The 57,671-nt window shown below is 38.0% G+C and carries 40 protein-coding genes and 1 pseudogene (1 of these 41 running past the window's edge); 36 read left to right on the forward strand and 5 right to left on the reverse strand.

Annotated features, from left to right (window positions below):
• Positions 1-1,960 precede the first annotated feature (1,960 nt).
• Positions 1,961-2,488 carry an RNA polymerase sigma factor gene (locus LVD47_RS20890; protein WP_236980352.1) on the reverse strand — a complete coding sequence of 176 codons (528 nt, stop codon included), beginning with the start codon at positions 2,486-2,488 and terminating at the stop codon, positions 1,961-1,963.
• A gap of 223 nt (positions 2,489-2,711) precedes the next feature.
• On the opposite strand from LVD47_RS20890, the gene LVD47_RS20895 reads away from it, so the two are divergent.
• The 25 genes from LVD47_RS20895 to LVD47_RS21015 all read left to right on the forward strand — a co-directional run bounded on the left by LVD47_RS20895 (position 2,712) and on the right by LVD47_RS21015 (position 36,270).
• Positions 2,712-3,653: a FecR family protein gene (locus LVD47_RS20895; RefSeq protein ID WP_236980354.1), complete on the forward strand. Its 942-nt coding sequence runs from the start codon at positions 2,712-2,714 to the stop codon at positions 3,651-3,653.
• 27 nt (positions 3,654-3,680) lie between these two features.
• On the forward strand, positions 3,681-7,202 hold the full coding sequence (locus LVD47_RS20900) for a SusC/RagA family TonB-linked outer membrane protein (RefSeq protein WP_236980356.1): 3,522 nt from the start codon (positions 3,681-3,683) through the stop codon (positions 7,200-7,202).
• A 12-nt stretch (positions 7,203-7,214) separates the two neighbouring features.
• Positions 7,215-8,927 (forward strand): RagB/SusD family nutrient uptake outer membrane protein, encoded by a 1,713-nt coding sequence (locus LVD47_RS20905; RefSeq protein WP_236980357.1) that lies wholly within the window; start codon positions 7,215-7,217, stop codon positions 8,925-8,927.
• Positions 8,928-8,958: 31 nt separating this feature from the next.
• Positions 8,959-11,070, forward strand: coding sequence for a pyrroloquinoline quinone-dependent dehydrogenase (locus LVD47_RS20910; RefSeq protein WP_236980359.1), 2,112 nt, complete (start codon positions 8,959-8,961; stop codon positions 11,068-11,070).
• Positions 11,067-12,086 (forward strand): ThuA domain-containing protein, encoded by a 1,020-nt coding sequence (locus tag LVD47_RS20915; RefSeq protein ID WP_236980361.1) that lies wholly within the window; start codon positions 11,067-11,069, stop codon positions 12,084-12,086. The genes LVD47_RS20910 and LVD47_RS20915 overlap by 4 nt, the downstream gene beginning before the upstream one ends.
• Before the next feature lie 149 nt (positions 12,087-12,235).
• Positions 12,236-15,667 (forward strand): SusC/RagA family TonB-linked outer membrane protein, encoded by a 3,432-nt coding sequence (locus LVD47_RS20920; RefSeq protein WP_236980363.1) that lies wholly within the window; start codon positions 12,236-12,238, stop codon positions 15,665-15,667.
• A gap of 17 nt (positions 15,668-15,684) precedes the next feature.
• The gene (locus LVD47_RS20925; protein WP_236980365.1) at positions 15,685-17,313 is read left to right on the forward strand and encodes a RagB/SusD family nutrient uptake outer membrane protein; all 1,629 of its coding nucleotides are present in this window, start codon (positions 15,685-15,687) and stop codon (positions 17,311-17,313) included.
• Positions 17,314-17,374: 61 nt separating this feature from the next.
• Complete coding sequence (locus LVD47_RS20930; protein WP_236980367.1) at positions 17,375-18,406, forward strand: Gfo/Idh/MocA family protein; 1,032 nt, start codon at positions 17,375-17,377, stop codon at positions 18,404-18,406.
• A 24-nt stretch (positions 18,407-18,430) separates the two neighbouring features.
• Positions 18,431-19,453 carry a Gfo/Idh/MocA family protein gene (locus LVD47_RS20935; protein WP_236980369.1) on the forward strand — a complete coding sequence of 341 codons (1,023 nt, stop codon included), beginning with the start codon at positions 18,431-18,433 and terminating at the stop codon, positions 19,451-19,453.
• Positions 19,454-19,456: 3 nt separating this feature from the next.
• Positions 19,457-20,257 (forward strand): PIG-L deacetylase family protein, encoded by an 801-nt coding sequence (locus LVD47_RS20940; protein ID WP_236980371.1) that lies wholly within the window; start codon positions 19,457-19,459, stop codon positions 20,255-20,257.
• 35 nt (positions 20,258-20,292) lie between these two features.
• Complete coding sequence (locus LVD47_RS20945) at positions 20,293-21,225, forward strand: sugar phosphate isomerase family (protein WP_236980374.1); 933 nt, start codon at positions 20,293-20,295, stop codon at positions 21,223-21,225.
• Positions 21,226-21,249: 24 nt separating this feature from the next.
• Entirely contained in the window at positions 21,250-24,234 is a 2,985-nt protein-coding gene (locus LVD47_RS20950; RefSeq protein ID WP_236980376.1) for a PVC-type heme-binding CxxCH protein, read from the forward strand.
• 2 nt (positions 24,235-24,236) lie between these two features.
• Positions 24,237-25,187 carry a Gfo/Idh/MocA family oxidoreductase gene (locus LVD47_RS20955; protein WP_236980378.1) on the forward strand — a complete coding sequence of 317 codons (951 nt, stop codon included), beginning with the start codon at positions 24,237-24,239 and terminating at the stop codon, positions 25,185-25,187.
• 31 nt (positions 25,188-25,218) lie between these two features.
• Positions 25,219-26,052 carry a class I fructose-bisphosphate aldolase gene (locus tag LVD47_RS20960; protein WP_236980380.1) on the forward strand — a complete coding sequence of 278 codons (834 nt, stop codon included), beginning with the start codon at positions 25,219-25,221 and terminating at the stop codon, positions 26,050-26,052.
• Between the two features lie 11 nt (positions 26,053-26,063).
• Positions 26,064-27,191 carry a Gfo/Idh/MocA family protein gene (locus LVD47_RS20965; RefSeq protein ID WP_236980382.1) on the forward strand — a complete coding sequence of 376 codons (1,128 nt, stop codon included), beginning with the start codon at positions 26,064-26,066 and terminating at the stop codon, positions 27,189-27,191.
• Positions 27,192-27,232: 41 nt separating this feature from the next.
• Positions 27,233-28,273, forward strand: coding sequence for a carbohydrate kinase family protein (locus LVD47_RS20970; protein WP_236980384.1), 1,041 nt, complete (start codon positions 27,233-27,235; stop codon positions 28,271-28,273).
• A 36-nt stretch (positions 28,274-28,309) separates the two neighbouring features.
• Positions 28,310-29,401 (forward strand): formylglycine-generating enzyme family protein, encoded by a 1,092-nt coding sequence (locus LVD47_RS20975; protein ID WP_236980386.1) that lies wholly within the window; start codon positions 28,310-28,312, stop codon positions 29,399-29,401.
• A 23-nt stretch (positions 29,402-29,424) separates the two neighbouring features.
• Positions 29,425-30,765 carry a purine-cytosine permease family protein gene (locus tag LVD47_RS20980; RefSeq protein ID WP_236980388.1) on the forward strand — a complete coding sequence of 447 codons (1,341 nt, stop codon included), beginning with the start codon at positions 29,425-29,427 and terminating at the stop codon, positions 30,763-30,765.
• Between the two features lie 114 nt (positions 30,766-30,879).
• On the forward strand, positions 30,880-31,722 hold the full coding sequence (locus LVD47_RS20985; protein ID WP_236980390.1) for a glycerophosphodiester phosphodiesterase: 843 nt from the start codon (positions 30,880-30,882) through the stop codon (positions 31,720-31,722).
• Between the two features lie 97 nt (positions 31,723-31,819).
• On the forward strand, positions 31,820-33,076 hold the full coding sequence (locus LVD47_RS20990; RefSeq protein WP_236980392.1) for a dipeptidase: 1,257 nt from the start codon (positions 31,820-31,822) through the stop codon (positions 33,074-33,076).
• 57 nt (positions 33,077-33,133) lie between these two features.
• On the forward strand, positions 33,134-33,991 hold the full coding sequence (locus tag LVD47_RS20995) for a Gfo/Idh/MocA family protein (protein WP_236980394.1): 858 nt from the start codon (positions 33,134-33,136) through the stop codon (positions 33,989-33,991).
• A complete protein-coding gene (locus LVD47_RS21000; protein ID WP_236980396.1) occupies positions 33,978-34,301 on the forward strand; it encodes a hypothetical protein in 324 nt (107 codons plus the stop codon). The genes LVD47_RS20995 and LVD47_RS21000 overlap by 14 nt, the downstream gene beginning before the upstream one ends.
• A 64-nt stretch (positions 34,302-34,365) precedes the next feature.
• Positions 34,366-35,520: an SGNH/GDSL hydrolase family protein gene (locus tag LVD47_RS21005; protein WP_236980398.1), complete on the forward strand. Its 1,155-nt coding sequence runs from the start codon at positions 34,366-34,368 to the stop codon at positions 35,518-35,520.
• Positions 35,478-36,044: a hypothetical protein gene (locus LVD47_RS21010; protein ID WP_236980400.1), complete on the forward strand. Its 567-nt coding sequence runs from the start codon at positions 35,478-35,480 to the stop codon at positions 36,042-36,044. Before LVD47_RS21005 ends, LVD47_RS21010 begins: the two co-directional genes overlap by 43 nt.
• A gap of 4 nt (positions 36,045-36,048) precedes the next feature.
• Positions 36,049-36,270: a hypothetical protein gene (locus tag LVD47_RS21015; protein ID WP_236980402.1), complete on the forward strand. Its 222-nt coding sequence runs from the start codon at positions 36,049-36,051 to the stop codon at positions 36,268-36,270.
• 410 nt (positions 36,271-36,680) lie between these two features.
• Here LVD47_RS21015 and LVD47_RS21020 read toward each other — a convergent pair whose 3' ends face one another.
• The 3 genes from LVD47_RS21020 to LVD47_RS21030 are packed head-to-tail and all read right to left on the reverse strand — an operon-like array spanning position 36,681 to position 37,570.
• Positions 36,681-36,947, reverse strand: coding sequence for a hypothetical protein (locus tag LVD47_RS21020; protein WP_236980404.1), 267 nt, complete (start codon positions 36,945-36,947; stop codon positions 36,681-36,683).
• Positions 36,948-36,986: 39 nt separating this feature from the next.
• Complete coding sequence (locus tag LVD47_RS21025) at positions 36,987-37,277, reverse strand: HigA family addiction module antitoxin (RefSeq protein WP_236980406.1); 291 nt, start codon at positions 37,275-37,277, stop codon at positions 36,987-36,989.
• Positions 37,278-37,291: 14 nt separating this feature from the next.
• Positions 37,292-37,570: a type II toxin-antitoxin system RelE/ParE family toxin gene (locus LVD47_RS21030; RefSeq protein ID WP_236980408.1), complete on the reverse strand. Its 279-nt coding sequence runs from the start codon at positions 37,568-37,570 to the stop codon at positions 37,292-37,294.
• Positions 37,571-37,672: 102 nt separating this feature from the next.
• On the opposite strand from LVD47_RS21030, the pseudogene LVD47_RS24180 reads away from it, so the two are divergent.
• The 3 genes and pseudogenes from LVD47_RS24180 to LVD47_RS21040 form a co-directional block, all read left to right on the forward strand.
• Positions 37,673-37,780 (forward strand): annotated as a pseudogene (locus LVD47_RS24180) (DUF433 domain-containing protein); the annotation flags it as partial.
• Between the two features lie 459 nt (positions 37,781-38,239).
• Entirely contained in the window at positions 38,240-40,396 is a 2,157-nt protein-coding gene (locus LVD47_RS21035; RefSeq protein WP_236980410.1) for a DUF5916 domain-containing protein, read from the forward strand.
• A gap of 218 nt (positions 40,397-40,614) precedes the next feature.
• Positions 40,615-44,124 carry a family 78 glycoside hydrolase catalytic domain gene (locus LVD47_RS21040; RefSeq protein ID WP_236980412.1) on the forward strand — a complete coding sequence of 1,170 codons (3,510 nt, stop codon included), beginning with the start codon at positions 40,615-40,617 and terminating at the stop codon, positions 44,122-44,124.
• Positions 44,125-44,452: 328 nt separating this feature from the next.
• Here the strand turns inward: LVD47_RS21040 and tnpA are convergent, their stop codons facing one another.
• Complete coding sequence (tnpA, locus tag LVD47_RS21045) at positions 44,453-44,914, reverse strand: IS200/IS605 family transposase (protein WP_236980413.1); 462 nt, start codon at positions 44,912-44,914, stop codon at positions 44,453-44,455.
• 302 nt (positions 44,915-45,216) lie between these two features.
• Here tnpA and LVD47_RS21050 point away from each other — a divergent pair, with 302 nt between their 5' ends.
• The 8 genes from LVD47_RS21050 to LVD47_RS21085 all read left to right on the forward strand — a co-directional run.
• On the forward strand, positions 45,217-48,078 hold the full coding sequence (locus LVD47_RS21050) for a DUF7133 domain-containing protein (protein ID WP_236980415.1): 2,862 nt from the start codon (positions 45,217-45,219) through the stop codon (positions 48,076-48,078).
• Between the two features lie 16 nt (positions 48,079-48,094).
• Complete coding sequence (locus LVD47_RS21055; protein WP_236980418.1) at positions 48,095-48,394, forward strand: Dabb family protein; 300 nt, start codon at positions 48,095-48,097, stop codon at positions 48,392-48,394.
• A gap of 2 nt (positions 48,395-48,396) precedes the next feature.
• Positions 48,397-49,170, forward strand: a complete 774-nt coding sequence (locus tag LVD47_RS21060; RefSeq protein ID WP_236980420.1) for a 3-hydroxybutyrate dehydrogenase — start codon at positions 48,397-48,399, stop codon at positions 49,168-49,170.
• Positions 49,171-49,181: 11 nt separating this feature from the next.
• Complete coding sequence (locus LVD47_RS21065) at positions 49,182-50,480, forward strand: hypothetical protein (RefSeq protein ID WP_236980422.1); 1,299 nt, start codon at positions 49,182-49,184, stop codon at positions 50,478-50,480.
• 45 nt (positions 50,481-50,525) lie between these two features.
• Positions 50,526-51,392, forward strand: coding sequence for a sugar phosphate isomerase/epimerase family protein (locus LVD47_RS21070; protein WP_236980424.1), 867 nt, complete (start codon positions 50,526-50,528; stop codon positions 51,390-51,392).
• Positions 51,389-54,235, forward strand: a complete 2,847-nt coding sequence (locus LVD47_RS21075) for a PVC-type heme-binding CxxCH protein (protein WP_236980425.1) — start codon at positions 51,389-51,391, stop codon at positions 54,233-54,235. The genes LVD47_RS21070 and LVD47_RS21075 overlap by 4 nt, the downstream gene beginning before the upstream one ends.
• Positions 54,236-54,282: 47 nt before the next feature.
• Positions 54,283-56,571, forward strand: coding sequence for a hypothetical protein (locus tag LVD47_RS21080; RefSeq protein WP_236980426.1), 2,289 nt, complete (start codon positions 54,283-54,285; stop codon positions 56,569-56,571).
• Positions 56,572-56,706: 135 nt separating this feature from the next.
• Positions 56,707-57,671: the 5' portion of a DUF7133 domain-containing protein gene (locus tag LVD47_RS21085; RefSeq protein WP_236980427.1), read on the forward strand. 1,741 nt of this gene lie beyond the right edge of the window; only the first 965 of its 2,706 coding nucleotides appear in the window; it begins with the start codon at positions 56,707-56,709; its stop codon lies off the right edge, out of view.

Below are 57,671 nucleotides of genomic sequence, written 5' to 3' on the forward strand. Positions count from 1 at the left end.
CCGGGGGGGTAATGTATTACCAGTTCCGATCGGGTGATTACACAGAAACCAAACAGATGATTTTGATCAGATAAGATTAATAGATACATGGGACGAAAGGCGGGGTTCGAGAGGGCTCCGCTTTTTTTATTGGGTGGATTTGATTTTTATCTCCAATATTCGAGTCTAAATTCATTTTTTCACAAAGTAGTTTTACCAGATTGTCTCGGTCCTGTAACTACCACTACAGGAAATAGCCGGCTAAGGTGCTTCAGCTCTATTGGTACTGTTCTTTTTATAAATCCAAAACTTATACTTGGACAGATTTGAAGTGGAGATTCAAAATTGTCTAAATGTAATTTACGTCGATAATGGGTAAGAATCAGTTGTGATTTTTGCACGATTTTCACTCTTTTTCAACAGCATATGCTTAAGAGAAAGCGTTAAAATTTTCGAAGCCTTGGATTATTGAACGAAATCCCATTGTCAAATGGGATCAAATAGCATGATTGAATATCGTCTGAACTTCAGAATCAAGTCAGACCAAGGGTTTCAAATGCACGCTTGATGAAGCTTGCCCACCTATGGTGGGGAACCGAGGATATTTTTCCGAGGGTGGGGTGGCACTTTTGGTGAAATAACCTCGACTTGTATGTCGGGGGTGGCATGACATTTTAGATATGGTTTTTGCTTGGAAAGCTAAAAATGCTCCCGATAGCTATCGCATTAGGAAGAATTAAGATTTAACAAATATAACTTTTTGCAATCTGAGGTTTGATTCGATGGGTTTCACTTAGACCTGAAATTATTACTATACTCTTATGAGGGAGAGTCGATGAAAAATTACGGGGGTGACTAAACGAAATCCCGCGATAAGCGGGATCAAAGATGGTCAATCCATCTTTGGTGAAGGAACCGAACCCTCTGTGGTGAGGCTTGTTTGAATTCAAATGGCGAGTAAGCGATTAATTTTTATTGAATTTTGCTTCCTTTGTTTCAAGACAAAGGAAGAAGAAAATTACGGGCTATCTCCATTTTTCTGGCACACTGGCAATGCGTCCTCACAACATCTAAGTACCGTATATACTACGTCCCGCCTATCGATCAAGACCGGCTCTTTGAAGTAGATGAAATACCGTATGATGGTTCCGGTTCAACTCCTTCAGAGTTGTTTCTATGGTCCTTATGGCTCCGGGTTTGCACCCAGAGTTATTCAGGTTCAACCCCTGTCGGGGTTATTTTATTGAAAGCGTGGCAGACCTCTTGGAGAACCAACTTGAACTAAAAGCGCAAGGTCCCGTCCGGAAGACCTCGATTGAATCTTATCAATTTTAGATATACAGCAGTCCAAATATGCATTATATGCAATTAAATATTATACCCACTTGCTGCGGGCAGGCTTGTTAATATTTACCTCGTCCGTGGTTGGGGCTTTAGTTTCGTTTTCCGCGCCTGTACAGGCGATAAATGTGATGACGTCCTGGTATGGACCATGTGTGCGCTCCAGGGCCTGCATATATCCCGATTAACAACATCGGGAATCACTTTGCGGGTAAGTCTGGAATATAGCATGTGATCAGGGTACCTTTTCCATCAAAGAAAAAATACTACTACCTGTGTAAATAAGAAATGGCACTCGTGGTTTACAACTATTACCACTTGTAAAAAGTAAAAAAAGTTCGGGTGTCGTTACACTATGTCTAAAATGATACTTTGTGAATAGTGGTGAATTAAGGTTTTGGGTGATTTGCAATTTACTAATGAAGGCTAATAATTTTCAGATTGGAATAATAGGGTAGTCGCTAAATTTATTTCTACACAAAGTAGTTTTACCAGGTAGGTGGTCTCGCGCTTGAATTTACATTGCAGGATATAGCCGGTTTAGGCGCTTAAGGTGTATTTACAGTTCTTTTTATAAATTCAAAGCTAATAATTGGACAGATTTGAAGTTGAGATTCTAAATGGTGAAAACATAATATAATTAGTTATAGAAACAAACTACCATCCAGCCCATTACTAACAAGGTTTCCGGGTTCATTTGTGTACGTATGACTTTTAATGCACGTGAAAGGTGATTTTTCGCTGTATTGGGGGCTATATCCAGTCGATCAGCTATTTCCTGGAGGGAGAGTCCTTCCTTTTTATTTAATGTATAGACCTCTTGTTGTCGAGGAGGAAGTTCTTTTAGAATATCATTTAACTGAGACTCCATTTCTTGGGTGAAAAGTGTAGAAGTTACTCTATTTTCGGATTTTTGCATCCGTCCCCATATTTCTTCCTGATAGACTTTTTCTTTAGCAAGCTTTTTGAAATGGTCAAGTACGTGATTTTTAGACATCCGCATGATATAGGAATCGATTTCTTCGAGGTCGGCAATTTTATCCCGGTAAATCCAAATTTTGAGCATAACATCTTGTGTCAAATCGTCAGCTAAGGACCGACTCTTGACAAATTTGTAGATAAAGTGATAAATTCTCACTCTATAGTTAGCAATATTTTTTTTCATCATCAAACATTAATGGGTCCACAAAATCTAGATTTGATGGTGGTCATTCAGTGGCTGTTTGATAGATAATTAACAATCAAGTTAAAGGTAAATAAAAAATTAAAATAAAAAAAATTGAATTTGACTGGTCGGATTGATGGTCTTTGGAGTTATGCTTAATAGATTTGATGGTCGTATTGGTTGTAAATGGATAATTATTCTTAGTTGTGTATTTAAAAGTAGTAAAGTGAATAAAACAAAGCGAATAGAAGAATTAACAAAGAAATACGCCGATGATACTATGACCAGAGCAGAGTATAATGAGTATATTTTTTATCTAAAGCAGTCCAGTGCAGTTGAAGACCTGGATAAAGTGCTTACAAATTATTGGGACGGTATAGGAATCAGGGATGATAAAAAGAGGAACAGGAAAAATAAGCCTATTAGAAGTTTATTATCAATTGTTGGCATCGCAGCTTCCATAGCTATTATGATTACGGCTACTATATTAATCTTTAACAATAACAAAATTGAGGAAGTAACTACGTATGCCACTAATTATGGAGAAACTAAAGAAATTAAGTTGCCTGACGGAAGTGCTGTAACCCTCAATGCCAATTCCAAAATTCAATGGAATAATAATTGGAAGGACACGGATTTTAGAAGTGTAAATATTGAGGGGGAAGCCTTCTTCGATATCCAGCATTTGGAGGATGATATCCCCTTTCAGGTGCATTCAAAAGATGTTTTGATTGAGGTATTGGGAACTTCTTTTAATGTCAATAGTCGTAAGAATAAAACCACTGAGGTCTATTTGGAGGAGGGTAAGGTAGCCCTTCAATTGGAAGATAGTTCCAATTATTTGATTAACATGGTTCCAGGTGAGAGGGTGAAATATGATGCGGAGAATCAACGTATTGAAAAAACCGAAAATGAGACTATGACAACTTCTGCTTCCTGGAAGAATGGAGTGCTAAACTTTAAAAGTAAATCTTTTCGGGATGTTTTGCACGAACTTCGGGAGATATACGGTAAATCATTTGAATGTAATGATTTGGAATTACTAAAGAAACCTATGTATATAGGGGTGCCTTACGCTGATTGGGAAGCAGTGCGGCAAGCTTTAGAATTATCTCTGGGCGTTAAATTCGTAAAGGATGGCAAGCGATATAAAGTAGAAAGAGAATAGGTTTTTAAAAATAATAAAATTAGTAAGATGAAAAGAATTGTACTATATGGCCTTGCGGCCATAATAGCAGTGCTATTACAAATCCCGAATCAGGGATTTGCAGCAAAAAACAATCAACAAGAAATTACATTGTTGGAGGCAATCGAAGCGATTAGCAAAGATTACGAAGTGTACTTTACATTTGATATGACCCTCGTGTCTAATATTAAGGTTCATTATGAAAAGAGGAATTATAGCTCTGCAGAAGAAGCTATATCACGGATTTTGGAGGGAACGAAGTTAACCTATAAATTTTATGACCACAGGTTTGTGATCATTTATAAAAATAATGAAGAAGGCCTTGAGTCCTTAAAGAAAATGGCGAAACACCTTGACGGTTTGATTAGTGATGGGGAAAAAGCCAAGTCAAATCGCAAAGTAAGTAATAGAGTAACTCCTAAATTAACCCCTAAGTTCGAATCACAAAGACTGGAAAAATTTGCAATAAATATTAATGGAACTGTGATCAGTCCGGCAGGAGAACCACTCATTGGGGTAAATGTATTGGTCAAAGGTACCGACAAGGGTACGGCTACGGACTTTGAAGGAAATTTTACATTGGAAGATGTCGACGAACAAGCTGTGTTGGTAGTATCATATATCGGCTACCAGACCCAGGAAATACCTGTAGCAGGAAAATCTAAAATAACAATTACATTACTGGAAGATTCTCAGACATTGGATGAGGTGGTAGTAGTAGGGTATGGAAAACAAAAGAAAGTTAATCTTACAGGAGCGGTAAGTGAAGTACCATCTTCTAGATTGGAAAATAGATCTTTTAGTAATATGGACCAAACTTTGCAAGGGGTATCTCCAGGATTAAATTTCACTCCAAATTCTTCTTATGGAGGTGAACCGAATGCTAAAATGAATATAAATATTCGAGGTATAGGATCATTATCAGGCGGATCTCCTTTTGTATTAGTAGATGGATCCCCTATGGATCTTAATGCGGTAAATCCAAACGATGTTGAATCTGTTTCTATTTTAAAAGACGCTGCGTCTACGGCTATATATGGGGCCAGGGCCGCTTTCGGTGTGATTTTAATTACGACGAAAAAAGGGAAATATGATGAAAAATTAAGATTTAATTATACCAATAATTTTTCCAATGCTCAACCGATATCATTACCTGGATTTGTAAATTCTCTTAAGTTTGCTAATACTATAAATGAGGCAGCTGCAAATTCAGGTCAAAACGCCATTTTTGCAGATGCTACTATATCCAGAATAATAGAATATCAAAATGATCCTGTCAATACTCCATCAATGGATCCCAATCCAAATGATCCAAATGGGTGGGGGTATTGGAATCTTGGACATGCAAATACAGACTGGTGGGATGTTATATTTAAAGATAATGCATTTTCTCAAAAACATAACTTAGGTATAAGTGGAGGAGGAGAAAATACTAACTATTATATAGGCTTTGGATGGCTGAATGAAGCAGGAAAATTAAATTTTGCTGATGAGAAATTTGAAAGATTTAGTCTTACTTCAAATATAGAAATCAAACCTGCGGATAAAATAAAGGTAATTTTAAGAACAAAATATAATCGAAATTTTCAACGGTATTTCAAATCCCAAGATGTAACAAATAGAAATGTTATATTTTCTTTACTTGCAATACAGTGGCCAACAGATCCTGTCTATACACCAAATGGTGATTTTGCTTTAGATAAAAATCAACCTCCGGTTTTAGCTAATGGAGGTAATGATGAACAAAAGACTACTGATATTTGGTTTAATCCGGCAATAGAATATAGTATTACAGATAATTGGAATGTAAATGCTAATTTGAGTTATAATTATCTGGGTTACAGAAGGAGCGATCACAGAGCAATAATTTCTGGACTAGCCCCGGATGGTATTACAAAAGTGCCTCATTATAGCCAAAACTGGAATAGAATGAGCCATGAAATGGTATATAACGAGTACTTTACAACCAATATATTTTCAGATTATGCAATCAAGTTAAAAAACCATTCTATTAGTTTAATGGTTGGTGGACAAGCTGAGTTTTCGAACAATATGTTGTTGAATGGATGGAGAAGAGATTTGGTTACGGATTTAGTTCCTGCTATTAGTACTGCAATTGGAGATAAAGACGTGGATGAAACTATGTCTCATTGGTCAACACTAGGAACTTTTGCACGATTATCTTATAATTTCAATGAAAAATATTTATTAGAACTTAATGGCCGATATGATGGTTCTTCTAGATTTCAGAGCGGTAGAAGATGGGGGTTTTTCCCGTCGGTAGCAATAGGTTACAATATTTGGAAAGAGAATTTTTGGGAGTCAATTAGCCACATACTTAATACTTTTAAACTTAGATTATCATATGGCTCTTTGGGAAATCAAAATGTTGCTAATTATTTACACGAAGAAACAATACCCATAAATACTAATTTACCATGGATAATGGACGGAATGAGACCAATTTATGCTTCAGTTCCTGCAAATAGAAGTATTGGCCTGACATGGGAAACATCAAATACAATAAACTTTGGAGTCGATGGAGAGGCATTAAATAATAGATTAAGTTTTACTGTAGATGTATATAATCGAACTACAGAAAATATGTTTGGCCCAGGTGAATCTCTTCCAGCTATTTATGGTGCTGCAGTCCCTTTAAAGAATAATGCAACACTTGAAACAAAAGGATATGAAATCTCAATTAATTGGAAGCAATTTATTAATCAGGATTTGGAATTTGATATTGGATTTGCACTTGCAGATAATCAATCTGTTGTTAAAGAATATAATAATCCTACATATTATATAAGGAATTTTTATAATGGGCAAAAAGTTGGTGATATATGGGGTTTTGAGACGGCGGGCCTTTTTAATTCTGATGCGGAAGCTGAAAATTGGATAGATCAATCAGAATTATATACTAGATGGGGTGCAGGGGACGTGAAATATGTGGATGTCGATGGCGATGGAAAGCTTACAAGGGGTAATGAAACTCTTGAAAATTCAGGTGATTTGAAAATCATTGGGAATTCTCAACCTCGATATCAATATGGAATAAATGCTAATATTACTTTTAAATCATTCGGATTAAGTATGTTTTGGCAAGGAGTAGGTAAAAGAGAAGTGTGGCTTGAAAATCAAACCTTTTTTGGCTTTAGGCAGTCTTGGACAGCAACTACAGTACACCCGCATAGTCTTAATTACTGGAGTGATGATAATAAAGAAGCATATTTTGCAAGGCCATATTTGACAATTGAAAACTTAAAAAACCAACAGATTCAAACACGATACCTTCAAAATGCATCATACCTTAGATTAAAAAATCTACAATTTAGATATTCAATACCTTCTGAAATTTCAAAAAGATTGGGAATCTCTAATTTTAGCATTTATCTAAGTGGTGATAATATTTTTACTTTTACTGACATGATAGGAGAATTTGACCCTGAGACCAATCTTCGATCATCAAGTGGCACTATGTTATATCCTTTATCAAGGGTGATTTCTGCTGGGTTAAATATTAATTTTTAAAAAGTATTTTATATGAAAAAGATAGCTTATCTACTAATAGCTTTTAGTTGCATGTTTTCTTGTACTGATGAATTTTTAGAAAAAAAACCACTTGACTCTATTTCGAGTAGCAATTTTTGGCAAACTCCAACAGATTTGGAACTATATGTAAATCAGTTTTACACACTTTTTCCTAACGAAACTCGGAATGATAGAGAATTATTAGATGGTAATAGTGATAACTTAGTATTAGATGGATTTAATCCTATATTGGCTGGCACAAGAGTTGTTCCTAGTTCTGGAGGTAGTTGGTCTTCTTATTATTCAACAATTAGAAATTTAAATTATTTCTTTGAAAATTATCGGTTAGTACCGGAACCATTTGAAGCTATTAAGCAATTTGTAGGGGAGGCTTCTTTCTTTAGAGCTTATGTTTATTTTAATTTGGTACGTGATTATGGAAATGTACCTTGGGTCAATAAGGTCTTACAAGATGATTCGGAGGATCTTTTTATTAAAAGAAATTCAAGGAATGTTGTAGTTGATTCGATTATATCAGATCTGGACAGAGCTATTTCTTACTTGGGTGAGAAAGATGCTGTTTCATCTTCAAGACTAAATAAACAAATTGCTTTATTATTTAAATCTAGAGTTTGTCTTTTTGAGGGGACTTGGGAAAAGTATCATAGCAATACTGAGTTTGGAGTAAGTGGAGGCGATGGATTAAAATATTTAGAATTGGCCCGCGATGCATCAAAGCAAATTATTGAAAATGAATTATATGAAATATATACATCAGGAAATCCTGAATTAGATTATTATAGGTTTTTTGGACAAGATGATTATGGTAATAATCCGGAAGTAATGTTGTGGAAGAAATGGGATGAAAGTTTAGGTCTTGTTAGGTGGTCTCCGAGTATTTGGGGCAATGGAATGGGAATTACAAAAGGTTTGATAGATGCATATCTTTGTAAAGATGGAAAGCCTATAGGGGTAAGTGAACTTTATGTGAATGATGAAAACCTTTTAAATGCAATTAAAAATAGAGATCCTAGATTAGCTCAAACTATTTGGATTCCTGGAGATCCAATTAATATTATTGGAGACGGGGATACTACCCATTTTGAAAAAGCTGACATTAATCAAACTGGATCATATTTATGTGTTACAGGATATCAATTAAAAAAGTATTCAAATGCCTGGGGAGAAAATTTAAGACAAAATTACTACCAATCGGAAATTGGTTCAGTAATATTTAGATTTGCAGAAGTTTTATTAAACTATGCTGAAGCAAGAGCGGAACTAGGAGAAATTACTCAAGATGATATTGATATTACCATCAATAAAATAAGACAAAGAGTTGGAATGCCTAAATTGATCTTAGATAATATTTTAGAAGACCCTAATTGGGAATTTTCTTCAATTTCTCCAGTTTTGAATGAAATAAGGAGAGAGAGACGTGTTGAGTTAGCATTTGAAGGGCTGAGGTTACATGATATTTTAAGGTGGAGAGCACATAGGTTAATAAAGGAAAAGAGACCATTAGGTGCTAAATTCGTTCAGGAGGAATATCCAGAGATGGAGGTTGGCAAAAATATATATGTTAACGATAATGGATATATTGATCCATATCAGGTTTCCCTTCCAGAAGGCTATTTGTTTAATGAGGAAAGAGACTATCTTTTTCCGGTTCCAAACATAGAACTTACTCTAAATGAGAATTATACCCAAAATCCTGGATGGTAATATTTTATTTGGAATATTAAGAAGATAAACGATGATAAATTACAAGTTGGCTTGGTCTGTTTTTATAATATTTCCTACTATGCTTTTTTTTACTAAATGTAAAAATAATGAACCTACAGATGTTAATTGGCCAAGATATTTGGGAGATTCAGAAATGAGTCATTTCTCTACCATTTCTCAAATAACTAAAAAAAATATAGATGAACTTGAAGTAGCATGGAAATATAATACTTCTGATTCAGGTGATTTTCAGTGTAATCCTTTAATAATTGATGGTATATTGTATGGAATATCTGCAGCTAGTAATGTTTTTGCTTTAAATGCAGTTAGTGGTGAAGAAATTTGGCGATTTACACCGAGTAAAACAAAATATTATTTGAAAAATAGAGGGGTTTCTTTTTGGGAAAATAGAGAGGAAAAAAGAGTTTTTTGTTCATATGATGAATGGTTATATGCACTTGATGCAAATACTGGTGAGCCAATTCAGTCATTTGGGATTAATGGAAGAGTAACACTAAGATCTGGATTAGGATCAAATGCAGATGGCAAATACTTAATGTCCAGAACACCAGGTACTGTTTTTGAGAATTTGATTATAATGCCTACAGTTATGATGGAAGGACCAGGGGCAGCTCCTGGTTTTTTACAAGCGTTTAATGTCAGGACAGGAGAATTGGAATGGGTTTTTAATACCATTCCGTTGCCAGGTGAATATGGATTTGACACATGGCCAGAGGATGTTCATGAGAAGGGGATTGTAGGGGGAGCAAATAACTGGACAGGTATTTCATTAGATGAAAAAAGAGGAATTATCTTTGTTCCAACTGGATCTGCTGGACCAGATTTTTTTGGGGGAAGTCGAAAGGGAAAGAACCTTTTTGCGAATACCTTATTGGCTATCGATGCCAGTTCAGGAAAAAGATTATGGCATTACAAGATTGTAAGTCATGATATATGGGATCGTGACCTGCCTGCACCAACTAACTTGACCACAATTAAAAAGGGTGGTAAGCTGATTGATGTGGCTGCACAAATAACGAAAACTGGTCATGTATTTGTATTTGATAGAGAAACTGGAGAACCTATTTATCCTATTGAAGAAATCGCCGTGCCACCCTCACCTCTAAAGGAAGAGGCGGCTTGGCCTACTCAAATTTTCCCTAAGGTTCCATTGCCATTCACAAGACAAGAATTAATTGAAAGTGATTTAAATATTTTTTCTCCAGACTATGATTCATTATTAACAGTATTTAATAGTTCTAAAAAAGGTATATATCATCCATTTAGCGATAAACCGACCTTAATTAACCCAGGGTTGAATGGTGGTGGCGAGTGGGGAGGAGCTGCTGTTGATAAAGAAGGAGTACTATATGTTAATGCTAATGAGGTTCCTTGGATAGTAAAGTTAAAACAAAACGAAGTTGATTCTAATAAAAATTTTGGAGAATTAGTTTATATGAATTCCTGCAGTACATGTCACGGAGTTGAACGTAAAGGAAATTCATCTAGTGGCTTCCCATCATTAATTTCTTTAAAAGATCGATTTGGTAAAAAAGAACTTTATGATATTATCGATAAAGGTAAGGGAATGATGCCTGGGTTTCCTCAGTTTTCATTTGATGAAAAAAATGCATTAGTAAATTTTCTATTTAATGAATCAGATAATAAGTTAAATGATATCAAAAGTAGAAAAAATGATTTTGATATCGCTGAGCCATGGGGTTTAGAGGGCTATAGTAAGTTTTTAGATAGTGAAGGTAATTCTGGTTTAAAACCACCTTGGGGAACTCTTACCGCTATAGACCTTAATACAGGAAAACATAAATGGCAAGTTCCATTAGGAGAAAATCAAAAATATAAACAAAAATATGGTGTTTCTTCTGGCTCAGAAAATTATGGTGGACCAATTGTAACTGCCAGTGGTATAGTTTTCATTGCTGCTGCTAGTGATAGTAAGATTCGAGCATTTGATAAGGAAACAGGAGATTTACTATGGGAGGATGCTTTACCTGCCTCAGGATTTGCTACTCCTTCAACATATATGGTTGATGGCATACAGTATGTTGTAATTGCTTGTGGAGGAACAAAATTAGGGCTTTCCAAGGGTGACTTTTTAATTGCTTATAAACTTTCAAAATTATGATAAACAGTTTATTGAGATATATTTTTGTGGGATTATTAATACTACTTTCTCAATTTTTATTTTGCCAAGATAGAGACTGGATTACTTTTTTCCCATCTTCAGAATTAAATAATGGGAAACGAATTGTATTAATATCAGGAGATGAGTCTTATCGTTCAGAAGAATCACTACCTATGTTAGCAAAGATATTAACTTATCATCATGGTTTCCATACTACGGTATTGTTTTCAATTAATCCTAATACAGGGTTTATTGATCCGAATTATCATCATAATATTCCTGGTATTTACCTTCTTGATTCAGCTGATTTATTGATTCTATCAACAAGGTTTCGTGAGCTACCTAATGAACAAATGAAATTTTTAGATAGGTATTTAAATTTAGGAAAACCAATTATTGGATTAAGAACTGCAACACATGCTTTTAGATTCCGTGAAGGAAGTGATAGTAAATATCTAAAATATGATTATAGAGGAAAAGGACAATGGAACGGAGGATTCGGTAAGAAAATTTTGGGCGAAACTTGGGTTAGTCATCATGGCTTGGAGAAAGAGGGTACTGTAAGTCTTTTGGATGGTTTTTCTGAAATGGAAAAACATCCAATACTAAAAGGGGTAGGGATGATTTATTGTCCATCTGGAGTATACAGTTCTAGAAGGCTTGATAGTAGCACAAAGGTTTTACTTTGGGGGGCTGCTACAAATTCTTTGTATAATGATAGCATCCCCGTGTTTACTAAGTCTATTATGCCTATTGCATGGGTAAGAACCTACAAAATCCAGGAAAATATAAGGGGGAAGGTATTTACTACGACCTTAGGTGCATCGGTTGACTTTTTGGATAAAGACTTGCGAAAATTGGTAATAAATGCGGTTTACTGGACATTAGGATTTGAGGATAAAATACCAAAGGAAGGTTGTAAAGTTCCACTTGTAGATGAATTTGTACCGACTATGTACGGATTTGATGGGTTTAGTAAAAACTTAAAACCCTATCATTTTAAGAAAAAAAAATAAAATATATTGATTTCGACTGGTCTGTATTTACTAGTTTTTAGTTATGCTTTATAGAGTAAAAGGGTATGAGATATAATGTGAAATATAATATATTTTGCATTAATATTTTGATCTATTATCATTCTTGGATTAATGAAAAACTTATTTCTATGTATTCGAAAGAACTTCAAACGAAAGGTATGAATCCATTTAGGAAACTAATATTTGAATGTTTGGCTGTAATGTCCATTTTAGTGCAATTGCCAATTTTGAGTTTTGGGGTAGATAAAATTCCACAAGAGACTACACTTTTAAATGCAATCGAAGCGATTAGCAAAGATTACGAAGTGTACTTTACATTTGATATGACCCTCGTGTCTAATATTAAGGTTCATTATGAAAAGAGGAATTATAGCTCTGCAGAAGAAGCTATATCACGGATTTTGGAGGGAACGAAGTTAACCTATAAATTTTATGACCACAGGTTTGTGATCATTTATAAAAATAATGAAGAAGGCCTTGAGTCCTTAAAGAAAATGGCGAAACACCTTGACGGTTTGATTAGTGATGGGGAAAAAGCCAAGTCAAATCGCAAAGTAAGTAATAGAGTAACTCCTAAATTAACCCCTAAGTTCGAATCACAAAGACTGGAAAAATTTGCAATAAATATTAATGGAACTGTGATCAGTCCGGCAGGAGAACCACTCATTGGGGTAAATGTATTGGTCAAAGGTACCGACAAGGGTACGGCTACGGACTTTGAAGGAAATTTTACATTGGAAGATGTCGACGAACAAGCTGTGTTGGTAGTATCATATATCGGCTACCAGACCCAGGAAATACCTGTAGCAGGAAAATCTAAAATAACAATTACATTACTGGAAGATTCTCAGACATTGGATGAGGTGGTAGTAGTAGGATTTGGTACTCAGAAGAAAGTAAACCTGACAGGGGCTGTTTCCACGGTGGGGAGTAAGGATCTTGAAAGCAGGACCGTTACTAAATCTTCATTGGCTCTCCAGGGACAAATGAGTGGAATTTCCGTTAGGCAACCGTCGGGAAATCCTAGGAGTAACGATGCTTCATTAACTGTTCGGGGCCAGGGTACATTTAGTGGTGCGGGTAGCAATCCATTGGTATTAGTGGATGGAATTGAATCTTCCATCAATAATGTAGATCCCAGTGATATAGAAAGTATCTCAGTCCTTAAAGATGCTGCCTCTGCCGCTATATTCGGTTCAAAAGCCGCAAATGGTGTTATTTTGATCGAGACGAAAAGTGGTGTCACAGGGAAGCCCCAATTTAGTTATAATTCATATATAGGTCAACAGAGTCCTACAATGGTGCCTGAAATGGTTAATTCATGGGAATATGCAATAGCCGCTAACGAGGCTTCTCCCGGAAGGTTTTCCGAGGAAGAGATCCAAAAATTTAGATCAGGTTCCGATCCATTAAATTACCCGAATTTTGATCATATAGATTATTTATTTGGTTCGGGTTCTGGTTTTGAAACAAAGCATGATATGAGTGTGAGGGGTGGTACGGAGATAATGAGATATATGGTTTCTGCAGGCTACTATGATCAACAAGGAATTATAAAGAAAAATAATGCTGATCGGTATAATTTGCGAATTAACCTGGATTCAGAATTACAAGATAATCTTTTATTCAGTGTTAAAATTGCTGGAAACAGAGATAATGGGTCTGAACCAAGTTACGGATATGGACCTGGCGTTAGTGGCATCATTAATGGTGCTATGCGGAATTCTAATGCAATTTTAGGTGTAATGCCTGATGGTTATTATGGAAGAAATGAAACCCTTCACCCGGAAGCCGATCTGAATAGTAAATCATTTTTGGAGACTATTGACACTGATTTATATGGTAATTCTTCAATGACGTGGAAAATTATTCCAGGTCTTGAAATTATGGGTCAGGTAGGGTATACCTATTCAAACAATCAATATAAAGCCTTTCAGGCAAATTATCCCATTACACCAAATTACGGTATAGCGAGAAATAGTTTAACTACGACATGGTCTAGCAACAGTTTGCTTACGTTGCAATCAATTTTGCGTTATAATAAAGATTTTAAGAACCATTCAATAAAATTGCTTGGAGGCTATTCCAGTCAGGTATATAATTTCAATAATGTTAGTGCTTACCGTGATGACTTTCCAAACAATGAAATTTATGAAATTGATGCTGGAGCCACTGCGAGAGGAACGCAGGGTGGAACCGCAAGTAGGAATAAATTGGCGTCTTTATTTGGAAGGCTTAATTATGATTTTCTAGATAAGTATTTATTTGAATTAAACTTTAGGTACGATGGGTCTTCAAGGTTTCCTTCCGAAAATCGATGGGGATTATTCCCATCTGCATCTGTTGGATGGAGAATTTCCGAAGAAAACTTTATTAAAGAATCACTGCCATGGATTTATAATTTAAAAGTAAGAGCCTCTTGGGGAGAGCTGGGTAACCAATCAATAGGTAATTATCCATATCAGGATTTAATTTCTTTGGGCCAAAATTATCCTTTTGGAAGCGAATTAAGTGCCGGTGCTGCAGTTAATACAATTGCAAATAAAGAAATCACATGGGAAACTACTCAGATTACTGATATAGGTTTGGATATGGGGGTGATGAATGGTCGGTTAAATTTTTCAATTGATTACTTTGTTAAGAGGACAACGGATATATTATACAATGTTTCAGTATCTAATTTACTTGGTGCTACTCCATCTGCCACAAATGCGGGAACTGTCAGTAATAAAGGATGGGATTTTGATATTGGATTTAATGATGTAAAAGGCGACTTTTCTTATGGTTTGAGAGCTATCTTTTCATTAGTCAATAACGAAGTTGAAAAATTAGCAAATATAGAACAGGATATAAATAGAGGGCTGTTTATTGGGTATCCAATTGGAAGTTCTTTTGGTTATACAAGCGACGGCTTATTTGCCAATGATGAAGAAGTAGCTAATTATGCGACTCAACCATTTTCATTTTTGGCAGAAGCAGGGGGAATAAAATATGTTGATATCAGTGGACCAAATGGAGTACCTGATGGGGTAGTAAATTCAACTTATGACAGGACCATCATTGGGCAACCATTGCCTACCTCCACTTACGCTCTGACATTGAATGCAGGGTATAAGAATTTTGACCTTAACATTTTGTTACAAGGAGAAGGGGGTAGGAAGGATATGATCAATTTAGGACAGTTCTTTTTTCCGCTTGAGAACAACGGAAATGTTCAGAGGGAGGCTTTCGAAAACAGGTGGACATTCGATAACCCGGATGTGGGTGCATCATACCCTCGGATGAAGAATTTAAATTCTGGATTTTATCGTTCTAACCCTGTGGATTATTGGTACCGCGACGCCACTTTTATAAGATTAAAAAATGTGCAACTAGGTTATAGCCTGCCTGGTGATATTTTACAAAATACCTTTTTGAATAAAGTAAGGTTCTATGTTACAGCTGAGAATTTATTTACGTTGACTGAGTACTATGAAGGATGGGACCCCGAAATGCAAACCAGTGGTAGTTTCTACCCACTAACGAAGTTGTTTGTCGGAGGAGTTAACATTAATTTTTAATCTGAAACAAAATTGAAATGAAAACTTTAAATTTTAAATACATTTTGTGCTTTTTCTCGCTCTTGATAATGTTTCCAAGCTGCAATAATGAATGGCTGGATGAACAACCTTTGGCACAATTGTCAGAGGGTTCATTTTGGAACTCTGAGAATGATGCCATGTTGGCATTGACGGGTATTTACAGGGGTAGTAATCCCGGTTCAAATCAATATACTAATGAATTATTGTGTATGGCTAGTATGACTGATGATTCGGGATATAAATTTGGTGATATCGGAGTAATATATGCAGGATATTTTACGGAGGGTGATGGACAGGTCGTACAGGCCATTTGGGACCGTGCTTATCGGACAATTTTTAAAGCGAATTATTTTCTTCAAAATATTGACAGGGTTGAAATGGATGCAGATAAAAAAGCGGAGTTTATAGCAGAAGCTCGTTTTCTCAGAGCGTATGAATATTTTTACATGTCGGTTTTATATGGTGGCGTACCATTGATTACAGAAACACTTACGATTGAACAAGCAAATAGTCAGAATCGAAATTCCCTCGATGAAATTGTTTCATTTTGTCTTTCAGAACTAGATGCCTCGGCTACCGATTTGCCATCCACAAGGCCTGATGACGAGAAAGGAAGAATCCTAAAGGCAGCTCCACTTGCTATAAAAGGTAGATTATTAATGATTCACAATAGATGGGGTGAAGCGGTTAATACATACCAGGAAATTATTGACCTTGACGCTCATATTATAGATCCACAGTATAAAGCCATTTTTGAAGAAAGAGGAGAAAATAGCAAAGAAATTATTTTATCTACAAATTGTATTGCTGGATTATACGGAAACCCTCAAAATCAACGTAATTATCATCCGGACTTTTATGGCGGGTACCAGGAGGATAATGTTTTTCAGAATCTTGTAGACGCTTTTTTAATGACAGACGGATTATCAATAGAAGAATCACCGTTATATGATTCGGACAAACCCTATGAAAACAGGGATCCAAGGCTTTATGCGAGTATTTTTCTGCCCGGATACACTATGTTTAGGGATAAATTGTATTTGGGTCATCCCGATGAAACTTCTTCCGGAATTGCCAGCCTACCCGGGGCTACAGGGTATGGATGGAAAAAATATGTGACGGAGGATTATGGGGGAGATTGGGCATCATCAGGAGATGATATAATCCATATCAGGTATGCAGAGGTTTTACTTAGCTATTTAGAAGCGAAGTTGGAAAACGGGGATGAAATAACACAAGATCTTCTCGATTTAACAATTAATCAGGTCAGGGGTAGAGAAGAAGTTAGTATGCCTGCAGTTACTGAAACAAACTCAGACGAATTACGGGAAATTGTCAGAAGAGAACGAAGAGTAGAATTTTGCCTGGAGCGTTTAATCCGTTATATGGATATCCGTAGATGGGGAATCTTTACAGAAGTTATGAATCGTCAGTTTTACGGTATGAAACTAACAGATAATCCGGAGAATTATACTGATTATCCAGTGGAAACAGCAGGTAGGTTTCGAGGACATTACAAAGTTATTGACAAGACTGGGAGTTATACTGAAAATAATGCATTACTACCCATTCCATTATACGAAATAAATATAAACCCCGATTTGCAACAAAATCCCGGATACTAAAATAATAACTGAATCGGCAGCAGGTGAGGGGTGTTGCTTTATAATCAAGACAATATTGAAAATGAAAAGACGAAGTTTTGTTTCGAAATTATTAGTTGGTGTCTCTACCACTTATATTGGATTGGATAAAACATTACCTTCTTTAGGTACCTATTGTAGTATTCAAAAGGAATTAGAGCTTGGCATAATAGGACTTTCCCCTCATAGTGCTGCTTTTTCTACAATTTTAAACGATAAAAATAAAGGAAGTGACCTCAACGGATGCAGGATCAAAGTACTTTATCATCCTAAAGGAAATCCTGATGTAGAATTTACTAATGAGCAGCTGGAAAGTTATAAGTCGGATGTTCTTTCAGCCGGGGTTGAAATAGTAAATGATATGGATACTCTGTTAAGTAGGGTGGATGGAGTTTTGATTGAGACCAATGACGGGCGTCCTCATATGGAACAGGTCATGCCGGTGTTAGAAGCTGGGAAACCGGTATTTGTAGATAAGCCTGTTGCCGAAAACCTGGCATCAGTCATCGAAATCTATGAGACTGCAGAAAAATATGGTGTTCCAATTTTTTCTTCCTCCTCACTTCGCTATGGGAGCAAGGTACAGATAATCAATCAAAATGAAAAAGAGAAAGTTCTGGGTGCAAGCACTTTCAGTCCTGCTCCCCTGGAACCATCCCATACCGATTTGTTTTGGTACGGAATACACGGGGTAGAAATGCTGTATTCAGTAATGGGTACCGGTTGTCAATGGGTTCAGCAATTGAATGAAGATGAAGGTGAAGATGTCGTGGTGGGCTATTGGAATGGAGGTCGGATCGGCACATTTCGGGGAATTCGATCCGGAAAGCGCGGATACGGAGGTAGAGTATTTGCAGTTGATTCTATAGAAGCCCTGGGTACTTTTGAAGGTTATCGTCCATTAGTAGTAAGTATTGTAGATTTTTTCAATACAAATACTGCACCTGTTGCAAAAGAAGAAACCCTGGAAATCTACGCTTTTATGGAAGCGGCTCACAGAAGTAAAAGATTGAATGGAGAAAGGGTCTCATTAAGTTTGGTAATGAAAGATATAAGAGAAAATACATCTAAATAATTAATTTAAAATAGAAGTAAAAGAATGAAGAAATTAAATGTTGGAATTGTTGGTTACGGATGGGTGGCTACTGCACATATAGCTGCTATAAATGCTACTTCGAATGCGCAGGTAACATCTATTTATTCCTCAAGGGAACATAGTGACGAAGAATTGAGTCAGAAATGGGGAACGGATATAAAATCGTATACTGATTTGGATAAAATGTTGTCTGATAAAACCATAGATGTTGTTTCTATTTGCAGTTATACCTATCAGCACAAAGAGCATACGATAGCAGCTGCCAGGGCAGGTAAGCATATCATTTTGGAGAAGCCAATGGCATTGTCTTGGGACGAGTGTAAAGAGATGGAGAGCGAAGTAAAGAAGGCTGGTGTAGGATTTTGTATGTGTTTTGAATGCAGGTGGTCAAATCAATTTTTATCTTCAAAATCAATTATTGATAAAGGGTTGATTGGTGAATTACACTATGGAGAAGTTGATTATTTACATGGAATTGGACCCTGGTACGGTCAATTCGAATGGAACGCCAAGAAAAGTGGGGGGGGGAGTTCTTTATTAACAGCAGGCTGTCATGCTTTGGATGCGCTTTTACTCTTTATGGGAAGTGATGTAGAAGAAGTAACCAGTTATGATACCAAAACAAAAAGTGAAATTTTCACTCCGTATGAATATAATACTACCAGTGTAACTATACTGAAATTTAAGAGTGGAAAAATAGGAAAATGTGCAGCGAGTGTAGATTGTCTACAACCGTATTACTTTCATACACATCTATTTGGAAGTGAAGGAAGTCTGTTAGATAATAAAATTCATTCGGAAAAGCTCAAGTCTGATAAGTCGAAATGGAGTGAGATGTCTATGAAAATGCTTGATTCGGGAGATGTGGCTGACCACCCTTATCAACTCCAATTTGAGACCTTTTTTCAATCGGTCATTGAAGGAGGAGAGATGCCTCTGACAGGGCTGAAGGAGGCCATAAAGACCCATGAAATTATATTTGCAGCAGATAGGTCTGCAGAATCGGGGCAAAGTGTAAAATTGTAACAAATGACGAAAATAGCCATGGCCATTGCAGCGCATCCAGATGATATAGAATTTATGATGGCAGGTACTCTTATGTTGTTAAAAAAACTTGGGTATGAAACCCATTATATGACTCTTTCAGGCGGAGACTGTGGAAGTACGGAATATGATTCGGAAAAAACAAAAAAAATCAGAATTGAAGAGGCGAAGAATGCTGCAGCTATCCTGGGAACAAAATACCATTACCCGATATGTAACGATTTTGAAATTTTTTATAATGGAAGTATTCTTAGAAAGTTATCCGAGGTTATTAGGGGTGTTCAACCACGTCTTATTCTTACACATTCGCCATCTGACTATATGGAAGACCATATGAATACTTCGCGGCTGACAGTAACTGCTGCATTTGTCAGGTGCGTACCGAATTATATTGCCGGAGATTCTATCGCTTCAAATTTTGATTGCACAATTTATCATGCATTGCCACATGGCTTGAGAGATCCTTTAAGAAAAAAACTGATTCCCGGTCTCTTCGTTGATACTTCTTCGGTTCAGGAGACTAAAAGGAATGCACTGGCGATGCATAAAAGTCAGCAAGCCTGGTTGGACAATAGTCAGAAAATGAATTCTTATATCCAGGTCATGGAAGATATGTCGCTAGAGGTAGGGAGAATGTCTCAAAAATTTGAGTACGCTGAAGGTTGGAGACGTCATTCTCATTATGGTTTTTGTAGTGAAGATGATGATCCATTGCGAGACCTGGGAGAACATTACTTACTAAATAAAACATATGAACAAGCACTCAATGATAGAGTAGTGGTTTAGAAAATCTAATTTTAGAAATAGGAAAATAAAAAAAAATGCAAAAAAAGAGTTCTATAGCACCAGGATGGTGGGATTATACTACGCTTGAATTAGAAAGTGACATAATCGAGGAAATCGCGGCATTGACACCAGAAAAAATGATGGCTTTGTCCAGGCCCGGTTTTGAAGTTGTTTTCTATGATTCTGTTGAAGAGTTTTATCTTGCTGAAGCACTTGAATATATTCATGTATGGAAGCAAGCTACTGCAGATAATCCAGTTGGAATTTGTGGACCTATTGGTCCCACTGAGCAATTACCACTTGTGGCAAAAATTATTAATGAAATCGGACTTTCGCTGGAGCATGCCCATTTTTGGAGTATGGATGAGTGGATAATAAATGGAAAGGAAGTTTCCGTTGAACATCCTCTTTCGTTTCAGAAAACATTTCGGGATATGTGTATGAACCGGATACACAAGGATCTGAGGATGCCGGAAGAAAATATGCACTTTCCTAAAGCAGATACCTCGGCGTTTAAAGAAAGTTGGGAAAAAGCCAAATGCTTGATAATGCAAGGCGGACAGGGAGATGTTAAACACTGGGCTTTTAATGAACCTCCTCAAAGAACCGGGGAATTTAAAGATAAACCGCAATCAGTGGAGGATTATAAGAAGCTGGAAACCCGGGTTTTGGATTTACACCCTATAACCATCTATCAAAATTCCAGAATGCATATTGGTGGAAATGTTTCCATGGTTCCCACAAGTGCTGTGACAGTAGGGCCCAAGGAAACCTGGGAGACTGAACAAATATCTATATGGCATGCGGGCGCTCATGATAATTCCTTCGGACAACGACTTACTACCTATATGATTTCAAAAAACATACCTGACGCATCTGTTCCGATGTCTGTATTAGCAGATCATCCCAATGTGAAGTTTAGTTTTCTGCGGTCAGGTCTCGGTTCATGTTCTGTTGAAATGCATTAGAATAATTTCTGAAAAACGTACAATATGATTGCAAATCAAAGTGGATTGGTTCCAGGTGTAGTACTCGTATTTTTTTCTATTTTTCTCTCGCTTCAGAGTTGTCAAAAAAAAGAAGGATTTGAGTTTTATAGAGGAGATCGAATAGCAATAGTTGGAAATGGACTTGCTGAGCGAATGCAGCACGATGGGTGGTTAGAATCTTACATACAGGTTTTGAATCCCGAAGATAGCCTGGTTTTTAGAAACTTAGGGTATTCAGGTGACCAAATACATTACCGACCAAGGGCCCATGAGGGGTTCGGAGATAGTGATAGCCATTTATCAGAAATGAAAGCAAGTATAATATTTGCCTTCTTTGGATATAATGAATCTTTTCATAATACTCCTGAAGAGTTTAGAGAAAAAGTGGAAGCATATATATCCCATATCAGAATGCAAAAATATGATTCTGAAGCCCCTCCGAGGGTCGTATTATTTTCACCTATAGCGCATGAGGATCTTGAAAGTCCAGATTTGCCGGATGGTAGTGAAAATAATAAGAGGTTAAAATCTTATACTACGGTATTGTCTGAGGTTGCCAATAAAATGAATGTTAAATGTATTGATTTGTTTTCAAAGAGTGAAGAATTGTATAAGGCTTCCGAAGAGCCTTTAACAATAAATGGAATCCACCTTAGTTCAAAAGGGAATAAATTAATAGGTGAGTATATCGCAAAAGAAGTTTCCGGGGGTGTTTCAACTACAATAGAGGATGAAGATTTGGATTCTTTGAGAAGTGCAGTCGTAGAAAAAAATGAGCTATGGTTCCAAAAATACAGAGCTTCAAGTGGAAATGATGTCTGGGGTATTCGTTCTGCCCAGGATGGTAATTTCAAAACACTTCAAAGGGAATTGGAGATGTTGGAAGTCATGGTGAAAAACAGAGACCATAAAATTTGGGCAAGGGCCAATGGTGAGGACATTGAAATCGATGATAGCAATGTCCCTGAGCCTTTGATAGTAGGAACTCATATTACCCGGGATGTTGAGTATATCGGTCCTGTAGAAGCAATAGACCGAATGACGGTACCTTCTGATTTAAAGGTGAATTTATTTGCATCTGAAGAGGAGTTCCCGGAGATCGTAAATCCAGTGGCTATGCAAGTGGATACCAAAGGTCGAATTTGGGTAGCCTCTTGGGGTGACTACCCCAAATGGGAACCAATGACGCCTATGAATGATAGGTTAGTTTTTCTAACGGATGAAGATAAAGATGGAAAAGCCGATAAAGCTACGACTTTTGCTTACGTTTCCCATCCTACGGGTTTTGAATTTTGGAATGGAGGGGTAATTGTAGTTTCTGCGCCGGATATTCTTTTTTTGGAAGATACTGATGGAGATGGAAAGGCTGATAAACAAACACGAATATTGGGTGGTTTGGGCGCAGATGATACTCATCATACCGCCAATAATCTAATTTTCGGACCGGATGGGTATATTTATTATCAACGGGGAATTTTTATTTTGGAAAATATCGAAACCCCTTATAGAATCAGTGAGGAATCAGGTACTCCCGGACTGTATCGTTTCAATCCACGTACCTATGATTATTCATTTGTAGTAGAAAATACTCCTAATGCACATGGAATTAGCTTCGACAAATGGGGGAATCAATTCATTACTGATGGGACGAGTGGAAGGGCATTTCAAGTTTATTATAACAGGACTGTTACGGCTAAATCGGATGTTAGTGAATTTGCAAAACGTCCATTGTTCGAACAAACCGTAAGGCCGGTTACATCAAATCAGATATTATCAAGTGCCCAGTTTCCAGATAAATACCAAAATAATTTTTTGATCTACAATGTAATAGGATTTCAGGGAATTAAAAGGTATCGGCTTGACTATAAAGGAGAAGGTGTAGTCGAAGGCGTAGAAGTTGGGAATTTATTGTTTACTGGTGATGATCCTACATTTGATCCTCATTCGGAAGCAAAGCCCAGGGTGATACCAGAGAACTATAAAGGAGACCCTAACTTTCGACCTACGGATGGAGTTATAGGAATGGACGGCGCATTGTATTTTAGTGATTGGCAAAATGCCGTTATTACTCATTCGCCATATAACCTTAGAGATTTGAGTCGGGATAAGGCACATGGAAGAATTTATCGAATAACTGCCAAGGGGAGACCACTTCAGGATCCTGTTGTTATTGATGGTGCTCCTATAGAAGATCTTTTGGAATTGTTCAAACATCCTGTGGATGGGGTCCGACATCAGGTAAGGATTGAGTTAAGTGAAAGAAATACTGAAGAGGTAATCGACAAAGCACAAGACTGGGTCAATGCTTTAGATGCAGCAAAAAAAGAAAATGCCTTACCAATTTTGGAAATTTTATGGTTACATCAACAACATAATATTCGAAACAAGGAACTTTTGGTGAAAGTGTTACAATCTCCGGTAGAACAAGCCAGAATTGCGGCACAAAAAGTAGCATGGTTTTGGAGTGACAGGGATACACATAGTAGAGGTGGAGCAGATTCAACAATATCCGGTATGCAGTTTCGAACCTTCTATGAACCCTGGTGGGGAAATGAAGTCAGTAGTGAAGAATCAGATGTAAATATAGAGAAGCCTTTAACAGATGGAAAGCTAGCTTCATCTGAAGCAGAGATTCCTCCAAGTCAACGCGTGGTGCTTGATAATAAGGGAGTTGGACCGGTAAAGGAATTGAATTTGCCGGATGACATAGATGCCGAAATGGTAAAGGAGGGAAAGGAATTATTTGATACCAAATGCATTTCGTGTCATATAGCGGATAAGAAATTGGTGGGTCCTGCTCCAAAAGGAATATTGGAAAGAAGAAGTCCTGAATGGGTAATGAATATGATTATAAACCCAACTGAAATGTTGGAAAAAGATCCTTTGGCCCAGGAACTTTTGGAAGAATTTAATGGGACGCCAATGATTGAAGAGCGCATTACAGAAAAGGAAGCCCGGGCCATCCTTGAATATTTTAGAACTTTATAGGAATGGCAAGGCATGACTCCATAATGTCTTTGAATTCGACAGAAAAGAGTATTAATTCTTCTGTTATAAAAATTGGTATTGTAGGATTGTCTGTACATACGCAGGCATTTACGGAGATATTAAATTCTCCTACGGGAAAAGACTTTTTTGGATGCAAGGTAATCGCATATTATGCCCCGGAGGAGAATGATGATGTTGCTTTTTCGAAAGCAAAAGTATTGGAGTTTGAAGCGAGTATGGAAAGACATAAGGTTATACGGGTTTCTTGTTTGGATGAAGTAATCAATATGACTGATGCCCTTATGGTCTTAACGAATGACGGTAGACCCCATTTGTCAGAAGTGGTACCAATCCTTGCCGCAGGGAAAAGAATTTTTTTAGATAAACCTGTAGCAGAGAATTGGATTAACGTCAAGAAAATTTTTAGGGCTTCTGAACGATACAATGTTCCGGTATTTTCAGCATCCGCTTTGAGATATGGTAGTAAAATTCAAGAGCTTTCGAATACTCGAAATATCGGTACCCTACAGGGTGCTGAGACCTATGGTCCGGCTCCAATCCAATCTTCACATATTGATTTATTTTGGGATGGAATTCACGGTATAGAAATGTTGTATACAATTATGGGAACTGGTTGTCAGTCCGTTACCCAAGTTAGTACGGCAGGATGCGACCTTGTGGTAGGAAAATGGGCAGAAAATAGAATTGGAATTTTTAGAGGAATACGATCAGGCAAGATAAGTTTTGGTGGTACGGCCTTCGGAAAGGAAGGAATTGAATCATTGGGTACATTTGATGGATATGATCTATTAGTAAAAAAGATCGCAGAATTTTTTGCTCTTGGGGAATTGCCCGTTCCAATAGATGAGACGCTGGAAATATATTCCTTTATGGAAGCTGCTTTCAGAAGTAAAAAACAAGGAGGGAAAGAAGTGAAATTAAGATATAATTGAAGTTACTATTTAATAAATCTGAAATTTAAAAATGAAATTAAGCAGAATTAATCGATTGTTCAATCCCAAATCAGGGAAGTGTTTTGATGTAGCCATTGACCATGGTTTTTTTAATGAATATACATTTTTACAAGGAATAGAAAATATAGAATCCTCTGTTAAGACCTTAATTGATGCTAATCCTGATGCTATTCAGTTGACGGTAGGACAAGCAAGGAATTTGCAATCGGTTCCGGGAAAGACAAAGCCTGCTTTGGTTTTGAGGACGGATCTGGCGAATGTATATGGACCAGACCTGCCGGAAGTCTTGTACAGTAGAATGATTGAAGAACCTGTACTACAGGCTGTTCGTCTGGATGCTGCATGTGTCGTAGTCAATCTTTTCCGAATTCCGGGAGCTCCTGAAGTCACGGATCATTGTATACAAAATATTTTAAAGTTGAAGGTTATGTGTGACTATTATTCAATGCCTTTAATGATTGAACCATTAGTGTTTAGACCGAATAGCGAAGCTGGCGGGTATATGGTTGATGGAAATATAAAACTTATCATGCCACTGGTTCGACAGGCAGTTGAGTTGGGGGCCGACCTGATCAAAGCGGATCCCACCGACAATGTAGAAGAATATCATAGAGTAGTAGAGGTAGCGGGTTCCATACCTATTCTGGTCAGGGGTGGAGGTCGTGCTGCGGATGAAGAAATTCTGGAAAGGACTTTTGGCCTGATGCAGCAAGGAGCTAAGGGAATTGTATATGGACGGAATGTTGTTCAACATGCCAATCCAGGAGGTATGACAAAAGCCCTAATGGCCATTGTACATGATGGTGCTACACCTGATGACGTTATAGGATTGGTTAAGAAGTAATAACATTAATAATGAAAACGGTAAATGTAGGAATTATTGGTGGGGGATTAATGGGAAAAGAAGTAGCAAGTGCCTTTGGGAGGTGGTTTGCGTTGAACGATTATCCACTGAAAGTAGAATTAAAGGCATTGTGCGATATCAACCCGGAAACATTGGATTGGTACCGCCAAATTGATACCGTAGATATTTTGACTACAGATTATAGGGAATTATTGGATTCCAAAGCGTTGGATGTAATATATGTAGCTTTACCGCATCATCTTCATGAGCAATATTATATTGATGTTATTGAATCGGGTAAAGATTTATTAGCTGAAAAACCCTTTGGTGCAGACCTAAATGCCGCGACTTTAATTAAAAAGCATGCTGATCAAAAGGGGTGTTTTGTGCGATGTAGTTCGGAAATGCCTTTTTTACCTGGTCCTCAGCGACTCATACAAGAAGTTCTATCCGGGAACCTGGGACAAATAATGGAAATTAATGCTGGTTTTTACCATTCCAGTGATATGAATCCAATGAAGCCTATTAATTGGAAAAGGCAATCCCGGTATTGCGGTGAAATTGGGGTTATGGGCGACCTCGGTATGCATGTGTTGCATATCCCATTAAGGTTAGGTTGGAAACCAAGTAGTGTATATGCACAGCTTCAGAAAATAATAACCCGGCGACCAGACGGACAAGGGGGATGGAGTAATTGTGATACCTGGAATAATGCTACTTTATCGACAAATGTATCAATAGAAGAGGAAGAAATTCCAATGCGATTGGAAATGAAACGGCTTGCACCGGGAGAAACCAATTCCTGGTTTATAGAAGTTTTGGGTACTAAAGGTGGAGTAAGATATAACACTAAAGATACAAAAGCCCTTTGGTTGTTTTCCATGGAGAAAGAGCAGTATTGGAAAAGGGTTGATCTTGGGTTTCAGGTCCCTTTTCAAACGATAACAGGAGGAATATTTGAGCCTGGATTTCCGGATTGTTTTATGCAAATGCTAGCTGCATATTTTGCGGAACGTGAAGGTTTTATTGAAAGTCGATTTGGCTGTGTTACACCTGAGGAGGCATTGATGAGCCATAAGGTTTTTGCCGCTGCTCTTGATTCTAATAAGACTGGTAAAGCAATTGCGGTCAAATATTAGTTGGCAGAATAGAGATTTTGAACTCAATTTAGATCTAAAGGATGAAATTTGATAAAGCAAGAGAAGGTATTATTTGCGGGGGGAACTGGATAGTGGATCATGTTAAAATAATTGATTCTTATCCAGAGGAAGAACGTCTGGCAAACATACATAGGGAATTTATCAGCAATGGAGGAGCACCTTATAATGTATTAAAGTCTTTGTACCTAATGAATATTGGAATCCCCCTGGAAGCAATAGGTATGGTGGGTACGGATGATTATGGTAGATCTATTTTGGAGGAATGTGCGAGTCTGTCTATAAATATAGACCAGATGAGATTAAATTCTAGAGTAAATACATCTTATACGGATGTAATGACGGTAGAAGGAACCGGAAAAAGAACCTTTTTTCATAGGAGGGGCGCAAATGCATTTCTCGATGAAAATTGTTTCAGTTTTTCAAAGTCTAATGCTAAAATATTTCATCTTGGATATTTATTATTATTAGACAGTTTGGACCAGGTTGACTCAGATGCAGGAACGAAAGCAGCGAAGGTTTTGCGGGAGGCAAAAGATTTTGGGCTTATCACTTCTGTAGATGTAGTAAGTGAACAATCCACGAGATTTACGGAACTTATTCCACCTACTCTTCCCTATGTGGATTTATTGTTTATCAATGATTTTGAAGTTGAGATGTTAACAGGGAAAAGGATTCTGGATGAATTTGGAAATATTATAGTAGAAAAAGCGAATCAGGCAGCAAGTATCATAATAGACAAAGGAGTGAATTGGGCCATTATGCATTTTTCGAAAGGAGCGTATGCCGTAAGTAGAAATGGCAATAAAATTTTTCAGGGGGGTATTAAAATTCCTTTAGAGATAATTAAAGGCACTGTGGGGGCCGGAGATGCTTTTGCGGCAGGGGTACTGGCAGGTATACATGAAGGTTGGGATATGGATAAATGTTTAAACCTTGGAGTAGGCGTTGCCGCATCAAGTCTGAGAGATATGACTTCTACAGGAAGTATTGTTAATTGGAATGAATGCTTGAGGTTAGGCTCAATTTTCGGATGGTACTCTCGTGAAAAATCTTGGAGTTGAATATAAAAATTGGATTATTAATAAAATTGAGATGATATGAATATATATAGAATCTTTAGTCGCAGTGTGCTACTCATCTGTTGCTGCCTGGTAAACAATATTTATGGAAAAGATATAATATCAGAATTTAACGGTGTGGAAAACGATACGACAAAAACCAAACTTTTAGATTTGGGAGGAGGTGTAAATTTGGAAATCGTTTATGTTCCGCCAGGTCGTTTTCTAATGGGAAGTACTCCTGAAGAAAAGGCCTGGGCAACGGGAATTGAAGGAGGTGCAACACCTGGCACAGAGAGGGAATCGTATGAAGGGGATTTCCCGCGTCCGATGGCTGTGAAGGATGGATTTTGGATGGGACGAACTGAAGTTAGTGTTGGACAATTCAAACGTTTTGTAGAGGAGACGGGGTACGTAACAGACGCCGAAAAACCAGGAGGTAAAACTCAGGTTTTCGATCCCGAATGGAAAATAACAGCAAAGGCTCCTCCCCACCCCTGGATTTCAGTAGAAGGTAAAAGTTGGAAAGATCCCAATTTTGGCTTTCCACTTCGTGATATTTATCCAGTGGTATGTGTTAGTTGGAATGATGGACGCGCTTTTTGTGAATGGTTGACAAAGCGTGAACGCAAGGCAGGAAGGTTGCCTGAAGGCCTGGAATACCGTTTGCCGACAGAAGCAGAATGGGCCTATTCCTGCAGAGGTGGTAATGATGGTGCCTATTTTTGGTGGGGTAATGACCTTAGTGAAGGAGAAGGCAGGTTGAATATTTCAGGAGTGGATTTTTTACCTGGAAGGAATAAAATATGGCCGTTAGCCAATGTACCGTGGAGTGATGGTTTTGCCTTTGTTTCTCCAGTGGACCACTACGGAGAAAAGGGAAGAAATGGGTTTGGGTTAGCAGACATGTGTGGTGGAGTATGGGAAATTGTTCTTGACCATTTTGATCCGAAAGGAGGGCATGAAGAATTGTATCAAGTAGAAGAAGGAGGTAAACCGGTATGTAGAGGGGGGAATTATTTTGATGTTCCGGGGAATGCAAGGTGTGCAGTCAGATTGGGACTACATGGTGAAAGTTATTCTGATTCCAGGGATGGTTTTCGAATTTGCCTTGGTGTGGTTAAAGATTAACAATAACAATAGAAATTTTTAGTATGGAAAATTCAATGCAAGAAATACAACCTGACTACCAGGGAGATGCTGTGCGATCCCGCTTGCCACAATCAAAGCGATTGGGCTTTTGGAGTAATACCTTTATTCTCTGGGGGCTGGTTTTAGTGGTATCTAGTTTATTAGTAGGAGGTTTGGTGGGGTCACAATTATCTTTTAAGGAAGCTATTATTGTCATACTTATGGCAGGTGCATTCAATAGTATCATATCTATCCTAATTGGGATTATTGGAACCCGCACAGGTTTTACCAGTGCGATGATTTTCCGGTTTTCTTATGGTAAATTAGGTGTAATACTACCTAATTTTATCATGTCTATAACCACGGTGGTATGGTTTGCTGTTATTCTAAATTTGACGCGGGATGCTCTGGTAGATATTTTGGGGATAACCAACCAGGGTGGTCTCTATTGGGGAATTACCTTGGTTATGGCCATTATTTTTTTAGCACCGGCTTATAAATCCATGAAATGGATCGCCTATGTAGATTATTTGGCAGCTCCAGCTATTGTATTCATTCTGATCGCTACTATTTGGGGTGCATTAGATATAGGCGGAGGTATCAGGGAAATTATTCAAAAGGCACCTACCACATCGGCTTCTATATTTGTTGTATTTACATCTGCCGCCGGAGGATGGCTTCACGCCAATACTGTAATTTCAGATTTTACGCGCTTTTATAAAAATACAAAACAGGCTACAATTGGTTTGTTCTTAACATATGGAGTTTTAATGGTATTCCAGTATATTGGTGCCACCATTGGCGCATTGGCTACCGGGGAATGGAATATATTTTTGATAATGGATCGCTTTGGCCTGTTGGAAATAACTTACTTTGCTATTTTTCTGGGCTCGTGGTCTACTTCCATGGCAGCTATATATTTTGCTGCGAATATGATGTCTGCCCCGCCAATTCCAGAATATAAAAGCGAAGAAAAGACAAGGAAACTGGTGTTATTAATTTCTTGGGGAGTTGCCTTATTTTTTGCATGGTATGGACCGGATCAAATCTTTAACTTTTTTCTTCAGTTTCTATCCTGGTTAATTGGTCCCATAGCCATGACAGTTATTATTGATTATTGGTTTTTTCCTAAAAGAAGAAAGATGTACGAAGAAGGTGCTGGTCATCCTGATATGCGATTTAATCCAGCTGCATACTTAGCTTGGATTGGTGGATTTATTGTTGGATATTTTACGCAGAATTTTTTCATTTCTTTGATTAATGGAATGATCCTGACAACCATCATATATTATAGTTGGATGCGTTGGGCTTTACAGAATAAAACAACACCTGAACAACAAGTGAAAAATATATTTGGTTTGTAATACCTGTATTATGGGATTGTAATAAAATTAATGTAGCTTTAGTAACACTTTTTTTGATGCCGGAGGAAATGATTAGATATTTGATTTATTCCGGAAACAGGAATTAGTTAGGAAATGAACTTTAATTCTCGCATTCATTTATTAGGTTTTTTAGTCTTTTTTTCTTGTCAAGGGAGCAAAGACCGACCGGTAAAAATGCAGAATGAACATGGTACAAAAGTGGCAGCTCATCGAGGGGCTAATGAGTTTGCGCCTGAAAATACGTTAGCGGCATTTAAAAAAGCTATTGACCTGGGCGTAGATTATATTGAAATTGATGTAAGACAATCTCTGGATGGCCAGATGGTAGTGATTCACGATCGCAATTTGGAAAGAACGACGAATGGCAAAGGCTATGTCGATGAATTGGAGTGGAAAGACCTACGATTGTTGTCAGCGGGGGGATGGTTTGATTCAAAATATGTTGATCAGAAAATTCCCCGACTAGATGACCTTTGTGCTTTTATCAGTGAGTATAGCTTACGCGTGGGAAGTGATGTTAAATTATATGTGGATTGCAAGGATATTAGCCCGTATAACATGATAGCGATTTTGCGAGATAAACAATTACTGGATAGAGCTATATTTTATGGGTCCGTTTCTGTACTGTCAGAAATAAAGGATGTATTTCCCAATGCTCGAGTATTGGTAGGTTTGAGTAATGAAGAAGAAATTGAACCATTATTTAAGAAATTGAATCCATACGCCTTCGATGTAAAGTGGGAGTTGCTTTCGGAGGAATTAATTAAAAAAATCCACGAAAGGAAAGCATATGTTTTTTCTGATGGGATAGGGAATGGAAAAGAAGCCATATCTTCCTATAGAAAGGCAATGGAAATGAGAATTGATGTAATACAGACGGATCGGATTTTACATTTTTTTTCAGCAAAGAAAATGAATTCGGAAAGCATTCAATGAATGCAAATAATAATTTTAAATGACTACCAACCGAAGAAAATTTTTAAAAAATTCCGCAATTGTAAGTGCTTTAGCGCCATTGGCAAATAACAACTTGATGGGTGAAGGCAAAAAAGTCCTCACTAATTTTCAAAATCAAACAAATCCATCTGTTTTTAATTCCAAAATCAAAGATGATCGACAAATTGCTCTGGACCTTCTCAAACCATCGAAAAGAGATCTGGAGCACGGCTTGGAATTGCATAAAAATTCACTGGTTTTTGACACCTATGGATTTATGCCCAGAGCAGCTTTTGATGGTAAAGCGATTGCTAAAGCAGTCGAGGAAGGTGCATCGGAACTGGAGTTAAAAGATTTAAAGGAAGCTCACTCAATGACTCGTTTTGTCGATGATGATAGAGAACGGGAAGAATTTGAACAGGCGTGGAAGGCATCGGGTGTGGCTTGTGTATTCCAAAATGCAGGAGAGGAAAGTAACACCGTGAAGGTTTTGCTCAAAAGATTGGCACGGTTCACCTATGTGACCGATATGATACCAGATATTGTGGGTAAAGCAGTCAAGCCTGAGAATGTTGAAAAGGCAAAGTCAGCGGGAAGGCATTGTCTTTACTTTAGTGGTAATGGAGTCCCAATGCCTTTGGATATGGTCTCATTGGAGGAGGAGTTGAGATACATAAGGGTTTTTTATCAATTGGGAATTCGTATGATGCATCTCACTTATAATCGAAGAAATTTAATCGGTGATGGATGCGGAGAAAAAACGGATGCAGGTCTCAGCGATTTTGGTAGAGCCGTAGTGAAAGAAATGAATAAAAATGGAATACTTGTAGATGTTGCTCACTCGGGTTGGAAAACAAGTCTGGAGGCCATCCAGCTGTCGAGTGGACCTGTTGTAGTAAGTCATTCAACTGCTGCATCAATACATGAACACATACGATCCAAACCCGATTATGTGATAAAAGCATTAGCAGATAAAGGTGGTTATTTAGGTATTTGTTGTATCCCCAGATTTTTGGGTGGTACGGGAAATATAGTAGATATGCTGGATCATATTGACTATATAGCCCAGAAATTTGGACCGGATTATGTCGGTATTGGTACTGATGTTCCATATACCTCGAGTTTTGCAGGTGAAGAAAATAAAGTTATACCCGGATATCGACGGTCCAGAACTCGTTGGGAGGCGTTGTGGCCAAGTGATGACTTTCGGGAAACCTCTGAAATGAGAAGGAGTATGGCATGGACCAATTGGCCATTATTTACAGTGGGTTTAGTGCAGCGAGGATATTCAGATTCTGATATCCAAAAAATAATTGGTGGGAATGCCATGCGAGTATTGAAAGCTATTTCTTAAATTTGATCGTCCTGTAAAAGTATTAATTGGGAATATCAGCAACGATAAATTTTAATTATGAGTAAAGAAAATAGAAGAACATTTATAAAGAATTCGAGCTTTGCTGTGGCAGGATCGATGATGCCGTTTAATATTATCAAATCCGGTTCTTTATACACAAATAATGATATTGTGAAAGTTGGTTTAATTGGTTGCGGTGGTCGAGGAACGGGTGCTGCCGTCCAGGCCCTTAATGCGGATGATAATGTGCATTTGACAGCGATGGGGGATATTTTTCCCGATCGGATGGAAAAATCTCTTTCGGCATTAAAGGAAGAACACCCCGAGCGCACAAAGGTCAATGCTGATCACAAGTTTATTGGTTTTGACGCCTATCAAAAGGTAATAGATTCGGGCGTAGATGTGGTATTATTAGCAGCACCTCCATATGCACGCCCAGAACATTTGGAAGCGGCTGTAAATGCCGGTAAACATGTTTTTGCAGAAAAACCTGTGGCGGTTGATGGTCCGGGGATACGAAAGGTATTAGCCTCAGCGAAAGTAGCAAAAGAGAAAAATTTGGCCTTGGTCAGTGGATTTTGCTTCAGGTACCAAAACGCTAACAGGGAGGCATTTGGAAGGATTTTGGACGGAGCCGTAGGTGATATAAGGAGTGTAACCGGTTATCGATATGGAGGAGAACTTTGGTCGTTCCCAAGAAAGGATGATTGGGGAGAAATGGAATATCAATTGCGTAATTGGTACTATTATGATTGGTTATCCGGTGATTTTATTGTCGAAGTTGCAGTTCATAGTCTGGACATGATGGCCTGGGCCCTTGGTGATCGTATTCCTATCAAAGCCATTGGTGTAGGGGGGAGGCAGAAAAGGATAGATCCTATTTATGGTAATATTTACGATTATGCAGATGTATAAAGAATGGACGATTAAGGGTAAAAACCCCTGGTCCTATAAAGGAGAAGTCAATGTTATGCACCAGGAAGAGCAAAATGAATTATTTGCATCGATTCGCGCCGGGAATCCAATCAATGACGGGGAATGGATGGCTAATAGCACGATGTTGGGAATATTAGGTCGAATGGTAGCGTATAGTGGAAAAGAAATTACCTGGGAAGAGGCTATGAATTCGGATGTAAATATTGGTCCCCGGTACAATCAATACAATTGGAATTTGAAATGGGCGGCTTCAGAAGTGCCTATTCCGGGAGTGACCAAAGTGCTTTGATCCAGAATCTATATTTGTAAGGCTCAATAGTGTAATTGTAGGATTTCCACGTAATACCGAAATTATGCGATGTTCATCATTTTTGAAAATTTATGAAATATATTTTGGCCTTTTGGTTTTTTGGATGGTCCCTAACTTTATTGAAGGCCAGGTATCTTCCTCGGTGCTTTCAACTGGTAAATGGGAAAGGGCGTTAATTCCTTTTTGGAAAACGGATACTATTTATAATGAAATTATTCAGCCAATCAAGGACCAATCAAGCCTTCCTGTAGGTAATTTGTTATTTCAAGCTAAAGAGGTAATTTCTGTAACGGATGGGTATCAGAAAAAAGAATTTCAGAAAGGGAAAGATTGGAAATACAAAAGGGGGAAAATAGTTATACCGAAAGGTTCTGAAATTCCATACTTTAATCGCGAAGATCTCATTTATCGTGATAAAAAAGAAGGTGTATCTATGAAAAGTAGTTTACCTGATAAATATATTCTTTTTAGTGAAAATGGACTCTTGCAATCCAGGCAGTTAGCTGTTACCTATGTTAAAAAAAGAAAATCGCAATGGAAAGGAAGAATTCAAAATATTGCGAGGAACCAGCTTGTTCAAACCCTTTTAAAGCTAAAAGAAGGCAAGACAGTAAAGATCGTATTCTACGGAGACAGTATAGAAACTGGGGCGAATTCAAGTAGTACTTTGGGTCAAAGCCCTTTTTTACCTACATGGCCAGAATTAATTGTTTATAACTTGCGAAATAATTACTCAGGGGCTATCGAGTATTCCAATAAATCAAAGGGCGGCATGAAAGCCAGTTGGGGTGTAGAAAATGCAGATAAATTGGTGAACCCGGAAAACCCGGATCTTGTAATTATAGGGTTTGGAATGAATGATGGATCAGTTGGGATAAGTCCTCGAAAATTTACAAACCAGCTTCAAAGTATAGTCAACTCAATAAAACGAGAAAACCCGCAATGCGAATTCATACTTATTACACCTATGATTCCAAATCCGGATGCTATCCAAAGTGGTATCCAGAAAAAATATAGAAAGCCAATTTTTGATCTTCAGAAAAAAGGAGTTGCTATAGCTGATTTGACCTCTGTTCACGAAGAATTACTTCTACACAAATCTTACCAGGATATGACAGGGAATAATGTCAATCATCCAAATGACTATTTGGCCCGATGGTATGCTCAGGTGATAAGTGCTTTGTTAATAGAAAAATAGATACTGCTATTCAGACACTTTTACGTTTTTATATAAATCAGCGAAGTCCTTATTCTGGAGGAATTCCCGCTGAAACACACCATCGATCTGAAGGTATGATGATGTGGCCGTCCAGCAATTTGTCCTTGGCTGTGGATTTGTTTCAGGGGGCTGACAAATTGGGAGAATCCGAAGTGGCAACAGAAATGAAAAGGCAGGCGATGAAATGTGACAGTGTATTTTTGAGTATTAATCATGAACTAAATCCTGACGGACAGGGTTTTGCTACGACGGTAAATACGAATACGCTGGTTCCTGCAGATGTACGCAATCATTCCAATCGTGTTTATTCCAGATTGTGGGCTACGGGATATGGCCAGGCAACGGATGCGCAAATGGCCAATCTTTGTATGGAGCGATACAAGCAAGTGGCTGATCCGGGATACAAAAAATTGATTTTGGCAACGGCGGACCGGTATATGGATAGCGAACCGAACATTGAATTTCCCATTTATCCGGGCACCATGGGCGATGTTATATGCTAATGAATTGAGTAGTGAAAAAGACTACCTCGATCGGGCCAATTATTTTGCCGGTAAAGCGATTGAAATGTTTCTAAATGATACTTCACCTTTACCAAAAGCGAGTACGCATCACGATCATTATGAAGCTATTACCCGGGGCGATACATTGATGATGTCCTTGCTGCGACTTTGGAAAAATAGTAATAAGGTCGAGGTTGATATTGGATTGGGTTATTCAGATCGGTGAAGTTCAAATTTCCTTTTTTAACCCCGGAAAGGTGTTCGGGGGAATTACAATTGATGATTTAAAGGTGTATAAGTTCCGCAAAAGAGGATCATTGGAGGGTGTAAATTTTAGGTTCTTTTTCAATGAATTATTTCTATCTAACTAAAATGAAACCACTGAACATTAAGGTTTTCAAGAGCCACGAATGCACGAATAAATTGCGCTCCGAATACTTTGGGTTGTCCGCCGCTGCGGACAACCATTCGCGTATTCTCCCAAAGGGATCCCAATGGGGGTGGCTATTAATTCATAGTTGTTAGCTCTTTTAGCCTTACTATTTTTAGATACTCAATTTTGAGTGATGGGTATTTCTTAGCCAATCGTTTTAACTGCTTGTCAAAAGGAGGGATAGAAAGAACATTATAGTTCATTTAGAAGGTCTTTAGCAGGGCTTCTTTTATTTCCTCTTTTAACAAAGCCTTTTCATCCAAATCTTTTTGGGTTATATAAAGTTCGTCTGCAGAATCAGAAGTTGTTTTGTTTTCTATAGAGACATCCGCTTTTAATTCTTTTGTTAATCTGGATATAATTTCCAACTTACTATCGGCACTTAGGGGATGCAATAACTTCATGATTTCATTGATTTCCAGTTTGCTTTCCATTTTCCCCCACAGAAAGTGGTCAAAATCAAGCGTCATGGATATATTATTTAGTGAACCGGTAATATCATTTGCAGATCACGCAATCTGTCCAATTTCCACAGACTTCATTTTTTGAGACGCAAACCAAAGGTCATAACTTTGTTGCATATTAAGCCATAATTCAGGTGTGGTATTTAGAGCTATAGATAAGCGAAGGGCCATTTCAGCGCTAATACCCATATGTCCGTTTACGAGTTGGGACAATGTTTTGCGTGTAATCCCCAATTTTTTTGCTGCATCTGTAATAGTAATTTCCAATGGACTTAGATATATTTCTCGTAATATTTTGCCCGGATGTTCGGGCTGCATTCCACGTTTTAGAGTCATAATGTTTATTTTTGTTAATGATAGTCTACATAATTAATATCGTTCACACTCTCGTTTTTAAATCGAAAAATTATCCGATAGTTTGCACTGACCTTTACAGACCAAAACCCTTTCAAATCACCTTTAAGAGGATGTAACTCAGATCCTGGAAAGTTCATATCCTTAATTTCTTCAGCATTATCCAACAAAGTTAAAATTGCTCTGATTTTAGATATCTGCGTTGTTGGCAATTTGGATATATCATCTTTTTCCCACAAAAGTCGGAGCCCTTTATGCCGGATACTTTCAATCATAGTACAAATATAACGCGTTACGTAATAGGTGACAAATAATTTTAAAAGATTTTATCTGAATTATTAATACAGGGAGTGGAGTAAGAAGCATTCCTTTCCGCAGGTGAGTCCATTGAGAATTTATTAGCTTCTTACCCCCGGCTGACAAAAGAAGCTATCCTTGCCGCTTTATCATTTGCCCGATGCAGTCATTCAACCAGAGTTGGATAGTACGTATACGACCGGCAAAATGATAGCCACTCTCATGCTAGGAGCACCTGGTTCACTCATATTCGCAGGATTATTTTGCATAACTTCCTTCTCCACCTTTTTTTATTATGTGTTTATCAAAACCTTGAAGGTTTCCATACTATATTTTATTAGATAGGGATTTGTAATACTCAAGTCTGTTTTGAAACTCAATTTATCCAGACCTTCAAGGTTGCTACTATTCCTGTTTTTTGTGCTGTGATTGATAAATGCCTAAAGTAAATTTGGTGTATGGTTTATATAATATTTTATGTTGATAAGGACAGTGATCCATGATATAATGAACCCAAAATTTCAATATTCTTTCGTATTAGTTGATGTTTTAATTCACGGTATAATTATTCATGGGAGTTATGTTAAATAAACTACTTTATAAATGTATTTTGCGTTTCATTAATAAGATTTATAAATTAAAAAAAATTGATATATTCAAAAATTGGTTGTACGTATCTATTATCCCTAGTGGTTGTTTTGTGTTCTGGACAACCATTACCTCTGAAGAACAATCTTAATTATACCTACCATGTAAAAAAAGCGCAAACGGAAATTATTATTGACGGCATATTAAATGAAAAAGATTGGTTGAGTGCACAAAAGGCTACTGACTTCTATAAGGTTTTGCCAATAGATACGGGATATGCAACGCAACCATCTGAAATCATGGTAACATATGACAGTGAAAATTTTTACATCGCCGTTACTTTTTTTGATACTATCCCCGGCAAAAGGGTAATGGAATCTTTTCGAAGGGATTTTTCTTTTGGCAAGAACGATAATTTCCTTGTTTTTATTGATCCTTTTCTGGATCAAACTACCGGATTTTCATTTGGTGTCTCAGCTTCGGGGGCACAGTGGGATGGTACTATGTCCAATGGTTCAAGCGTCAGTCTGGATTGGGATTGTAAATGGATATCAGAAACAAAGCACTACAGGGACCGGTGGGTGTCGGAAATGAGTATCCCCTTCAAATCAATAAACTATCCTGCAGGGAGTAAAGAATGGAATGTTAACTTTAGTAGGCTCGATCTAAAATCAAATGAAAAATCCGCCTGGGCACCTGTTCCACGTCAATTTCCAACTGCGTCTTTGTCTCATACAGGAGCGCTGGTTTTTGAGACTATTTTACCTGAGCCAAAAGTGCAGTTGTCAGTAATACCCTATGTATTCGGAAGTTATTCTCAGGATGATATTCTTGATAAAAAAGGGGACTATGAAGCTGATTTTGGCTTTGATGCAAAACTGGGGATATCATCTGCAATGAATTTGGATCTCACGTACAATCCTGATTTTGCTCAGGTTGAGGTCGATCAACAAATTACAAATATCGATCGCTTTGAATTGTTCTTTCCAGAGAGAAGGCAATTTTTTCTGGTGAATAGTGATCTCTTTTCCGGATATGGTGAATCAGCCACCACACCTTTTTTTACCAGAAGAATCGGTCTGGATGCTCCGGTCATTGGGGGAGTAAGGTTAAGCGGCAAAATTGGCAATGACGTTAGAGTCGGTTTGATGAATATGACTACGAAAGAGACGGGAGACCATCTCTCACGTAATTATACGGTTGCAACAGCTCAGAAAAAGGTATTTGCCAGATCTAATGTTGGATTTATTTTTGTCAATAAGGAGTTCCTGAATCAACCAGATTCTTTAGATTTGTTCAACAGGGTTATAGGGTTGGACTATAATCTAGCCAGCAACGATAATCTTTGGAATGGTAAATTTTATTACCATCGTTCCTTTCAACCCGGAAATCCCGGAAATCAATATTCTCAAGGGGCTCGACTTAGCTATAAAGTCAAAAATATCCAGGTGGAGTTGCTTCAAGCGTCTGTGGGGAAAAATTACAATGCGGAAGTAGGGTTTGTTCGGCGCACAGGCTACCATCTCATTAGTCCTGCCGTAACTTACTTGTTTGTCCCTAATAAAAGAATTGTTAGTCACGGTCCGCAATTGATGAGTGAAAATTACTTTTCGGAGGATTTTGATCGGATTGAGCAAAATAATTCACTTATGTATAGTTTGGTTTTTCGGGATCGTTCGGAATTTAGTGTGGGATATGAACATAGTTTTGTGGAATTGAATAGAGATTTTGATCCCACTCAACGGAGTGAATTTTTTCTACCGGGAGGGACAAATTATACATACGGTAAGTTCCTGGCTTCATATGTGTCGACGGCAAAGACTTCTTTGAATTGGGCTGCAGAGACTGGTGTTGGGAATTTTTATAACGGAGAAATTCGATATTTAAATGGTACAATAGGTTATCGCATCCAACCTTTTGTCAATATGTCTATGAATGTTAATTATACAGATATTGATTTGCCCGATCCATTTATTAGAAGAAATTTTTGGTTGTTGGGTCCTAAATTTGATGTGACTTTTACTGATCAAATATTTTGGACTCTTTTTGTGCAATACAACGAACAGATAGACAATGTCAATATTAATATGCGATTTCAATGGAGGTATCAGCCTGTTTCGGATATATTTTTAGTGTATACGGATAATTATGTGATTGATGGATTTGAGTCGCGAAATAAAGCGCTCGTCTTTAAAATGACTTATTGGATTAATTAAACCAGAAGAAGATTTGAATTAATTGAATAGTTGGAGGTAAAACTTCTGTCATTTTTTCAACACCAATTTTTTTTAAAAGTATTATTCCTGAATTAAATAGCATTTTATAGTATAAGATGTTAATGTGTAGTGCGTCCAAATCAAAAAGGGGGTAACTGTATCCCACCTATGCTTTCATTTTTTACTAACTTCGAATTTCAATCAAATTATTTGAAAAAATGAAAAAAATTCTTGCACTATATTTTCTTATTGGTTTTGCGTTATCTGTTTCTGGGCAAAATTCTTCTGAGCAGCGGCCGAATATAATATTTATTCTCACAGATGATCAGCGCTGGGACGCGCTGGGATACGCTGGTAATGAACTCGCCCATACCCCGGAAATGGATAAACTGGCCAGTGAAGGAGTGTATTTTAAAAACGCTATGGTTTCGACACCGATTTGTGCGGCGAGCAGAGCGACAATATTGACAGGATTATACGAGCGTACCCACAGATATGATTTCCAGACCAGCAGTTTGAAAGGAGAATTTATGGAACTATCGTATCCAAAAATTATGCGGGAAGCTGGTTACCGCACTGGTTTTTATGGGAAATTGGGAGTTCGGACTAATTTGACAAATGATTTGTTTGACGATTATGAAGTCTATGATCGCAATGGCGCATTCAAAGATCGAAGAGGATATTACTATAAGACCCTGGATGGTGATTCCGTACACCTTACGAGATATACCGGACAAAAAGCATTGGACTTTATTGATGAGGTAAACACTGACCAACCCTTTAATTTAAATTTAAGTTTTAGTGCCCCCCATGCACACGATCCTGCCGAAGACCAATATTTTTGGCAAGAGGAAAGTAACGAAATACTTTCAAATACAAATGTGCCAGAACCAAGTCTGGGAGATGACAAATATTTTGAAGCATTACCAAAAATAGTTCGGGAAGGGTTTAATCGGACCCGTTGGTATTGGCGTTATGATACTCCGGAAAAATACCAGCATAGTGTCAAGGGATACCACAGGATGATTGCGGGAATAGACAGGGAAATTGCCAAAATCCGAAAGAAACTGGAAGAAAAAGGAATTGCAGATAATACGGTTATTATTCTGATGGGCGACAACGGGTATTTTCTGGGAGAGCGCCAATTGGCTGGAAAATGGTTGATGTACGACAATTCTGTTCGTGTCCCCTTAATCATTTTTGACCCCCGCCACAAAGAACATAAGGATATTGATGAAATGGCATTGAATGTAGATGTTCCGTCTACTATTCTCGATTTTGCCGGATTATCAAGTCCTGAACATTGGCAGGGGAAAAGCCTGGTTCCCGTTATCAAATCCAGTAATTATCAATTTGACAGAGACACGGTCCTAATTGAGCATTTATGGGATTTTGAAAATATACCCCCTAGTGAAGGCGTAAGAACACATGATTGGAAGTACCTCAGATATGTAAATGATCAGTCTATTGAGGAATTGTATAACCTCAAGGACGATCCAAAGGAAATAAATAATTTGGCGGGTAACCCACAGTACCAAGAAGTGATGGAAGATCTGAGAAAAGCCTGTAATCGCCTGGGCAATCAATATAAAGATCCGACTACAAATGTGCCACAAAATCTCATGGTTGAATTTATTCGGAAACCTTCTAATGTGGAAGTATTGGATTCAAAACCCGAATATAACTGGCAATTTGCTAGTGAAAATAATTACCAGGAAGGGTATCAAATTCTGGTTGCATCTTCCAAAGATAATTTAGACCGTAATATTGGTGATGTTTGGGATACAGGTGAGGTGCGTTCTTCAGAGACCTATAACATAGAGCATAAAGGAAAGCCACTTAAAAGTGGCCATGCGTATTTCTGGAAAGTGCGTGTGTGGTCTAAGTACAATCGACTGGGAGAATATTCCAAACCCCAAAAATTTTCGATCGCTGCATACCCCTCTGGTATAACAACCTCTAATTTCTTTCAGATTGATAAAGTTTTACCCGTTTCAATAAAGACCTTATCCAATGAACAACATCTAATTGATTTTGGAAAAGCTGCTTTTGGAACAGTGGAGTTTACGTATCAGACGAACAGGGCAAAGACTTTGACATTCCGGTTGGGAGAGCAGCTGAAAGATGGGAAAGTAAATGCTGAACCTCAGGGTAATATACGATTTCAGGAAGTGGAAGTCAATGTAGTCCCGGATCAAACTGAATATCTGGTCGAATTGATTCCGAATAAAAGAAATACACTACCTGTAGCGGTACCCCTTCCGGATTCTTTTCCGGTTGTTCTTCCTTTTCGATATTGTGAGGTACAGGGTGTATCTGAATTTGAAATTGCGGATATGGATTTTAAGCAGTTAGCTTATCACACCTACTTAGATGAAGGAACCAGTAGTTTTTCAAGTTCGGATACCATATTGAATCAAATTTGGGATTTGTGTAAATACAGTATCAAAGCCACTTCTTTTGCAGGACTGTATGTAGATGGTGACCGGGAAAGAATACCCTATGAAGCAGATGCTTATATCAATCAATTGAGCCATTATGCAGTAGATAGTGAATATCCCATTGCCAGAAGGACAATAGAATATTTTATGAAGAACCCCACCTGGCCTACGGAATGGCAATTGCATGTAGCTTTGATGGTCTATGAAGATTATATGTATACTGGGAATACGGAAATTATTGAACGCTATTATGAAGAACTTAAGCATAAATCTCTTCTTGAATTAGCCGGGGAGGATGGATTGATTAGTTCTGAAAGGGCTACGCCGGAGTTTATGAAAAAACTGGGTTTCAAAGATCCCGATGCAAAGTTGAGAGATATAGTTGATTGGCCGCCTGCCCAAAAAGATACGGGATGGGAATTGGCGACAGAAGAAGGGGAGAGAGATGGCTATGTATTTAGGCCTATTAATACGGTAGTTAATAGTTTTTACTGCCAGAATATGAAGATTATGGCAGTATTTGCCAGGTTATTGAAAAAGCCGCATGAAGCGCTGGAATTTGAATTAGCGGCTGCCAAAGGGATTTCCTCCCTAAATAAAAAATTATTTGATAGCAGTAGAGGCGTTTATATTGATGGCGAAGGCACTGGTCATGCCTCACTTCATGCAAACATGCTACCGTTAGCTTTTAATTTGGTTCCGGAAGAATACCAATCTTCAGTGGTAGAATTTATCAAATCCCGTGGAATGGCCTGTAGTGTTTACGGAGCGCAATATTTGATGGACGGATTGTACAACGCAGGTGAAGAAGATTATGCACTTGAATTAATGACTTCGACAGGGGACAGAAGCTGGTGGAATATGATTGAAATTGGTTCCACTATTACCCTCGAAGCCTGGGATATGAAATACAAACCAAACGCGGATTGGAATCATGCATGGGGAGCTGTTCCGGGGAATACAATAGCTCGGAAAATGTGGGGGATTGTACCGAAAACGCCTGGAGGTAGTTTGATTTCCATTGCTCCACAGTTGAGTGATTTAGAAAGATCATTTATTGAAGTTCCTTTTTTGACTGGTATTGTATCTGCCAAATACGAGAAAGTCAATAATCGCTATGAGAAGTACGAAATTGATTTACCGGCAAATGTTTCTGCTGAATTCCAGTTGAAAAGCGGGACAAACCAGTCAGTAACGGTCAATGGGGAATATGTGAACACTTCTTTTCGTTCGGTGAGGTTGTCTCCGGGAAAGAATTCTATTGAAATTAGAATCAGTTCTTTTTAGTACAATGATCTTGGTTAATGTGATGTGCATGTGACTGATTGTTTTGATTTTACTTCAAAAAATGGGATTGAATTTTTTGGAATTCCTTCTTCTGGAAAGACATTCTACAATGTTCTTTGGATAAGTTTCAATTGAACAGTTGAAGTGACTAAGTAATGTGTAGATATAGGTAAATACGTATTAATGATGGGATTATATCGGTTTTATTACTGTCACGAAGGGGAAAAGAGGCGTAGCCTCGATTCATATTCTAACCTCGTGCGAGGCCGTCAGGCCAGCGCGAGGTTTCGAACTTAAAGATATTTAGTGCCGTGGGCACGACTCATTTTCAGATCAGCTCATGAAACAGATAGTCTTCATTATATTCGATCTGGAACGCATTTAATATGCTTTTATACTCCTCTTTGAAACTTCGTTTCTGATGGTGCCTTTCTTGGTTTTGAATGTAATGATACACCTTGTCATCCAATGATTGGTGATAGCTAAATGCCCCGTATCCCCTTTGCCATTCAAATCTTGTTCGCAACCATTCCTGATCATTGATCCATTTAGATGATTTGGCTTTTACAGTTTGCATGACTTTCGATAATGACAGTGTTGGTTTCAGGCGAAAAAAACAGTGGACATGGTCTTCGACTCCATTGGCAACGATACATTTACAATCGGTATCATTTATCAGGGTCCCTATAACGCCCAATAACGAGCTTTTCCAGTAAGGGTGAATCATAGCTTTTCTGTATTTTATCGCAAAAATGGCTTGAATGTAGACTTGTGTATAAGTATTTGCCATTACGCTTTATTTTTGTTACCTATATAAAATAAAATTTTTTTGGGATAGTAAAATCGTTCACTCCTATGGAGTTCAGGTAAATATCTTTCTCATAACCGCGAGTTAAAACCCGCGGTTATAAAACAAACCACTCCTACGGAGTTTTGTCATACTTTGCTTAAAATTCGTACACAAAGGTTTACTATTATACTTCTACAATTTTCTAGTAAGAATGTGTTTGTTTTTAAAGGGATCTTCTGTTTTGTGCTGTTTTATAACGACTAAAATTCATATATTGGTAGTAAATAAGATTTAAGTACTATATGAAAGGTTTCAAGCTTGCATTACTTTGGTTGGTATTGAATTCATGTAGCAATTCCAATGATGTAAAAGTGGATAACCATCTTCCTGGTACGACCTTTTCCCAGTCTATTATTATCGATACCATTGCCATGGAACCGGAAATTATCAATCCCATGTCTTTGGCTCTAGCAGAAAATGGAGATATTTTCGTTTCGCTTTCTCATACGTACAGATATGGGGAAGAAGGTGCTCCCGTAGAGGAGATTACAAATCCTATTAAAAGAATACGTTTGGATAAAAAGGGAAAGATCAAAGAAATTGATATTGTAGCTGATGGATTTGAAGATCCTGTTTTGGGATTGGATGTATTCGAAGGTAAACTATATGCCACTAACAGGGATATAGTTTTTTCGATGGATATCGATGAGAATGGAAGCAGGGCAACCAACAGGCAAATTTTAGTAAAGGATTCGGCCGATTCGTGGAATCCCTTTGGCCTATATAGGGTGAAAGTGGGTCCGGATAATAAATTGTGGATTGCAACGGCTGACCATCCGGTTAGTAAACCAGTCACACTAAGAGGTGTCGACGGGAAGGTTGTCAGGTTAAGTGGGCAAAGCGGAGGAATGGTCCGGTGTAATTTGGATGGCTCGGGACTTGAAAAAATTGTGGAAGGGTTAAGGGCTCCTTACGCTTTTGATATTGATCCCTGGGGGCATGTATGGATGATTTCAAATGGAGAGGGCAGTCCTAATATTTACCTGGATGTTATACCCGGAATGGACTATGGTTATGCATCGCGGGATGTGACTTTTAATTGGTTAGCAGGTAAGACGGAATTATCTCCTCCAGTATATGAAATGGGGAATGGTGCTAATACGACCGCATTTCATTATTACAGCTCTATGTTTCATAAAAATTATTGGGGTAATATTATGGTATCTAATTGGGGAAGCCATGGGTACAATCCCAATAACAGATTGATCCGACTTTTTGAAAGGGATTCTTTAGGAGATTTGGGAATAGGGGAGCGAGATTCTGCATTTTTTACTATGTTCGGAGATACACTTTTTCGACCGACAAGTATAGAATATGCTCCTGATGGCGGCCTATATCTTAGTGATTGGCATAGCAGGGATGATGAAAGTAACAATATGGGTAGAATATATAAATTTTCTACCAGGGAAAATGCAGTTGGAGAAACGGGAGTATTCAATATTGATTTTGACAATAGTGAGCATGCAAAATTAATCACTCTTTTAAATGCTTCGAATCACAGCATTCGAGAAAGAGCCGCTAAAGTATTATGTAATGAATTTTCAAATAGTATAGCAGATGCTTTGGGGAATTTAGCTGCGGAGGGCACGTCATTTGGCGCGGCTGAAAGTATTTGGGTATTGAGTAGGGTGAATACGTTCGAGGCTTATAAAGCAATGAAAAACGGCATGATGCATCGGGACGGAAAAGTACGGGCCCATTGCCTTAGGCAGTTGAGGCAAATGGCTGGACAGGATTTGAAAGGAGGAACGTATAAAAATACTTCATTACATGAAAGGTCCGGATTCCTTGAAGATCATTATAAATTTGTAAATAACTTCCATGTGGATGACGATCCGGAGGTGCGAATAGAAGCTGCTTTGGCCCTACCTGATTCACGTAAAGTAATGGATATATTTTCTGAAAACATAGGTAGTATTAGTGATAGAAGATTAAAGTATCTGATTGGGAATTATATAGGACGTCATGGACATAATAATATCCTTCTTGTTAAGAATCTTTTCGAATCAGATTCTAAAAAGGCTCAAGAGATTGCCTTAATAGCGATTGAAACTGCACTGGACAAAAACGAAGCCTTAAAAGGTGTTGTATCAAAATGGGAATTACCAAAAATATTTCGGGAAAACAAAGGAGAATTATTGAAAGAACAATTAATTAGTGGGCATACTATTTCTTCTAATATTGAGAAAATTGAAGTACTTAAGGTTTTAAATAACAAATCAATTTCAGATCCTTCGCTATTTGAATTTCTAGAAGAATGTTTGCAAAGTGAAAATGATGAAATATTAATTCAATCAATCAGGATTCTAAAGGAGAATAAGTTGAGTGATAATGGTAAATCTCAACTGATTGATCTTTCCTTAAATAATGATAATAACCTGGTACGAATTGAAAGCATTTCTGCATTGGCAAAAAATTATCAGGATGAGGATATAGGTCACTGGAAGAAGTTAGTAAATGATCCTTCAAAGGATATTTCTATAAGTACGATCAGGGCTATGTCGGAGTTGTTCCAAAATGCCAAATCAAAGAAACTGATTCAAAGTCTTATCAATAATACTATTAAAAAAGATGCAGAACTTAAAGAAGAAACTTTACTGTTAATGGGTGATGATTTGGATGAACAAATCGAAAGTGATAATAAAAATATAGAACTCGAAGTACAAAATAAAATACAAAGTGCTTCTGCTGTGAGAGGAGAATATCTATTTCATTCACGGGAAGGTCTATGCAGTACCTGTCATTCGCTTGAACGAGATGTGAAAACCAAACTTGTTGGGCCTAACCTCACGGCCATCGGTAATTCCGTAAGTGAAAAATACCTGATAGAGTCAGTTTTATTTCCGAGTAAGGATGTTAAAACAGGATATCAATTGGAGACTGTTTATACCCGGGATGGAAAATCGTATACAGGACAAACCGAAATGGGTGAAAATACGTTAAACATTCATATTTTTAATTCTGACCCCGTTGAGCTGGAGCTCAATGATATCCAGCGTAGAGTTAAAAATAAAATGTCGTTGATGCCAGGAGGATATGGAATAAAATTTACTCCTTTAGAAATCGCTGATATAATTTCTTATCTTTTAACTTTAAAAGGGTAATAAATAGTAAAATAATATGATAACGCATTCTGTATTTTTCAAATTGAAACATTTGGAAGGCTCCAGGGAAGAAGCAGGATTTTTTAAGGAGGTAGAAAAGTTAAGGTCGATACCTAATATTATGTCATTTTCTTATGTTGATGAAATCAGTCCAAAGAATGAGTTCCGATATGGATTGGTGCTGACCTTCGATAATCAGGATGACTACGAATTTTATAATAACCACCCGGATCACCAGAGATTCGTTGAAAATATTTGGATCTCCCAGGTGGCTGATTTCCTTGAGATAGATTATGAATTGAAAGATATGGGTTGACGATGGACTGGAAGGTAGTTTTTATTACAGGAGCAGCAAATGGGATTGGTCTGGATATGGTCAGGGGGTTTTGTAAGTCTGGTTACAAAGTCAAGATGATTGATATCAATCAGGATTTACTGATTCAGCGCGAAAGGGAATTGAAAGAGAAAGGCTTTCACGTAAGCATTGATTTTTGTGATGTGACAGATGAACATAGTGTTAAAGAAAAAATTGAGTCAACGATTGATAAATACGGAAAAATTGATGTTCTGGTAAACAATGCAGGGATTCAGCATGTCGCACTAATTGAGGATTTTTCTACCCAAAAATTTAAGCAACTACTTGATGTAATGGTAACAGGTGCCTTCATTACCACAAAACATGTATTCCCTGGAATGAAGAAAAATAATTTTGGTAGAATAATCAATATGTCATCCATTAATGGCCTCATCGGCTTCGCGGGTAAATCCGCTTATAATAGTGCAAAACACGGGTTAATTGGACTCACAAAAGTGGCCGCCCTGGAAGGGGCTAATTTCGGCATTACCGCTAATGCAATTTGCCCGGGGTATATTGATACAGATATGGTACGGGGCCAATTGGAAGATCTTGCCAAAACACGAAATATTAGTTTACATCAAGTGCTGGAGCAAATCATTTATCCCCTGGTTCCACAAAAGAGATTGATTCCCGTGTCGGAAGTGACCCAACTGGCACTTTATCTTGCGTCCGAGAAAACTTCATCAATAACAGGACAATCTATGGTCATTGACGGTGGCTATACCGTCCAATAAATTTATATATAATGATATCAAGGAGGAAATTTATAAATCATTTGTCAGCAGCAGGTTTAGTATTTTCTGCCGGCCCGGAATTTTGGCGTTTTATTCAAAAGAATAATTTCCCTGTCCGTGCTATTACCAGGGGACCTAATTACCACTGGTTTGGGTATTATGATAAACTACAATTTAGTGCAGATAATAGATATGCGCTGGGTATGGAAGTAGATTTTGAAATGCGTTCTCCATCCAGTAAGGATATTGTAAAGTTGGGATATATCGACTTACAAGATAATGATACATGGACAGAAATTGGACAAAGCAGGTCCTGGGGGTGGCAACAGGGATGTATGCTTCAATGGGTTCCGGGATCAAGTTCGAAAGTGATTTGGAATGATCGCAGAGGGAAGGATTTTGTCTCAATTGTAAAAGATATTCATTCGGGAGAAGAAAAAGTACTACCCAGAGCTATTTATACTTTGAGCCCCGACGGTAAAACCGCGATTGGGACGGACTTCTCCAGGATACAGAATTACAGGAAAGGATATGGATACCCCGGTGGCCGGGACCCCTATAAAGATCAAAATGCTCCTGCGGAATCGGGAATATATAAAATAGATCTAAAAACGGGAGCGGAAGAACTATTGTTCTCTTACCAACAAATTGCCAATATACCCAATCAGGGAGAGGATCTCTCGGGGAAATGGCATTATTTTAACCATTTACTTATTAGCCCTGACAGTAGGAGATTTATTTTTCTCAATAGGTGGCGGGAATCAGCTATTCCCGATGATGTACTCAACAATCCCGAACAATACAATAAAATTCGGGGCAGGTATTCTACGCGGATGTTTACCGCGGGAATAGATGGCCGGGATATTTATCTTCTTGATCCTTCAGGTAAAACCTCGCACTTTATTTGGAAAGACCCCAATCACATAACGGCCTGGACTACACCAAATGGAAGGGAATCCGGGTTCTATGAACTTCGGGACCAATCAGAAACCATTCGAAAAGTGGGGGAAGGAATTATGATCCACAATGGCCATAATACTTTTTTACCGGGAACTCGTAAAGAATGGATCCTTAATGATACGTATCCCTTAGGGGATAAACGGGAACAAATTCCATATATTTATAATGAAGAATCAAATATAAGAATTGACCTCGGAAGATTTCATGAACCCAGGGAGTATAACGGTGAATGGCGTTGCGATACTCATCCCCGTTCAAGTAATGATGGGAATTTGGTTTGTATTGACTCTACCCATGGAGGTAACGGTAGACAAATGTATTTAATTGATATAAGTGGTTTGGATTTATAATTGATTCTGTAATTATTTTTTGGTGAATATGTTAACCATTTAATTATGATGCTTCCCATTACAAGAAGAACTGCTATTTTTGCGTTAGGAGGACTAGGATTATCAGCTTATATACCCACTAGAAATAAAAAGAATATGTATCCTGGAAAATTAAAGATTGGAGCTTGTGACTGGTCCATTGGAAATCACAGTAATGTAGAAGCTTTTTATGAGGCAAAAAAAATCGGGTTGGATGGTGTGCAGGTTAGTTTGGGAAAGCAGGAAAATAATATGCACCTCAGAAAAAAATCAATCCAGGATGAATATCTCGGTGCCTCTAAGTCAACTGGAGTAGAAATAGCAAGCCTGGCAATTGGAGAACTCAACAAGTATCCCTACAAATCCGATCCCCAAACTATTCAATGGGTGGCTGATAGTATTGATGTTGCTGCAAATCTGAATTGTAACGTAGTTTTATTAGCTTTTTTTGGAAGTGGAGATCTCAAAGGTGATTTGTCCGGACAGAAGGAGGTTATCGATAGATTGAGGGAAGTGATGCCGGAAGCTGAAGCAAAAGGGATTATTTTGGGAATTGAATCCTGGTTGAGTGGGGATGAACATTTGTCGATAATTGATGCCGTTGGATCAGGGAATCTCAAAATTTATTATGACGTGGCCAATTCAGAAAAAATGGGGTATGATATTTATAGGGAAATACGCCAATTAGGTAATCAAATATGTGAAATTCACATGAAGGAAAATGGCTTTTTACTTGGGCAGGGAAGGGTTGACTTCAATAAAGTGAGAGAAGCAATGGAAGAAATTGATTACAGTGGTTGGATACAAATAGAAGGCGCAGTGCCCCCCGGCGAGGGAATGCGTGAAAGTTATATCGCTAATAACAGGTTTTTGAGAGAAACCTTTGACATATGAAAAAGGAGGTAATTGGATTCTTGATTATTGGATTATACCTACTTATTTCTTGTAATATCAACGACCAATCGATAGAAATAAAGAATGATTTAATGGTGGCTGGAGACCTCGAAGCCATCTTATGGGCTGAAACACCTCAGTTTTATAACCCCACAGCCATGGATGTCGACTACAAAGGCAGACTATGGGTCACGGAAGCAGTTAACTATAGATCCTTTAAACACGATGGAAAAAATCCTTTTCATCATCCAAATGGTGATAGAGTAGTTATCCTGGAAGATACGGATGGTGATGGGCATGCTGATTCGTCTAAAGTCTTTGTGCAGGATAAAGATTTACAAGCTCCGGTTGGAATTGCGGTCATCGGAAATAAAGTGATTGTTTCTTCTGCTCCATCATTAATTGTTTATACTGACAATAATGGGGATGATATTCCAGATGACAAAGAAATCTTCCTAACGGGTTTTGGAGGATATGATCACGATCATTCTCTCCATTCCGTTATTGCCGGACCTGATGGTAATTGGTACTTCAATACAGGAAATGCCGGTCCCCATATTGTCGAGGATAATGATGGTTGGACTTTGCGTTCAGGTAGTATATATAATGGAGGTACTCCTTATAATACTGACAACAAACCCGGTTTGGTCAGTGACGATGGACGAATTTGGACAGGAGGCCTGGCATTGCGTATTTCCCCGGGCGGAAAAGGATTGAAAGTAATGGCTCATAATTTCCGGAATGCTTATGAGCTTACTCTTGATTCTTATGGTAATATGTGGCAAAATGATAATGACGATGAAGTTTCGGCTTGTCGGGCGACATGGGTAATGGAAAATGGAAACGCAGGCTATTTTAATGCTGATGGCAGTCGCAGTTGGCGTGCAGATCAAAGACCGGGGCAAAGTATCTTTACGGCACATTGGCATCAGGAGGATCCTGGTGTCATGCCAGCAGGTGATAACACAGGTTCTGGAGCTCCGACAGGGGTAGCAATTTATGAATCGGATATTTTGGGTAAAGAATATCAAGGAATGTTTTTGAGTGCCGATGCTGGAAGAAACGTAGTATTTGGATACAAACCAACAGTTATCGGAGCCGGTTTTGATCTTTCCAATCCCATAAAATTAGCTACCTCAGTCAGGGAATCTACAGAAGATTACAGATGGAATAATATGAACATCGATTCAACCAAGTGGTTCCGTCCGAGTGATGTGGTAATTGGAACTGATGGGGCAATATACATTTGTGATTGGTATGACCCCATAGTCGGAGGACATGCAATGCACGATACCACGGGATATGGACGAATATATCGAATTACTCCAAAAGGACAGAGGTTGGGCGTCCCCAAATTAGACCTTAATACTAAAGAAGGTCAAATTCAAGCCCTTCTTAATCCGGCGATAAATGTTAGGAATTTGGGATTTACAGCACTCAGTAATCGAGGTGAAAATATAGTAAATGATATACTCGAGATCGTCAATAATTCTTCGAATCCGTATCACCAGGCTCGTGCAGTGTGGTTATTGTCTACACTGGGGCCTTCCGGAATGAAAGAAGTGGAGAAAATTTTTGAGTATGGGGGTGAAGATCTGCGAATTGTTGCTCTGCGAGCCCTTAAAACTTGTATTGAGGTTCCTCTTGATTTGTATGAAAAGGGTTCTAAAGATCCATCGCCTGCGGTTCGCAGGGAAGTGGCTATTGCTATTAGGGATTTACCCTACAGGGAATCCAAACAACTACTATTTACGTTGCTAGAAGGATATGACGGAAAAGATCGATGGTATCTTGAAGCGCTAGGCACAGCAGCGTGTGGAAAGGAGTCACAACTGTACATTGATATATTGAGATCTTATGGCGAGGATCCAGTGAAATGGCCGGAAAATGTATTTAACTTTGTCTGGAGATTACACCCCGAAAAATCGGTTGAATCTTTTAAAGCAATTGTATTAAGCGATGAATCCTTACTGGAGCAAAGAAAAAAGGCAATGGTTGGCCTGGCGTTTATTTCTACTAAAGAATCAGCAATGGCAATGCAGGAAATAGTAAGATTAAGCAATAATGAAGTGGTTCAGGAATATGGAGAGTGGTGGTTAAGGTATAGAGCATCGAATGATTGGGCCGGATACTATAAAATAATGAATAAGAAGGAAGAAATTCCCGGGGAGGTTCGCGAATGGCGAAATCTTTTGCTGGCTGAAGACTCTTCAAAGGATGCTAAAAGTAAAGCAATTGTAGCCATGGCACAGGATCCTTACGGAGGTGAAATGTTACTTCAGATTGCTGCGGGCAATCGGATATCAAAAGAGTTAAAAGACATTGCAGCCAATTATATTTTTTCTAATCCCAATCAATCTGTTAGGGTATTGGCAGGAGAGTATTTCGATGCCCCATTAGCTGAAAAAAAAATTAGTATATCTGAAGTTCTGGACTTAACCGGGGATTCGGATAAAGGCGGTGAAGTGTATAGGGAAAAATGTAGTAGTTGTCACAAAGTCAATGAGATGGGTGCGGATATAGGACCTGATTTAACTAATATTAGAAATAAACTGGATCGTAAGGCAATGTTGGATGCCATTATCAACCCCGGCGCAGACATAGTTTTTGGATATGAGCCCTGGTTGATCACCACCGAAGATAGTACTACGGTCTTTGGTTTTGTACAAAGTGAGGGTGATTTTATATCGGTGAGAGATGCATCGGGAGAAGTTATTCCTATCCCATCTAGTAAAATTGTAAAAAGGGAACGCACCGGATCGTTGATGCCTGATCCGGCTTCCTTGAATTTGTCCAATCAGGACCTTTCTGATATCGTAGCTTATCTTATTAATTTGAAATAGTTTATATTCAGGTTTTACATTTTCGGGAGCTAAATATAAATTATGTAATGCGAAGAAGAAAAGTACTCAACTATGTTGGCCTGGGAGCCGCCTTGCCTTTGTCAAACATTTCTTTCCGGGGAAGTAATATGTTACCGGACAGAACGATAAAAGTTATTGATTCATTGACCGGACTTGCACATCAGAAACTCGAAGATGGAGATGTCATAAAAACCCTTGGGTATTATTTTCCCGGCGATGGTGGTTCTGCACTCTATTCAATACAAAAAGAGAAAAAAGAAATTTATCATTTTGAAAAAGCGGGCGGCGATTTACAAGCCGTTTTAATGGACGTAAAATCTGTAAATTATAAAATGTTTGGGGCAAGGGGAGATGCTAAATCAGATGATGGACCGGCCATTTTAAAAGCGCACCAATATGCAAATTTGAATAACATCCCCATTATAAATCATACCGGTGAATATTGGATTGTAAAAACCAGGTCTATTCCTGTTGAAACCAATGTGATTTGGGGCCATACTATTTTTCATATAGAAGAAAAGTACAATACGAGAAATCCGGTATTTCATATCAAAAGTGCAAATGAGGATTATATCTCTCTTTCGGATCCGGAAAGAAAAGCCATAATCGAACAAATAAAACCCGGAGTCTGTAAAATCAAAGAATTGGCTGGATACAGCAATCATCTGGTTCATTTAATGGATGAAAAGGATCGGATTGGGTTTAGGGCCGGTCCATATGATAGTATCGGGAGACCCAGGGAAGAGCTTTTTTATGTTGAAGAAGGAGGAAAAATAATTGGTGATATAGCATGGACTTTTGAAAACACGGTGGATATATATATGTACCCATTGGACCCTTCATTTCTTAAGGTAGAAGGAGGTGTCTTTTATTTATCGGGGGAAAATCCTGAAGACCTTGAAATGACTTATGTAAAAAGTGGTATAACCATTTCCAGGAGCAGAACTATCATTAAAAACCAATGGGTGGGGTTGGAAGAAGGCAAGAAAGATCGTTCTATGTTTCCGCAGGGTGGATTTTATAATTATTCAAAGGTGTACAATGTCCATTTAGAAAATGTTCGACTGATACCCAGAGAAAAAGACCGGGAAGGTGAAGAGTTTGATGTGCCCCATGGTACCTATGGTATAGGAGGAAATAGGGTTTTAAGATTTTTTCTAAAAAATGTAATCGCAGAAGGAGATTGGATTCACTGGGGAGTAATGGGGACCAATATGCTGAAGGATGTTGTGGTGGAAAATTGTCGATTGAATCGATTTGATGTTCATTTTCATCTGTGGAATTTGACGATTCGGGATTCGCATTTTGGACTCAAGGGAATAAGTATCACCGGAGGTGGGTATCTATATGTTTCAAATTCCATTGTTGAAAGTAACAGCTTTGTTAATTTTCGGTATGATTACGGCGCCAAGTGGGATGGTGAAATAGTTATTTTGGATAGTAAATTACTGGCAGGTAATGACCAACGGGTCCGGATATTAAACTTTAGGGGAGGTGATTTTGAATACGGATATCCAATTGGTTTATCAAGGCGAATTAATATTCGCAATTTTATTTTTGATTATACCACTGCTCCCGACAATAAATCAAAGGCTTATATACTGGAAACAGCTCAGTTTGAAAAAATGGAAACCGTTCAAAAATTATTTTTTCCTGAATCCATGCAGCTGGAGAATATTAGGATTAGCAATCGCAAGCAGGGAATTTGTATTATGGACTTGACAAATATTGAAAAATATGTAGTTGGAAGCGAGGGGAAATACGATCATAGGACTCATTACAATTCTTATATAAAAATTGAAGATGTAGATTTGGATGAAGAAAACTCTGTTAGCATGAAGTTTTCAGAGGATTTTCTTCCGGATCAGGAATATAAGAAGAATAGGCCTCATATCCAATGTTCATTTAAAAATATACCACTATTTTCTGCCACTTTAGAAGGGGTTCGTGCGGATCTGTTTTTTAGGAATTCAACGGTGAATAATCTTGAATTAGGTGAGAAGGAATTATGGTATGGTGAAGTGAATTTTGAAAACTGTCATATCGAGCCTTCAAAAAAAACTGAACAAGAAGTTTTTTTTAACATTCATTCGGATCATGGCGTTACATTTACTAATTGTCGTTTTCATTTGCCCCGGATAGGGGAGAATTTTACACCGGCATTATTAAATGAAACAGGAGTATTTGTAATCAATGAAAAAGTAAATTTTCACCATATACATTCCCGATTGGGAAAGGACATCCTGGAATTTTTGCGAGCGGAGGGGGTGGAAGTCCGGGATGAATTTATCAAAATGCTTGCAATGACTTTTTGACGAGGTAGGAATTTTTTTTAAAGTAAAAGCCTTTTTGTATTGAAAATGGGATATATTCTCAATTTTCCCATCTTGGTATTTCCGGTTATTTTGTTAAAGCTTTAATTTTACTATTTTTATAAGTAAATGCTTTTCATGTCATCAATAATGCGTATACCAATTTCTTTTTTTCTTTTTTCAATTCTTATAATAGGATGTTCTAATAATGAAAAGAAGAAACCTGATTTTTCCATTTCTCCGGTTGAACGTCTTGACCCTAAACGGGTTGAACAACCTTATCCAACTATTGAGATACCTGAAAATGCGGACCTTGAATCCCCTCGTTGGAAAGGGATTGACCTGTCTCCGAAACCACCGGTTGTTCCCGTATCTGTGCTAGAGGAAAAAGAGCGATTTGTCCTTCAGGATGGGTATCAAATTGATCCTGTTCTTACTGAACCTGATGTCAAAGAACCAGCTGCTGTTCAGTTCGATGGTAATGGACGAATGTATGTTCTTGAATTGCGGAGTTATATGCAGGATATCGACGCAACAGACGAACTAAAACCATTGAGTCGTATATCCCGCTGGGAAGATACGGACAATGATGGATATTACGACAAAGGGGTTGTGTTTTTGGATAGCCTCGTGTTCCCGCGTTTTGTGGTACCTTTTGGTCCCGGTACCATACTTTCTATGGAGTCTAATGAAGACAATGTCTATAAGTATACCGATACGGATGATGATGGTAAAGCAGATAAGAAGGAATTGTTTTCCACTGGTTTGGGACGTTCAGGAAATGTGGAGCATCAAACTAGTTTTCTTACCTGGACCCTGGACAATTGGATGTATTCCACCTACAATGCATTGCGGATTCGATGGACTCCGGATGGTGTCATTAAAGAAAAAACAGGCAATCCATATGGGCAGTGGGGTGTAACGCAGGATAATTATGGTCAGATATGGTTCCAAAATGGTGCCAGTGGAGTACCTTCTAATTTTCAATTTCCGATTGTATATGGTAATTATAGAGTAGAAGGACAATTTGAAGAAGGGTTTAGAGTCCCTTATAGCCTTATTCGACTGGAAGACTTTGAACCGGGAATGCGAGAAACCAAGGA

It is taken from the genome of Membranihabitans maritimus (assembly GCF_021729145.1).
Lineage (GTDB): Bacteria > Bacteroidota > Bacteroidia > Chitinophagales > Saprospiraceae > Membranihabitans > Membranihabitans maritimus.

Coding starts and splice junctions, on each gene's coding strand:
- LVD47_RS20890 (WP_236980352.1), bottom strand. CDS start 2,488: ATGATGAAAAAAAATATTGCTAACTATAGAGTGAGAATTTATCACTTT.
- LVD47_RS20900 (WP_236980356.1), top strand. CDS start 3,681: ATGAAAAGAATTGTACTATATGGCCTTGCGGCCATAATAGCAGTGCTA.
- LVD47_RS20905 (WP_236980357.1), top strand. CDS start 7,215: ATGAAAAAGATAGCTTATCTACTAATAGCTTTTAGTTGCATGTTTTCT.
- LVD47_RS20910 (WP_236980359.1), top strand. CDS start 8,959: ATGATAAATTACAAGTTGGCTTGGTCTGTTTTTATAATATTTCCTACT.
- LVD47_RS20915 (WP_236980361.1), top strand. CDS start 11,067: ATGATAAACAGTTTATTGAGATATATTTTTGTGGGATTATTAATACTA.
- LVD47_RS20920 (WP_236980363.1), top strand. CDS start 12,236: ATGTATTCGAAAGAACTTCAAACGAAAGGTATGAATCCATTTAGGAAA.
- LVD47_RS20925 (WP_236980365.1), top strand. CDS start 15,685: ATGAAAACTTTAAATTTTAAATACATTTTGTGCTTTTTCTCGCTCTTG.
- LVD47_RS20930 (WP_236980367.1), top strand. CDS start 17,375: ATGAAAAGACGAAGTTTTGTTTCGAAATTATTAGTTGGTGTCTCTACC.
- LVD47_RS20935 (WP_236980369.1), top strand. CDS start 18,431: ATGAAGAAATTAAATGTTGGAATTGTTGGTTACGGATGGGTGGCTACT.
- LVD47_RS20940 (WP_236980371.1), top strand. CDS start 19,457: ATGACGAAAATAGCCATGGCCATTGCAGCGCATCCAGATGATATAGAA.
- LVD47_RS20945 (WP_236980374.1), top strand. CDS start 20,293: ATGCAAAAAAAGAGTTCTATAGCACCAGGATGGTGGGATTATACTACG.
- LVD47_RS20950 (WP_236980376.1), top strand. CDS start 21,250: ATGATTGCAAATCAAAGTGGATTGGTTCCAGGTGTAGTACTCGTATTT.
- LVD47_RS20955 (WP_236980378.1), top strand. CDS start 24,237: ATGGCAAGGCATGACTCCATAATGTCTTTGAATTCGACAGAAAAGAGT.
- LVD47_RS20960 (WP_236980380.1), top strand. CDS start 25,219: ATGAAATTAAGCAGAATTAATCGATTGTTCAATCCCAAATCAGGGAAG.
- LVD47_RS20965 (WP_236980382.1), top strand. CDS start 26,064: ATGAAAACGGTAAATGTAGGAATTATTGGTGGGGGATTAATGGGAAAA.
- LVD47_RS20970 (WP_236980384.1), top strand. CDS start 27,233: ATGAAATTTGATAAAGCAAGAGAAGGTATTATTTGCGGGGGGAACTGG.
- LVD47_RS20975 (WP_236980386.1), top strand. CDS start 28,310: ATGAATATATATAGAATCTTTAGTCGCAGTGTGCTACTCATCTGTTGC.
- LVD47_RS20980 (WP_236980388.1), top strand. CDS start 29,425: ATGGAAAATTCAATGCAAGAAATACAACCTGACTACCAGGGAGATGCT.
- LVD47_RS20985 (WP_236980390.1), top strand. CDS start 30,880: ATGAACTTTAATTCTCGCATTCATTTATTAGGTTTTTTAGTCTTTTTT.
- LVD47_RS20990 (WP_236980392.1), top strand. CDS start 31,820: ATGGGTGAAGGCAAAAAAGTCCTCACTAATTTTCAAAATCAAACAAAT.
- LVD47_RS20995 (WP_236980394.1), top strand. CDS start 33,134: ATGAGTAAAGAAAATAGAAGAACATTTATAAAGAATTCGAGCTTTGCT.
- LVD47_RS21000 (WP_236980396.1), top strand. CDS start 33,978: ATGCAGATGTATAAAGAATGGACGATTAAGGGTAAAAACCCCTGGTCC.
- LVD47_RS21005 (WP_236980398.1), top strand. CDS start 34,366: ATGCGATGTTCATCATTTTTGAAAATTTATGAAATATATTTTGGCCTT.
- LVD47_RS21010 (WP_236980400.1), top strand. CDS start 35,478: ATGGTATGCTCAGGTGATAAGTGCTTTGTTAATAGAAAAATAGATACT.
- LVD47_RS21020 (WP_236980404.1), bottom strand. CDS start 36,947: ATGACGCTTGATTTTGACCACTTTCTGTGGGGGAAAATGGAAAGCAAA.
- LVD47_RS21025 (WP_236980406.1), bottom strand. CDS start 37,277: ATGACTCTAAAACGTGGAATGCAGCCCGAACATCCGGGCAAAATATTA.
- LVD47_RS21030 (WP_236980408.1), bottom strand. CDS start 37,570: ATGATTGAAAGTATCCGGCATAAAGGGCTCCGACTTTTGTGGGAAAAA.
- LVD47_RS21040 (WP_236980412.1), top strand. CDS start 40,615: ATGAAAAAAATTCTTGCACTATATTTTCTTATTGGTTTTGCGTTATCT.
- tnpA (WP_236980413.1), bottom strand. CDS start 44,914: ATGGCAAATACTTATACACAAGTCTACATTCAAGCCATTTTTGCGATA.
- LVD47_RS21050 (WP_236980415.1), top strand. CDS start 45,217: ATGAAAGGTTTCAAGCTTGCATTACTTTGGTTGGTATTGAATTCATGT.
- LVD47_RS21055 (WP_236980418.1), top strand. CDS start 48,095: ATGATAACGCATTCTGTATTTTTCAAATTGAAACATTTGGAAGGCTCC.
- LVD47_RS21060 (WP_236980420.1), top strand. CDS start 48,397: ATGGACTGGAAGGTAGTTTTTATTACAGGAGCAGCAAATGGGATTGGT.
- LVD47_RS21065 (WP_236980422.1), top strand. CDS start 49,182: ATGATATCAAGGAGGAAATTTATAAATCATTTGTCAGCAGCAGGTTTA.
- LVD47_RS21070 (WP_236980424.1), top strand. CDS start 50,526: ATGATGCTTCCCATTACAAGAAGAACTGCTATTTTTGCGTTAGGAGGA.
- LVD47_RS21075 (WP_236980425.1), top strand. CDS start 51,389: ATGAAAAAGGAGGTAATTGGATTCTTGATTATTGGATTATACCTACTT.
- LVD47_RS21080 (WP_236980426.1), top strand. CDS start 54,283: ATGCGAAGAAGAAAAGTACTCAACTATGTTGGCCTGGGAGCCGCCTTG.